Raw genomic sequence first — 57,671 nt, 5'->3', positions numbered from 1 at the left:
AATTCCATTCATAATAGCCGGAGGATTGAAACGCCAATCTTCCATAATAGCGCTGATTTTCTGTACACCGTCGAAACCTTTGAGTGTACGCGACTCCAAGCCCTCAAGATAATAGCCGTGGTTCTCATACAGCTCTTGAAGCACATCAAGCAGTGTCTTACCTTGCATGCTGTAATAAGCGGCAGCCTCGCAGATCAACAAAGACGCAACAACAGCATCCTTATCCCGCGCATACGTGCCGGTGAGATAACCATAGCTCTCCTCATAACCAAATAAGAAGGACCGCTCCGCGGTTTTCTCATATGCCGTCATCTTCTCACCAATATATTTGAATCCAGTTAGTGTATTCTCTACACTTACTCCGAAGGCGCGAGCGATATCGGCTCCCATCTCGCTGGTGACAATCGTCTTGATGACGACTCCGTTATCGGCAAGCAGTCCTCTTTCCTTCAGCAGGCTAAGCTTATAATGCACCATTAACGCACCCGATTGGTTGCCTGTCAGCGCAACATATTCACCTTGGCGGTCTCTAACAAACGCACCCATTCGGTCTGCGTCGGGATCCGTCCCGATGATGATGGCAGCGGCTTCCTTCTTCGCCAGTGCAATTGCCAGCTCGAATGCTTCGCGTTCCTCCGGATTGGGTGATTTGACCGTGCTGAAGTAGCCGTCGGGATGCTCCTGCCCTTCGACGACGAGTACATGCCTGAAGCCGGCTCCGGCTAGCGCAGCGCGAACAGGCTTATTGCCCGATCCATGCAAGGGTGTAAACACGATGCCGAATCGCTCGCCCAGCTCGCCGTGCAGTAGCTTCCCGTTCAAGCTCTCTCCCACGACCGTCTCCGTATAGCGACGATCCTCTTCCTCCCCCAGCCATACCAGCAGACCTTCCGTCTCCGCTTCTCCTCTGCTCGCCCTCTTAATAGCGCCAAAGCTGTTAATGGCTGCAATAGAAGCAATAACCTGCTCTGCATCCTCTGGAATGAGCTGACAGCCATCCGAGCCGTACACCTTATAACCGTTGTATTCCGGCGGGTTATGACTCGCAGTAATGACAATGCCGCCTGAAGCGCCCAAATCGCGAACGGCGAATGACAGCTGAGGCGTAGGACGCAGCTCCTGAAACAGATAAGCTTTGATCCCGTTTCCAGCAAGAACAAGCGCCGTATCCAGAGCGAATTCGGCTGAGTGATTGCGGGAATCGTATGCAATGACAACAGATGGCAATTTCCTTTCATCGCCATTGTCCAAAATCCAGTTCGCTAGTCCTTGCGTCGCTTTGCCTACCGTGTAGGCGTTCAAACGATTCGTTCCGGCTCCCATGACACCGCGCAGTCCGCCAGTTCCGAATTCCAACTCACGGTAAAAACGGTCCGTCAGTTCCTTCTCTTCGCCTGCAATTGCCCTCAGCTCATCTTTCGTCGCCTGATCGATTACAGGATCATTCAGCCAGGTCTCGTAACGAGCCCGGATGCTATCATTACTCAGATCGCTCACCCTCGACTACTCTCCCTTATCCATATGGTTTCCTATCGGCTACACTTCCAACAGGTTTATGAACGTTCAGTCAAAGCAAACATAAGCTCGCCCTCTGCGACGACCTTGTCCCCTACTTTAGCTGTGGCTTTTCCTTTTCCGATTGGTCCTTTCAGACGTGTAATCTCCACTTCCAGTATAAGCGTATCACCCGGCTTCACCTGCTCGCGGAAACGGAATCCGTCGATGCCTGCGAAGAAACCAAGCTTCCCTCTATTCGCCTCGACCATCAGCATAGCCACCGTACCGACTTGAGCTAATGCTTCCACAATCAACACGCCCGGCATAACCGGATAACCTGGGAAGTGACCAACAAAAAAAGGCTCGTTCATCGTAACGTTCTTTAGTCCTACCGCACGCACGCCTGCCTCAACCTCCAAAATCCGGTCAATCAGCAAAAACGGCGGTCTGTGAGGAATGATTTCTTGAATTTGTATAATATCCATCATAATAAACGACTCCCTTCAACATTTCATAGTATAAAACAGGCCTACTTAAGCGAAACTAATCCTATCCTTCATAAATCTGCAGATTATGGAGGTTAAGATAAGGGGGCTTGACCACCCTGACCTAAAGTGTCCGGGGTCAAGCCTCTTTCTGTGTTTATGCTTGTTTAGTATGGTTCTCGCGGTTCAGCTCCTTATAAGACGCCAAATACACGAAAGAAGTTACGAATGAAAACGCAATAACGATCCATAAGTATGTATGGGCAAAAGACGCTTGAAAAAAGATAAACATGATCGCAAAATAAAACATCACGGTCGTCAGCTTGCCCATCCAATTGGCAGGCACGGCCCGTTTCCCTCGAAAATGAGTCAATAGCCCTGCCGCAATCATCCCAAGATCGCGCAGAAACATAGCTCCTGCGGCCCACCACGAAATATAGCCGGTCAGAAGCAGCGACAATATGACCGTAATTAACATCAGCTTATCCGCTAAAGGATCCAGCATTTCGCCAATCGTCGTCACTTGTCCGTACTTGCGGGCAATATAGCCGTCCATGACATCCGTCACACCAGCAGCGACCACAATGAGAAAGGCTGGAATCATGTGACCGCTAACAAATATACCAATATAGACAGGAATCAACAGAAAACGCAAAGCTGTCAACAAATTGGGCAGATTCAAACGCAACGCTCACACTCCTTCTAGTCCCCGGAATGTCCCACCATGGTTCCCAACTATTATAAACTACCTATCCCAAAATGAAAACAAACACCAGCCACAGCAGCTAAAGTTAGGAATTGCGCAAATCGATTCGCCATGTTAAAATACTGACTGACCGTTCAGTTTACGTTTTGCATACGGTTAGTATTCGGGAAGGAGAGGCGCCTTGAATAAAAAGAAAGCGCAAAGTGAAGAAACGAAAGCGCGTATTATAGAAGCTGCGAACAACGTGTTTTCGCAACGAGGCTATCACGCTGCATCTATAGAAGATATCGCCAACGCTACTGGGGTGAGCAAAGCTAATATTTATTATCACTTCAAAAGCAAAGAAGGGCTGTTCCTCACTCTGCTCGATCAATATGAAGCGGAGTGGAAAGCTTTATGGGCAGAACAGCTAAAACGCTATGCTTCTACGACGGAGTTGCTGAATGGCATGATCGATGTCGGTCTGAAGCGGGGATTTCATCATCCCTTGACCCGGGCCGCCAGAGAATTTCTTGAAGAAGCATGGGGCAAAAGCGTAGAGGGCTGCCGTCAAATTGCGATTAAGATAAACGAAAATCGCGCCTTTTACCAAAGCCTGATCCAGCAAGGAATCGATTCCGGAGAATTCAAATCGGTCAATACCTCCGATCTTGGCCGTATTCTTGAAGCCATGTTCCGTGGACTTGGCGAGTCCTCGCGCGACTTAAGTCTGGAAGAAGCGATTCGGCTATACCGTGTAGCTCTGGATGCCTTGCTTTACGGAATTGTTGCGAGGGATTAAGGAAAACTTAAATATAGAACTTATGGATATGGATTTGGAGGGTTTACGTAATTATGAATACATCAACAGCCGCAACTGGTGCGGCACCACAAGATCTGGGCAATATCAAGAGACTGCCTATTCTGATCTCGCTTATAATCGGAGCCTTTTTCTCCATTCTGAATGAAACGCTGCTTAACATCGCATTTGTAGACCTCAGCATTGAATTCGACGTAGCCTATACAACCGTTCAATGGCTTTCTACCGGCTATTTGCTCGTCGTCGGCATTCTGATACCCGTCTCCGCTTTGCTGGTGCAATGGTTTACGACCCGCCAAATGTTTTTGGGCGCGATGACGCTTTTCTCCATCGGTACGCTTGTATGTGCACTAGCACCTGAATTTTCCGTGTTGCTGATCGGGCGTGTCCTTCAAGCGTTCGGCACAGGACTTATGCTGCCCGTTATGATGAATACGATTCTACTCCTCTATCCGCCTGAGAAGCGCGGCGCAGCAATGGGCACAATGGGTCTGGTCATCATGTTCGCTCCTGCTATCGGCCCAACGTTGTCAGGACTTATTCTGGAATCGTTGAATTGGCGCTGGTTGTTCTATTTGGTATTGCCGTTCGCCATTTTTTCCATCTTGTTCGCGTTCGTCTTCCTGAAGAACGTATCCACCATTACGAAACCACGGGTCGACATCTTGTCCATCCTGTTATCAACCGTCGCTTTCGGCGGTATCGTATTCGGCTTCAGCAGCCTGGGCGAAGGGCATGGCGGATGGGCCAGTGAGCGTGTATACCTGCCTGTCATTGCCGGAGGCATCGCTATGCTGCTATTCATCTGGAGACAGCTTGTATCCAAAGAACCGATGCTCGACTTCCGGGCATTCAAAGCACCCATGTTCTCGTTCGGAACCGTGCTTATTATCATTGTCATGATGTCCCTGTTCTCCACGCTGCTGCTTCTGCCGATACTGATGCAGCAAGGCATGATGCTGTCCGCATTCGCAGCAGGTCTCGTTCTTCTGCCAGGCGGTATCGCCAATGGCTTCTTGTCTCCTATTACAGGCAAACTGTTCGATAAATTCGGACCGCGTGCACTGGTTATTCCAGGAGCAGCTATTCTTGTTATCGTGATGTATTTCTTCACCCAATTGTCGCTCGACACCAGCAAAGGAACCATCATTTTGCTCCATGTGATGATGAGTATTGCGATGTCTATGATTATGATGCCTGCCCAAACGAACGGATTGAACCAGCTCTCTCCTAAATACTATCCGCATGGTTCGGCTATCTTGAATACACTGCAGCAAGTATCCGCCGCAATCGGCATTGCCTTCTTCATCAGTGTCATGACCACTAGCCAGAAGAATTATCTGGCCGATGTCGCTGATCCGACGTCCAAAATCGAGCTTGCTAACTCGCTGAGCGTCGGCGTGAACAGCTCGTTTAAGCTTGGCTTAGTCTTCGCGATTATCGCACTGATCATGTCATTCTTCATCAAACGTTCTGTCCCACCGAAGGCATAACATCTTCTCATTCGAAGTACCGAACACCGCTGACTTGAGCAGTACGGCTACAGTTGCATCTGTCCCTGCGTAGGCAGCCATATTGATCCTTTAGGATGAAGCCCCCATGTGGGGCTTCATTTTGCTTTCCAGCATGTATGGCGATCGTTCATTCAGAGGTCTCTAGCTCCTGCTTTCCACCGACAACAAAAAAAGAGCCGTTCACGCAGCTCCGACACTGCTTAACAGCTCTTCTGACCCATTGGACATGTATGATTAGGATTCAGCGAAAACAAGGTCATACAGATGGCGCCAAGTCGTCCATTCGAACACATCGCTTTTGGAGCCGTCGCCCAAATAAACGAAGCCTACATAAAGTCCGACAATTAGCATGACGACCATGATGATCGGTACAATGCTTTTGCGCAGCACCCAAAAGGCAATTCTCGCCCACTTCGGAAATCTGTACTCCTGTTCATCTTGCTCATCCAGCTTTTCTTGCTCGGGCTTGCGGCTTTTCTCCTTTACAGGTTCTGCAGCCTCTCCCGAATAACCGGGCCCAGTGCCGCCATGCCGCTGCGTACGAGAAAGCGTAGTGCTCATAGAGCTGTAACGCAAAGTTCTTCCCTCGTCGCCCTCATTCTTCATGGATCCGTTCTCGAAATCTCTGCGGCTTGCGGGGATTCGATCATCGGCCATACCTATCACCTTCATTCGTTCCTACGCGCGCATCGAGTTAGCAAGGCTCATCATCGTGTCGCTGGACGATAAAGCTCTTGCTGCCAATTGATAAGCACGCTGAACATTGATAAGCTCCGTCGCTTCATCTACATACTCGACGTTGGACTGCTCCAGATAGCCTTGACGCAAAGCGATCCGATTATCCAGAGTGGGAGTAATCTCCTGTACCACATCGTCTACATTGATGCCCGTCGCAATTGCGAACAAATTATCCGCTACTGCCGTCAAAGCGGCCGGACGGGTTGCTTGAAGCAATTTGATGCTGCCGAGATTGATTGTACCTGCCGAAGATACGCCAAGTACGGTGCCGTCAGCATCTACACGGAGATTATAGCCTGCAGGCAACACAATATTCCCCTCGACAATATTGCCATTGCCGTCAGGGATATTCGCGATAACCGGATAGCCTTTCTCCGTTGCCAAAATCGTATCACCGTTTGCCGCCATCGTCAACTGGAACGCACCGCTCCGCGTATAGGCACGATTGCCAGCACCGTCTACCTGCACTTCAAAAAGCGCGTTTCCTTCGATAGCCAGATCCGTTGGAACTTGAGTCTCATTCATCGGCCCCTGTGACAGGTTAGGCTGTATCATCGTCAGCTTGGAGCCCCAGCCCTGACTGAAATCAAGCGGCGTCAGCCTGCCCGGCTGACTGAATGAATTCGGCTGCCTCTTGGCATTGTTCAACAAATCCTCGAAGGTCGCCTCCTTCTTCTTGTAGCCTACCGTATTGACATTGGCCATATTATCAGCGATGAGGTCCAGCTTCTGCTGGAGCGCGTTCATCGAGACCATTGCATTGATCATGGATGCGTTCATGCCGCAGTTCCTCCCTTAGCTCGTCCGTATCGTCTAGCCTACCCGTCCTACTTCATTAGCCGCTTTCTGCAAGCTTTGGTCATAGAATTGGATGACCTTTTGATTAGCTTCATACGCGCGTAGAGCCGACATTAAATCTACAGCCGCTTGAGCGGAGTCCACGTTGGAACGCTCCACATAACCTTGTCTGACTTCAACCCGCTCGCCCGCCGCGATCGGCTGAGCTTGTCCACGATCGTCCACGAAGCGGAAGTTGCCGTTTCCTTCTCTGACCAGATCATTTGGATTCTCAATTCGGGTAATAAGCAGCTGAGCGCCGATTTCCGCACCGTTGCTGTCCACGAACCGCTGGTCCTCTGTCAAGATCAGACTGTCGAGTCCCACGCCGGGAGGCAGCTGGATAGGCGCACCATTGGTGCCAAGAACATTCGATCCGTCGCTTGTCATCAGGAATCCGTCACCTGTAACCGTGAACTTGCCGCCTCTTGTATACCGGATATCTCCATTGCCGTCCTGCACCGTAAAGAAGGCTTGCGGCTGATAGACAGGTACACCATCCGCACCAATCGCTTTGCCCGATGCGTCGAAGGCAAGTCCGTCTACTTCAATATTGGATATCAATGCAAAATCGGAGGACTGGTTCGTTTGCGTCAGATCGCCCTGCAGGTGAATCGATAAACTCTCTTCGGCAAATACACCGCTTGTCCAACGTCCGACAGTCGTACGCTCCGCCTGATTCACGCCTGTTATCGATAAGAGCATCTCCGGGAATGAGCGTGTAACCGCGTTGGTCTGCTTATAGCCCGGCGTATGAATATTGGCGATATTGTTCGTCACCGTGTCATGGCGACGCTGCTGGGCAATCATGCCCGATGCTGCCGTATATAGTCCTCTTAGCATGACAATCCTCCTAGAATGATAAACCGATTCGTATCTCTACCCTCTATTATCGGCTCGGAGCCAAGTCGTCTGAATAGCGTTCCCTGTGACCTAAGACTCATTTCCGCCTCGGCGCGCCCCCCAATGGCACCCTACCCGCGAAAGCTTGTCCTATGGTTGATTGTCTCTATTTTCTAAGCTTGTCCAAGTTGTCGAGCAGAATGCCCGTTCCCTTCACGACGCAATGCATCGGATCTTCTGCGATAAGAACAGGTACTTTAAGCTCGTCCGCCAGCAATGTATCAAGTCCATCCAACAACGCACCGCCGCCAGTAAGGATAACACCTCTATCAATAATGTCTGCCGACAGCTCTGGAGGCGTCTGCTCCAGTACGTACTTTGCAGCAGCGACTATAGACATTACTGGATCCCACAGAGCTTCCCTGACTTCATTGGATCGGATAGTAACCGTCAAAGGCAATCCGGACACCATGTCCCGGCCCCGTATGTCCATCTCATCCTGACGACCGTTATCATAAACAGTGCCGATCTTAATTTTAATATCCTCGCTTGTCCGCTCACCGATCAATAGCTTGTACTTGCTTTTGATATACTTCATAATCGCGTCATCGAACTTGTTCCCCGCGACCTTAATCGAAGATGCCGTCACGATGTCGCCCATGGACAAGACGGCTACGTCCGTCGTACCGCCGCCGATATCCACCACCATATTGCCGCTTGGCTGGAAGATGTCCATGCCTGCTCCGATGGCTGCAGCTTTAGGCTCCTCTTCCAAATAAACTTCCTTCGCTCCACTACGCTCGGCAGCCTCGCGAATCGCCTTCTGCTCCACGGATGTAATATTCGTTGGGGCGCAGATGAGAATACGTGGACGGCTGAACCACTTGCGGCCGTCCACGCGGTCAATAAACGCTTTCAACATAATTTCCGTAATTTCGAAATCGGCAATGACGCCGTCCCTAAGAGGCCGAATGGCCACAATATTGCCAGGCGTACGCCCGACCATGCGATGCGCGTCCTCGCCAACAGCGAGTACCCTCTTGCTGTCGCTCTCAATAGCGACCACAGACGGCTCATCAAGCACGACGCCTTTCCCTTTCACATGAATAGACACATTGGCTGTTCCCAGATCAATTCCGATATCCTTGCTCAGCATAAGGCTTAAGTCCCCCAACGAATAATAATAATCGCATCGTCCCACTAATGTTTTCCCAGAACAGGAAAAACCCCTAACGAACATTATTCGCCAAAAAGGACAAAAATCCTCTATGCTTTGTAAAAAAATCAGGAATTCACAGGGACGTCGTTACGCCTTCCCGGCAGCCAGTACCTCCCGTTTCTTTGAACTCGTTTTTTTATACTTAATTTTGGTGGCTTCGCCTCCTCTGAGGTGCCTAATCGATTTGTGGTACTCGAGAATGTGCTTTACCTGGTCTGCCAGGTCGGGGTTAATCTCCGGCAACCGTTCGGTCAAATCCTTATGCACCGTGCTTTTGGACACGCCGAACTCTTTGGCGATGGTTCGCACCGTATGCTTCGTCTCCACGATGCAACGGCCTATTTTAATGGTTCGCTCTTTGATGTAATCGTGCACGTTCCCGCCTCCCTACTCGAGATAGTTTGGTACATTATATGAGTGGAGTGGATAGATATTCTTTATGTCCAAGCGTGACAAGCCCTGAAAGGCAATAATTTTTGAAAAAAACAAAACAGGCGGGGGAATTGTCCCCCGCCTTGCGCAACTTTTGACCTATTCGCCAATAAGTCCGAATTATTCGGAGATGTACTGGCTTGGATTAACCGTAGTGCCATTCAAGCGTGTTTCGAAGTGCAGATGGACGCCTAGATCGCTCTCCAGTTCGCTGCGGCCCGCTTGTGCGATAACCGTACCTTGGCTCACTTCGTCGCCTTCCTCCACTTGAATGTCCGTCAAGCTTTGGTACACCGTCACAAGACCGTTGCCGTGGCTAATCTCGATGACGTTGCCATTGTATGGATGCGGCTCAACACGCGTGATCTTGCCGTCTAGCGCTGCAAGCACATCGAACGGCTGGCCGTTCGGATCGGCGAAGTCGATGCCCGTATGCGGCGAGTACGTTGTGCCGACCTGGATAAGAGCCGCTTCCTTGTCCGTCTCGCTTGCTTTCTTATCATAAAACTTCGTTTCTACTTGCAGGTTCTGCTTGCTCGACACCGGCCACTTCATGTCTTCGGCAATCGCTACGACATCGACTTCATCACCCGGCGTAACACTGCCTTCTCCTTCGTTACCTTGTGCAACCTCAGTAGAATTGTCCGGGCCCGTTGTCGGCTTTGCCGGATCAGATCCCTGATAGATCCACATTAAGGTTACGATAATTGCCGCCGCAGCCATGAAGATTGCTGGAGAAACCCAACGCTTCGCGAATAGTTTCTTCAGTCCGCTGCTAGAGTTCGCGGCAGACGCTCCTCCCAGTGAGTTTTTGGGAGTTTCCTCTGGTTTTTGCTTTTGTTTGCTCTGGTTTTGATCATTCATTGATATCACCTCACTAGCCATTGTTGCCACATCTGCTAGGTTTATACGTGAGGCATATCAAATTTTAAGAGGTTGTCCGAGATGGAAGCTTCGAAGCTTGTTCTACTCTCGTCCCGGTATAGTAATGCATAAGAATGGCCGTCGCCTTCTTCCCTTCTTGCGCCATCCCGTTGGCTCCCCACTGGCTCATCCCTACGCCGTGCCCCAACCCATAGGTCAGGATCACAATCTCATGATCTGAGATCTTCCAACTGAAATGAGAGGATGCAAGACCAAGCTTCTCTCTTACTTCCCTGCCGCTAAAAGATTTGCCGTTAATGAGAACCTCTTTAATCCGGTTTCCTTCCGTTCGTTTCGTAACGGTGATAGAGGGCTTGGCGCTTGCAGCCTTCCCTTTTAGACCCAGCGCCCGGTAAAATTCTTTCTTAGTCCATACCGTCTCCGCTTCATAACGTGGAGAGATACCTTCGTCCCAAGGACTGGCTACACTCCGCAAGTAAGGAAGCGACTGTGCCCAGTAATCTTCCGAATTTTCCGTAAACCCGTTGCTTGTAGAAAAAAACGCCGCCTCTATAGGCTCGCCCTCATAAGTCAATATAAATCCTTTTGTCTCCTCTATCGCACGCTTAAGCTTTGCCAAGTTAGTGGTCTTCTCTTCGCCCTTCCACCGCTTGCCCAGCTCGTCCTTCGATAGGTACGCCTGATGCTGCACCGTATCCAACACATCCGCTTTTTCATTCGCCATGACAGCAGAGGACAACCTGCGAACGATATAGGTACGGGCTGCAATCGCTTGAGCCTTCAGCGCTTCCAATTCAAAGTCAATCGGCATCTCTGCTGCAAGGACGCCCGTCACATACGTTTCCAGCGGTACGCTCTCCACCTTCTTCAGCTCTGTCAGATAGACACGAACGCGCTGATTATCCAATGCACCTTTGGCTGGTGCGGTAAGCTCCGCCCCTTCTTCTCTTCCTTCGCTAACCGGCACTGGCTTGACAACTATCGGCTCACCCTGTTGCTCCATACCGCCTTCCCTCCGCACAGCTGGCTGTGGCTTTGCGCTTATGCCCCAGTTCGCGATAGGCTCGACCGATTCAAGCACAGCCTGGTCCGTTTCTCGCAAATGAGACTGTGCCGTTAGGGTTAACCCAGCGTCTGCATGTTCAGATAAGAAAACTCTCATTCCGAACAGGATAAAGCCGAGAAGAACACCGATGCCAAATACGCCCCACCATCCCTTGCTTCTACGCAAATCTAATCCAACTCTAGCAAGCTTTCCTGTCATACTAAGCCTGACGACCTCCCTCCATTCCAGCGCAGGAGCCGCTTTCCTCCCTATCGCGCTTCTCTATGGACATCTCTTGCTGCATGTCCTTATAGTTCAGTCTATGAGGTCATTTAGTAGGATAGAATCAAAATGAGGCTTCTCTAATCCATACAACAAAAAACGGGAGATCCCTTCGCTGCCAGTGTGTATCAATCTGGCTGCAAATGAATCTCCCGTTATCCCATTACTATTATTTGGTTAAGCCCAGGTCGGCTGTACCTTCAGTACAGCGACTTCCTTCTCTCTCTTATACGTTGCGGAGTCGGCCGATTTGCCCGCCTGTGCGGTCGCGACACCTTCCGCCTCTTCACGATAGATCGTAGCCCCAAGAGATCTGAGCTTACCTGTAATATCCACGTATCCGCGGTCGATATGATGTAGACCTGTTACCTCTGTCTCGCCCTCGGCGCGTAGTGCCGCGCAGATCAGAGCCGCGCCTGCGCGAAGATCGGTGGCGCATACTTTAGCCCCGGTAAGCGGTACGCCTCCCGTCACAATAGCGGAACGTCCGTCTACCTTAATGCTGGCATTCATCTTCTGGAATTGCTCCACATGCATAAAGCGATTCTCAAACACCGTCTCCGTCACCACGCTAGTGCCTTCCGATACGAGAAGCAAAGCCATCATTTGTGACTGCATATCCGTTGGAAAGCCCGGATGAGGAAGCGTCTTGACATCAACAGCCTTAAGCGAGGCACCGGAGCGGACGCGAATGCCGTTGTCGCTTTCGGTAATCTCGACGCCCATCTCTTGAAGCTTGGAAATGACAGGTGTCAGATGATCGCCAATAGCACCTTCAATGAATACATCTCCGCCCGTAATGGCGGAAGCAATCATGTACGTACCCGCTTCAACGCGGTCGGGAATGACGTTATGCTTGGCGCCTTTCATTCGCTCCACGCCTTCGATGCGGATCATACCCGTACCTGCGCCGCGAACCTTGCCGCCCATCGCATTGATGTAGTTGGCCAGGTCTACGATCTCTGGCTCCTTCGCCGCATTCTCAATCGTGGTCGTACCGTTCGCCAAAGCCGCCGCCATCATAATATTCTCCGTTGCGCCTACACTTGCAACGTCCAAATAAATTTTGGCGCCCTTCAATTTGGTCGGCGCTGTCGCTTCAATAAAACCTTGACCGAGCGTAATCTCGGCGCCCATCGCTTCGAAGCCCTTCAGATGCTGATCAATCGGTCTTGTTCCGATCGCACAGCCGCCCGGCAGCGAAATTCTCACCTTCCCGATACGGGCCAGTAAAGGACCCATTACGAGGAACGATGCTCTCATCTTGCGTATGAGCTCATACGGCGCTTCGAATGATGAAATTAAAGGTGCGGATACCCGCATCGTTTCATTATTATAAGAAATTTGCGCTCCTAGGGAAGCGAGCACGTTCTGAATCGTCATAACGTCGTCGAGGAGGGGAACGTCACAGATGACGCTATCTCCTTCCGTCGCTAGTAATGAGGCAGCAAGAATGGGGAGCACTGCATTTTTGGCGCCGCTTACGCGGACCGTGCCCGTTAGACGCTGGCCTCCGCGGACGATAATTTTAGTCATCTTTGTGTTCCCTCCGCGAATAGCAATTTCAATAAATAGACAAATTTCGATCGCATTACTAACCTTCATCTTAACATTATGCCGCAATAATCGACAAGGGTAAAATTCTTTCCACTTTTTGCTTCTCCCCATCATGGTGAGAATAACGCCGTAGAATACGACTATAGACGATTTTTTATCCTTAGAACTGGCTGTGAATGCCCTTGCTTTTCGACGAATTTCAACAAATCATACAGCATGGTATTACCCATTGTTAACATGTTTCGCCCTTGTTATTCGACAAAGGTTTTCAACATGACGGTGTAATTCCAATATTGCAAAATAAATTGGGCGAACATATGCCCCAGTGCGACGGTGAGCAGCAACTTCAGTACTTGCGCCTTTCGGCTGTTCGGAAAATGGAAAAAGGTTTCCCACTTCACTTCGCGAATCAGCATCCAAACGAGCATAATGCTAAGCAGCTCCACTACAATCGAGAACAAACCCGTTAATCCGTTCATCTGAAACATATTGTTCATTATATCATTGCTTGTTCCCATAGCTCCTCCTCAAAAGCCGATAAAGCGGCCCTAGTCCTTATAATAACGGTACAGCAATACGGTGAACTGGGCCCTGCTTGCTCCTTCGTCAGGTTTGAAGATGTTCGGCTCGACGCCTTTCAGCTTACCCTCCAGCTTCATCGCATAAAGCATGGCAGAGTACCACTCGTATTGTGACACGTCCCGGAAAGGACGAGAAGTCGGTATGCGCGCGGCTATGCCCTCTGCATGCCCAATCATCACGGCCATCTCAGCTCGGGTAATCGGCCTGTCGGGCTTAAAGGTCCCATCAGGGAACCCGTTCACCCAGCCTTGCTGAACCGCTTTGCGTATCGCATCGCTGGCCCAATGGCTGCTACTCACGTCAGAGAATGATTTGGCAGCAACATTGCCCGCAAGCGGTTTATACGCCTTTACGATCATCGCTACAGCTTCCGCTCTCGTAATATTACGCTCTGGCTGGAATCGGTAATTGCCGACGCCGTTTACAATACCGCTGCTTGCCATGGAGATGATCTCTTCCCTAGCCCAGTGACCTTTAATATCACGGAAACCGGAGACCAGCTCCTCCGCTTGGAACGAAAGACGATAGTATTGGCTCGTGAAAGCCTTGCTCGATGTAAGCTTGACATAATAAACACCTGGTTGAAGCATCTGCTCCTGCGTCTGCAGCTTGCCGGTCGTCCCGGTGCTGCCAAGCGCGATACGGGTCATTCTCTTATCATAGGCTTCCAGCTTGAGCGAGGCGTCCGCAGGAACGTCCGCAACATTCATCCGGACAATACTGGAACTGGCAATACGGAACTGGAACCAGTCGATATCCGTGGTGCTATGTATAACACCTTTGTACTCTGTGCCAGCATTCATAAGGGGAGCCTCATAGCTCTTGTCATTCGGCTCATTGGGATCGGTAAGCTCCGGCTTATAGTCCAGGCGGAGCTTGTAGGTGCCCACCGTAGGACTGGCTTCCAGCGATATCGCATTGTGCACCCTGATATAATACGTTCCTGGTGTTACCGACATGACAGGTGTCCATTCATTCATGCCTTCGCCGTTTTCATCGTACAAGGTGAGCGAGCCGCCTTCCCGCTGGATGGATAATCCCAAATCCATGCGTGCGGTGCTTCCTTCCAGCGTAAGCTGCAGCTTCCCGTCTTCCTTGAACGTAACCGCGAACCAATCCCGATCAGCCGTCTGATGGAAGGAACCCGTCACCGTTTGCGATTTGGCCTGCAGCTTGAACGCATTGGCCATTCGATCATTCGGCTCATATTGATCAGGGCTCATCGTAAACGACGACATTAAAGAGTAAGGGAGCGATTTGCGTTCCTCGGGACTCCCATATCGAACTTGAATGTACTGCTTACCCTTTTTCACATCGAAATCCATCGTTTTGGTGGACAGCTTGGTATCCGTGCCAGACTGTTGCTTGCCGTCTGCATAATGCGTAAAACGGACTACGGGCACAGCTTGCCCCGATTCGGGCATGCCCCTGTAGTAGATGGTCAGCTTGCCGTCATAGGGGACGTCAATGACATACCAGTCTTGGTCTTTGGCGGAATCAAGCTCTGCAATCATTTGGCTCATAAGCGGAAATGTGGTTGCAGCGCCGATGCTGTTATTAGGCTCATGAGCATCCTTGGATAGGGTACCTACCACAGCTTGATCCAGTTGCAGAATGCCATAACCGGAAGTGGAATCAACCCCCTTAGGCCCAATGTCCTTCGCGGTCTGGCGAAGCAGTTCCCTGATCTGGTAAGGCTGAAAATCAGGATGCTGAGCGATCAGAAGCGCGGCTGCCGCAGCAACTTGGGGAGCCGCCATAGAGGAGCCCTCTTCCTTCTTGTACGTGCCGCCCACCCCAGTCGTATACACATTCCAAGGAGCGAGAAGATCCAACTCCGGACCAGGGTTAGACCTAGGGTCCGGCACACCGTCATCCTTTACGCCTCCAACCGCTAGTACAGTCGGGTATGCCGCGGGATATTTGACAGCTGCCTTGCTCCCTAGCGTCACTCCATCATTGCCTGCAGCTGCTACTAGAAGTACGCCATGGTTCTCTGCGTAATTCACAATATCCTGCATATAAGGGGAATAGCGATGAAGACCAACAGACAATACGACAACCTTGGCGCCGTTGCGTACGGCGTACAAGACGCCCTCTCCCAGATCCTGCTCCGTTCCGTCGCCCCATTGATCCAAAGCTTTGACAGGCATGATCTTCGCATTCCATAGAATGCCGGCTACTCCGATGCCGTTGTTTCCTTTGGCCGCGATTACACCTGCTACGCTAGTGCCATGACCATTGTCGTCATCTGGGAGCTTCTTCGGATCGACCAGGTTGGTGCCGGCCACCAAATTGTCCTTCAAGTCGGGATGATCCAGATCGACGCCTGTATCCACCAACGCAATCGTAATCTCGGTCTGCTCCCTAATCGTCTCCCAGGCCTTCAAAGCTCCTATCTGCACCAAATGCTTCTGCTTGGATAATTCCGGATCGTTGGCCTTGAATGACACTGCCTTGGATACAGCCTGTTGATCGGCCCCAGTCGGCGATTCGGTCGATAAGGATGAAGAGCCTATTGTATCGTTGTTGTCTGTGGAGCTCTCATCTATCCCCGTCGTCAACAGACGTTGTTCCTCCTGCTGATCAGCATCGTCTTCTTCCGCCTCGGCGCCTATCCTGTCCGATGCCGTGAGCGAATTCATTCGATTGTTATCGTCAAGATTAGAGAGCACCTGCACCTTATCATTCGGGTGCACATACTCGACGCCTGGCGCGCTGCGCAGATCGCGCAGCCACTCGTCCAGGTCCCCGCCTGCTTCCCCGGCGGGACGCACAAGATCTACCGCCGCTTCGCTCTGGCGGCGGATCACTTCGACCCCGCTCAGCTCATGCGCGAGCTCGGGGTCCGACCATTTGAGCAGCCAGCTCTGCGGCTGCTCAGCCAGTGCTGCCGAGCCGGCCGCTTCCGCGTAGCCGGCTGGCGAGCTTCCTCCGGGAGCGGGCGCTCCTGGGGCGGATAAGCCCCAGAGCGCGATGCTCCCGAGCAGCAGCGCCATGAACGCGCCGCGAAGCCCCTTGCGCGTCAGCAGCGCAAGACTGTCAGCGCCTCTTCCGCGGACGAGGCGCTTCGCTCTGGATCGGAGGCGCACTAGAAACGCGCCTTCATTATGACATGCAGAAGCGGTTCTCCGCTGATTCTGCTCTTTTTGTGCGGCTTGCTTGTAGTCTATGTTCATTATATTCTGCCTTTGAAACGTATTTCATTAATAATTCGTTTAACGAATACGTTTTCCCTTCTTATTGGTCATAAAAAAGGGCATAGCCGAATGACGGCTTCGACGGAAGTCATTATCCTCCTTGCAGCAACCCTACTGCATGGCGGACGGCTTCAGCGCTATGGATAGGTATACCATTCGCAAGCTCTCTGCCGAATTAGTCCGTGGCCCTGATTTCATTGCCAAATCTATGCATAACATCCCTTACCCTGCGTGGGGCCGAATGAATCAAAAAAAGCCCCGTCTTATTGCTGCAAGCCGGCCGAAGGCCGATGCAACGCCAAGACAGAGCTTTCATCATGCATCCAAGAAGCGGATTCGTTAATGAGAAGGAAGTGGGAAGCTGAATAACTGTTGGATGATATCAACTAGCGGACCTGGCACAATGCCAAGCGCAAGTGTAAGGATCGCACATAGGGCAATAACAATACCCGTTGGCCACGGTATCCGAATGACACCATCTCCCTGCTCAAGGCTGGACGATAGCGAATTCTCCATCTTCGCTTCGGCGCTCTGTACCACACTCTCTTCGTCGGCTTGTTCTGATGATCCAGCGGTCTCAATATGACCAGCCTTTGCCTCTTGAGCTGCCAGAGTCTGCGAGGTTCCAGATGTGCGGAAACCGTAACCCTCTTCTGCATCCTCATCGTTATCAAGCGAGTGGGAGGCTCCTGATAGCCCGTTGCTGCTCCGCATGAACATTTGACGGACTAATCCGAAATAGAAGTAATACGAAATGACGCTGCTCAGCACCATGACTGCCACAATCCAATAGGCTTGCGCTCTCTCGGCGCCAAGCACAATGAACAGCTTACCGAAGAAGCCCGCGGAGAGGGGCAGTCCGGCAAGCGAGAGGACAAACAGGATCATACTAAGCGCCAGCCACGGAGAGCGGTAGTACATGCCGGCATAACCGCTCAGCTCATCGTGGCCCGCCGCACGACTAACCACCGTATGAATGCCAAAGGCCCCGATGGTCATCAGCAGATAGGCGATTAGATAAAATAGAAATTCAGACATATTGTTCAAATGTCCTATCGTGAAGGAAACGCCGATCGGCACCAGCAAATAGCCGGCATTGGCGACACCGGACAAAGCGAGCAGCCGCTTCACGTTAAGCTGTCTCAAAGCAGCCAGCGTACCATAAAGCATGGAGGCTGCCGCGACCAGAAGGACAATGAAAAACACCTCGTCGCTCACGCTGCTAATCGACGTTCGATCAGGACTTGCGAACAAGGCGGTAGCGAACATCATACGGAATACAATAGCCAGCGCGGCGCCTTTGGATACGACAGCAAGAAAGGCGGCAATCGGTGTCGGCGCTCCTTGGTACACATCAAGCGACCAGGCATGGAAAGGAGCCGCCGCTATCTTGATTGCAAATCCGATGATCATCATCAGAAAGCCTGTGTAGATGAGCGCCTCGTATTGCTCCAGCGCACCGGGCAGCGCCGCGTTGATCTCGGCAAGCTGCACCGAGCCGATCACGCCGTAGAGGTAGGACATCCCGAACAAAATGAAGGCGGAAGATAGACCTCCCGTAATGACATATTTAAAGGCAGCTTCCGCTGATAAGGAAGACTTCCTCCTTAGTCCGACCAAGACATAACTCGTGATGCTGAGCAATTCAAGTCCGATATAGAGCGTAACGAGATTGCCGGAAGAAGCCATCGTCATCGCTCCGATTACCGCTGGCAGAAGCAAATAGAAATATTCGCCTTTGTCCGTTACAGCACGGTCATACCGCACTGTACCCAGGCCTAGCAATACGATAAGCGCCGTAGCCGCCAGGAACAATAGCTTGAGCATACTTGCGAAGTCATCCACTCTGTAGCTGTCGCCAAGCAGTGAGATAACTTCGCCGTTCGATTCCAGCATCCGCAGCAAAATCAAAGTAAAAGCGCCTAGCAGTCCCGTTAATGTCAATCCTCCGATCCAGTTGCGGCTGACGGCCCTGGGAAGCAGCAGTTCCAGCACAACCAGCAGAACGAACCAGGCGCCGAGCGCAAGCTCTGGGGCCATCACCAACAGATCCGACCACGTTAACGGTTGAAATAACGTTTGTTCCGGCATCGCCTACCCCCCTGCCCTTGTTGCTAGTAATAAATCCATAAACCCTCCTACGCTCGTCTGCACCGTATCAGTCAGCACAGATGGGTAGCAGCCTAGCAATATAATAAATGCAAGAAGCACGACCATAGGCAGCGCTTCGACGAATCGGGCGTCCCGTATGGCGGTTAGGCCTTCACGCTGCGGACCAAACGTAATCTTCAGCACACTTCTGAGTATGTAGACCGCTGTCAGAACGATCCCGACAACCGCAAGCGCCGTTACCCAACGCATAGATTCAAACAGCCCCAGCAAGGACAATAGCTCGCCCACGAACCCAGAGAGTCCCGGAAGTCCAAGCGATGCCAAGCCCGCTGCCAGAAGAACGCCGCTTATGAACGGCATAGAACGGGCAAGGCCGCCAAGTCGGGACAGCTCTGTTGTACCCGTCCGCTCATATAGACTGCCTACGATCAGGAAGAGCAGCGCTGAAATCAAGCCATGGGAGATAAGCTGGAACAGGGCTCCCTGCAGGCCAATTTCATTGAAGGCAGCTAATCCAATCAATACGATTCCCATATGGCTAATGGACGAATAAGCGAGCACGAGCTTGAACTCCTGCTGCCTGAAGGCCAGTATGGCCCCGTATAGCAGATTAATGAGGCCGAGAATAGCAAGTACGCTGGCCCATTCTCTTGCCTGAACGGGAAAGAGGAACAGACCAAATCGCAGCAAGCCATAAGCGCCCAGCTTCAACAGAATGCCGGAGTGTATCATCACAACAGCAGGCGGAGCTTCCTGATGTACCTTGAGCATCCATGAATGGAAAGGAAACACGGGAAGCTTGATGCCGAACGCAACTAACAGAAGAATGAAGATCGCCCACTGCTTGGTCTCGTTGAGCGCAAATGGATTGCTCCCGATAGAATCGGCAGTCAAATTCACATAGGCGCTCGGATCTGATAAGTTCCGTATAATATCCGAATAACTGCCGCTATAGATGTACTGCAAGGACTGCGTCGTCTCGATCACGTGGAAGCCGGCCGTATTCACCAGCATGACAAAGGCAATCAACATGATAGCCGAACCGATCCCGTTGTAGATCAGGAATTGATTGGCTGCCCGCTCCCGGTTATAGTAACCCCAGATGCCAATCAGGAAGTACATGGCCACCAGCGTAATTTCGAAAAAGACAAAAAATACAAACAAATCACGCGCGATAAATGCGCCGATCATACCAAATTCCAGCAAGAGGAACCAACTGAAGAAAGACTTCCGCCGCTTCTTCACATGTACGGCCGCCAATGCGGCCATTGCCGTCACAATCGCTGTCAGCAGCAACAGCGGAAGGGACAAACCGTCGATGCCGACTGCATATTGGAACGAGAAGAACCAATCGCCGCCCACGTTCATCTTGAGCGGAGCCTGCACCCAGCTGTACGTCTCACTATACGATACAGCGCCTTGGTTTCGGTCATAATCGGCGTATAGCCAAAGAGACAGCGCCAGCGGAAGCAGAGTAGCTGTAGTCACCGCAATCTTCAGCCAGTTGGCCCGTTGCCCCGGCAACAACTGGATGATGACAAGGCCAAGCAGCGGTGACAGCAGGATGATCGAGAGAATCGGTATTTGCTCCAAACCGCTCATGACAGCATCCTCCTTCCAATCACGACGAGCGCTATGGCTACCACGCCCAGCACTGCAGCAACACCGTAGGTCTGTACCTGACCATTCTGCAGTCTGAGTCCCAGTCTCCCTGCGGCGCTAGCCGCAGCCCCTGTCAGCTTCACGACTCCGCCAATGATATAGGTATCGATCGCCGCGAGACAGATTCCAACAACTCGCAACGACTTTACAAATAGAATTTCATAGAGCTCATCGATATAAAATTTACGTTCTGCCACCTTAACGAGTCCGGGCATCCAATTGGCAATTGAACGGCTGGTAGTTTTCCCTCTTCCATATAGAAGCCATCCAGTCCCTATGCCAAGCACACCTGCTGCAATCGATAATACGATGACGACTATACTGGCATGAGGCGTAATCACCTCGTCGCTTAACCATGTGCTTAACCACCCGCTCCATGGCAAATCTACGAATCCGGCGACAGCTGCAAATACAGCCAACATGATAAGCGGTATCGTCATGACGCGCGGCGACTCCTTCGCATGCGCTGCTGCCGATCCGGATTTCCCCAGAAAGACGAGCACAAATAGTCGGGTCATGTACAACGCCGTGCAGAAGCCCGTCAGCAAACCAACGGTGAATAACAGGGGGTTTTGAGTAAGCGCCGCTGTCAGAATGGCATCCTTCGACCAAAAACCAGAGAGCGGCGGGATGCCCGCGAGAGCCAGCGCTCCAATCGCGAACGTCCATGCGGTAATCCGCATGCGCGAGCCGATGCCTCCCATCTCCCGAATATCCCCTGTATGTACAGCATGAATGACACTCCCTGCTGCCAGGAACAACAGCGCTTTGAAGAAGGCATGCGTGAATAAATGAAAGATTGCTCCTGTCATCGCTCCTAGACCAAGCGCTAGCATCATATAGCCAAGCTGGCTAATCGTGGAGTAGGCTAGTATTCGCTTCAGGTCATTTTGTGCGAGCGCGATTACGGCCGCGAAGATCGCCGTAAAGGCACCCACATAGGCTACGGTCTCCATAGCTGCGGGCGAAGCTTCAAATATGGGGAAGGTGCGAGCGATCAAGAATACGCCGGCTGCCACCATCGTCGCCGCGTGAATCAACGCACTAATCGGCGTGGGGCCTTCCATCGCGTCAGGCAGCCAGACATGAAGCGGGAATTGTCCCGATTTACCCACAGCCCCAAGAAATAAGAGCAATGCGATCAGCGTTGTGATGCCGCTTGTAATCACACCGCCTTGTCCGCCGAACACACTCTCAATCATCGTAAAGTCGAGGGCATGACCGGGCATATTCCAAAAAAGCACCAGGATGGCAAGCAGAAGTCCGGCGTCCCCGATTCTGGTCACAATGAATGCTTTTTTGGCTGCCGCTCGGGCGGCAGGACGTGCGTACCAGAAACCGACAAGCAGGAAGGAGCAGACACCGACCAGCTCCCAGAACAGATAAAAGGAGAGGAGATTATCCGACAATACTAGACCTAGCATAGAAAAAGTGAAGAGTGAGACATAGCTGTAGAATACGGTGATTCGCTCGTCAGAGGCCATGTAGCCTGCTGAATAGATATTGACGAGTAAGCCGACAAGGGTGACCACTACGAGCATCAACGCCGTCAAATTCGTAATTTCAAACCCAATCCGAAGCGAATATTCGCCAATCGAGATCCAGCTGAAGTTGTAGCTGTAATCGACAGCATGCGGCTTCAGCCTCTCCGTCAGGACGAGCAGGGACAGAACAAAAGCGCCGAGCGCTCCAATGGAACCTATCCATACGCCCGCTTTTCGAAACCCTCTGCCGAGTGTCATCAACACAAGAAAGGAGATAAGAGGAACTAGCGGGATAATCCATGCGATTTTCGCAAAAAAGTCCATCTGCCTCTACCTCCTCATCCGATTGAACGCATCGACCAGAACAGTGCCGCGTGCCCGGAATAACGCAATCAGAATCGCAACCGCAATCGCAGCTTCAGCCGCCGCCACCGTTATCGTGAAGATCGAAAAGAGTTGTCCCGTCAGGGAAGGGATTGCTCCGTACTTGGAGAAAGCGATCAGGTTCAAATTGACAGCATTCAGCATTAACTCCAGTGAGAGCAAGACGATAATCGCATTGCGCTTGGCAAGCGTGCCGTACAAACCTATGCAGAACAATATAGCGGCAAGTGTGAGATAGGAAGACAGCATCTACTCCGCCTCCTTCTTCGCCAAGGCAATAGCGCCTATGAATGCGACGGTAAGCAAGATGGACAACAGTTCAAACGGTACGATATAACCCGTAAATAACAGCTCGCCAATGGCCAACGTATTATCCTCGCCAGGATGAAAAGCAGCTGTACTCTGAAAGTCTGATGCACGGATCGCATAAAAGAGCAGTCCGAACAGACAAAGCGCACCAATAACAGCAAGAGTCTCATGCAACGGCTTCACCGGCTCAGCCGCCTCGCCGTTATGCTTCGTCATCATAATGCCGAAGATCATGAGGATGGAGACTGCGCCCGCGTAGATCAGCACTTGAACGAAGGCGACGAATTCCGCGTCCAACAACACATACATGCCCGCAAGGCCCAGAAAGGCGGCTGCCATAGAGATGACCATATGAACCACCTTCTCCAGGCTGATCATCAGTACCGCTCCGCCAATAATGATAGTCGCGAATATAAAAAACACGACATACTCTCCCGTTATGTTGACGTTAAACAATTATTTGGCGCCCCCTTTTGCCGGAGCCCCGATATTATTGTTGTCCTTCCTGACTAATGTATTGTTATCCGTCAGCCACTCCGCATCCTTATACAGCTCATCCCGGCTATACACAGCCAGTTCGAAGTGGTTCGTCATCACAATCGCTTCCGTCGGACATACCTCGGTGCAGAGATCGCATAGAATGCAAATCTCAAAGTTAATATCGAAGGTATCGATAACCTTGCCTTTTTTCTCAGGATCGGGATTTGGCTTGCCTGTAAGTGTAATGCAATCAGTCGGACAGATACGGGCGCATTGATTGCATACGATACATAGATCGGGTATAAAGTTCTGGATGCCCCGGAAGCGATCCGGCATTAAGAAGGGTTCATCCGGATAGGATGTTGTCACCTTTGGAGCCGTCAGAGCCTTCAGCGTGACGCCAAGTCCTTGCAGCAATCCATTCATGCTTCTCTCCCCTTTCAAACCCTTATTTCACGAACAGCTCCAGATAGAGTGCGGTGAGAAATACGTTAAGCAGCGCTACTGGAAGAAGCACCTTCCAGCCAAGACTCATGAGCTGGTCGACACGAACGCGCGGGAAGGTCGCCCGTATCCAGAATAGCGAGAAGACAATAAAAGCAAACTTGAGCAGAAACCAAATAATGCCCGGCACAAAATCGAGAAATGGCGCAGGAGCATGCCAGCCGCCAAGGAATAGAACGGTTGTCAGCGCCGCAATAGCATAGACGTATACATACTCCGCAAGCATAAAGAATGCGAAGCGGAAGCCGCTGTATTCCACATGATACCCAGCTACCAGCTCCGACTCTGCCTCCGGCAAATCGAAGGGCGTCCGGTTCAGCTCGGATACCGCCGCAATGTAGAAGACGATAAACCCAATAATCTGAGGGAACAAATTCCAGCTCCAGAACCAGCCTCCTCCCTGGGCTGCTACGATATCGCGCAGGTTCAAACTTCCACTTAAGAGGATGACGCCTACGATGGATATGACGAGCGGCACCTCGTAGCTGATCATTTGCGCTGCGGAGCGCATGCCGCCAAGCAAAGCATATTTGTTATTGGAGGCCCATCCGCCTAGCACCATCGCTAACGTCGTAATGCCGGACAGCGCCACGTAATAGAGCAAGCCAACGTTCAAGTCGGCGAAATACAGCTTCTCGGTGTAAGGAATAACGGCAAGCACGGTGAATGAAGGAATGAAAGCGAGAGCAGGTGCGATGATGAAAAGCAGCCGATCCGCCCTCCGAGGTATGGTGTCTTCTTTGATCAGAAGCTTGAAGATGTCGGCTACCGTCTGAAGCAGTCCGAACGGTCCGACCCGATTAGGGCCGATGCGAAGCTGCATCCAGCCGATCACCTTTCGTTCGTAATAAATGGCATACGTCACAAAACCTAATACAATCAGCAGAAACACCGTTGACCATAGGAATAAAATCAATGCACTGCCCCACGTCAGCGGCTCATTCAGCCACGCGCCCATCAGCAATCAACCTCCCCTACCACGATATCGATTCCGCCTAATATCGTAATCAAATTGGTCATGGTTTCGCCTACGAGAAGCTTGGGCAAAATTTGCAGATTGACGAACGATGGCCTTCTGAATTTGAGGCGATACGGCTCAGCCTTGCCCTTGGAGACGATATGACATCCGATTTCTCCCCGAGGCGATTCGATCCTCACGTAGGTCTCTCCCACAGGCGGACGAATGACACGCGGCACCTTGCCCATCGTCTCTCCGTCGCTCGGGAATTGCTCGACCGCCTGCTTCAAGATGCGCAGGCTCTGTCTGATCTCCTCCAGACGTACGAGATAGCGGTCATAGCAGTCTCCGTTATGACCGATTGGCACATCAAATTCGAAGCGAGAGTAAAGACTGTATGGTTCATCCCTGCGCAAATCCCATCTCACGCCTGTACATCTCAGGTTGGCCCCAGACAAGCCATGGTCAATTGCGGTTGCAGCATCATATTGACCGACTCCTTTTATGCGCGCCAGGAAGATTTCATTGCCGGATACCAGCTTGTCATACTCCTCCAGCTTCTTCTCCATATACGGAATAAAATCCTTTACTTTATCCATCCAACCTGGAGGAGCATCCCACTTCACACCCCCGACCCGCATATAATTGTAGGTCAGCCTTGCGCCGCACAGCTCGTTGAACAGATTGATGATGATCTCCCGGTCGCGGAAAGCATACAGGAACGGGCTCATCGCGCCAATGTCCAGCAGATAAGTTCCCCACCATACCAGATGACTGGCTACACGCTGCAGCTCCATCACGATTAATCGCAGAAATTCCGCGCGCAGCGGCACTTCCAGCCCCATCATCGTCTCGACGGCATGAACCAGAACGTAATTATTGGTCATGGCGGACACGTAATCCATCCGATCGGTATAAGGAATAATTTGCGTGAAGTTAAGGCTTTCGGCCAGCTTCTCCGTTCCTCTGTGCAAGTAGCCCATGACAGGTGTTGCTTCCGTGATGACTTCTCCATCAAGCTTGACTACGATCCGAAACACGCCATGCGTGCTGGGATGCTGGGGTCCGACATTGAGCAGCAGTTCTTCCGTTCGAATCACCGGTCCTCTACACCTCCGAATCAAGCGGTTCATAATCTTTGCGCAAGGGGTGGCCGACCCAATCATCAGGCATCATAATACGTCTTAGATCGGGATGGCCGGTAAATGAAATACCGAGCAAATCATAGATTTCCCGTTCATTCCAATTGGCGGTAGACCACGTCGGCGTTGCAGAAGGAACGGATGGTGCCTCCCGGTCCGTTCTCAGCTTGATTGCGACATCTTGCTTATTGTCGAGCGACAGCAGGAAATAGACTATCTCCAGATACGTCTCATAATCGATGCCGGATACATTGCGAAGATAGCTGAATCTGAGCTCTCCATGATCCCGGAGCAACAGGCTGACCTCTGGCCATTGTTCGGACGCAATGACGAGCATCGGCATGTCAGCATTCAACTCATTCAGACCAGACTCTTTGACCGTGCCTTGACCAACTGTGTCCTCAATTAGCCGGACATAACGCTCCAGATCGTTTTGCCTCGGTGATGGCTCCTTAGGAGTGTCCAGCTCCGCCTGAGCCGCTTCCGCTTCAGCTTTCGCTTTGGCTGCCGCCCTAGCTGCTCGCGCTTCTGCTGCAGCCTTCAGCTTCGCCTCACGCTCCGCGTCGATTGGTGGAGGAGCTTGCTTCGGCTCCATTGCTTCCTGCTGCTCTGTCAGCTCATTTGCCTTTAAATTCTCTTTCTCCTCGTCACTCAACGACTCGTCACCTGCTTCCCGGTCTTAGCCTCATAACGAATTTTCTCCTGCAGCTTGTTGATCCCGTAGATAAGCGCTGCGGGATTAGGTGGACAACCGGGAATATAAACATCGACCGGCACAATCTGATCGACGCCCTTTATGACGGCGTACGATTTGACGTATGGCCCGCCAGCAGTGGCGCACGACCCCATCGCAATTACCCACTTCGGCTCCGGCATTTGATCGTATAGGCGGCGGAGCAGCGGCCCCATCTTCTTCGTCACCGTACCCGATACGATCATCACATCGGACTGTCTGGGGGATGTGCGGAACATGACGCCGAACCGGTCTAAGTCATAGTGGGAAGCACCCGTACCCATCATCTCAATAGCACAACATGCCAGGCCAAACGTTAGAGGCCAAAGCGAATTGCTCCTTGCCCATCCTTTTAGCTGCTCCAGCGTTCCCATAAATACGTTGCGTTCCAGCTCCCTGCGCTCTTCGAGTGTAATCGACTCCAGGTTCAATTCCATCTCAGCACCCTCTTCTTCCATGCGTATAGAAGTCCAATGAGCAGCATTCCCGCAAAAATGACCATTTCGACCAGCACAAAAAGACCGAGCTTATTGTACGCAACGGCCCACGGGTATAAGAAAACGGTTTCCACATCAAAAATGACAAACATAAGGGCAAACATATAGTACCGGATGTTGAATCTGACCTGACCTTCGCCTACTGGCTCGTTGCCGCTCTCGTATGTACTTCGTTTCGGATCGGTCGGTTTATGCGGCCTCAGCAGCCGTCCGACTGTCAAAGCCACGACCGGGAGCAAAATGCCCAGTACGAGAAAAATCGCGACGACGACATAGTGATTGACATAGTTATCCACACAATCGCCTCCGTAAAAGGATGGTATGCAGGATGTCTGTACAGTCGCTCTTGATGGTCAATTTTCCTCACAATTATAACAAATGCTTCCACTATCGTCTATGACGGAGTTGCGTTCGAGACATCCCCTATCTTTTGGGCAGCATATCCCATTGTATGCTGTGAAGCCCTGAAAATCGTCCCTTCCCTCACATTTTATTTGCAATGATTCTTGCATAATAATGGTTAAAGCAAAAAAGAAGCCTTCCGCGCGGCATGCGCACGAAAGGCTCCTTAGCATCGATTAGATCTTTTGTCTCACATTCAAGCGGTTCATCGCGCGCTGCATAGCCATCTCGGCACGGCGGAAGTCAACCTCGTCCTGCTTGGCAGCCAGACGCTGTTGTGCACGCTGCTTCGCAGCCTCCGCACGTTCGATATTGATGTCTTTCGCGAGCTCTGCGCTCTCAGCAAGAATAACGATTTTGTCCTTGCGGACTTCGATAAAACCGCCGTTCACAGCGATAATATCGACTTTGCCATCACGTTTGATCGTAACAGGAGCGATACGAAGCGGCGTTACGAGCGGGATGTGGTTAGGCATAATGCCTAGCTCGCCATCTACACCCGTTACGCTTACCATGTTCGCCGTTTCCTGATACACCTTGCGCTCAGGCGTTACGATTTCTACCAGAAAGGTACTCATCTGGATTCCTCCCGCCTTTCGCTATTAAAGCGTTTTGGCTTTCTCTACGGCTTCTTCAATAACACCTACATAACGGAATGCTTCTTCCGGCAGGTGGTCATATTTGCCCTCGAGAATTTCTTTGAAGCTACGAACGGATTCTTTAACCTGTACGTATTTGCCTGGTGTACCCGTAAACGGCTCGGCAACGTGGAACGGCTGGGACAAGAACAATTGGATTCTGCGTGCGCGGCCAACTGTCACTTTGTCTTCTTCGCTCAACTCGTCCATACCTAGGATCGCGATAATATCTTGAAGCTCTTTGTAGCGAGCAAGAATTTTCTTCACGCCTTGAGCAACATTGTAATGCTCTTCGCCCAGAACCTCAGGGTTAAGAATACGGGAAGAGGATGCCAATGGATCAACCGCTGGGAAGATACCCATCTCGGAAATTTTACGCTCCAGGTTTGTCGTTGCGTCCAAGTGGGCGAACGTTGTTGCAGGAGCTGGATCCGTATAGTCATCCGCAGGAACGTAGATCGCCTGAATGGACGTTACAGAACCTTTTTTCGTGGATGTGATACGCTCTTGAAGCTGACCCATCTCTGTTGCCAGCGTTGGCTGGTAACCTACTGCCGATGGCATACGTCCCAGAAGGGCGGAAACCTCGGAGCCCGCTTGCGTGAAGCGGAAGATGTTGTCGACGAACAGAAGAACGTCTTTACCTTCTTCATCACGGAAGTACTCAGCCATAGTCAGACCCGTCAAAGCTACGCGTTGACGCGCGCCTGGCGGTTCGTTCATCTGACCGAATACCATCGCTGTTTTCGGAAGTACGCCGGATTCTTTCATCTCGTGGTACAAGTCATTACCTTCACGAGTACGCTCGCCTACGCCAGCGAATACAGAGATACCGCCGTGCTCTTGAGCGATGTTATTGATAAGCTCCTGGATCGTTACCGTCTTACCTACACCGGCGCCGCCGAACAAGCCGATTTTACCGCCTTTAGCGTATGGTGCAAGCAAGTCAATAACTTTGATGCCTGTCTCGAGAATTTCCGATTGTGTGGACAATTCGTCGAAAGCAGGTGCTTGACGGTGGATCGGAAGATTAACTTCCGACGTAACATCGCCAGCTTCATCGATTGGTTCGCCAAGTACGTTAAACACGCGGCCTAGCGTTGGAGCACCCACCGGAATGGTGATAGCTGCACCTGTGTCTACAACTTCCATACCGCGAACAAGACCGTCTGTCGTGCTCATCGCAACGGCACGAACCATGTTGTCACCAAGGTGAACCGCTACTTCCAGCGTCAGGTTAATGTCCACTCCGCCTTGAGCAGCTTTGTGAACGATTTTGACAGCGTTCAAAATTTCCGGCAGGTTGCCGCGTTCGAACTCAAGGTCGACGACCGGACCCATGACGGATACAACGCGTCCTTTTTTCATTGCTTTCCCTCCTGCTTCCTTCTTATATGAACTTACGATTGTGCGTTAGCTCCCGCAACGATCTCGGAAATTTCCTGGGTAATCGCAGCCTGACGGGCACGGTTGTACGTGAGTGTCAGCTGGTTGATCATCTTCGTTGCGTTTTTCGTTGCGCTGCCCATTGCCGTCATACGAGCGCCAAATTCGGATGCTTTTCCGTCCAGTACCGCGCTGTAAATAAGCGTCTCCGCATACTTCGGCAGCAGTACTTCCAGTACGCCTTCCGGTGATGGTTCGTATTCATAATTGGAAACCGTTGCACCCTCACTGATCTCATCCAGAGGCAGCAAACGGGATTCCGTCGGGATTTGAGTGATCGCATTTACGAATTGGTTGTAGTACAGATATAGCTCGTCATAAGCGCCTTCCGCGAACTTCTGCACGGCTGCCGTAGCAACCGTCTTGATGTCTGCAAATGTTGGAGCATCGGTCAAACCGATTACTTCTTCAACGATAGGCATATTCCGACGACGGAAGTAGTCACGGCCTTTACGGCCAATCACGAACAATACATACTCGTCTGTCGACTTATGTTTTTCTTGGATGGTCAGCGTTACTTTACGCAAGATGTTTGCATTGTAGCCGCCTGCCAGACCCCGATCGGACGTGATGACCAGGTAACCCGTCTTTTTGATCGGACGAGTCTCCAGCATAGGATGCTTCACATCCTTGGTGCCTGCAGCAATGCTAGCAACAACTTCTTTCAGCTTATCCGCGTAAGGACGGGCAGCGACAGCAGCTCCCTGCGCTCTTCTGAGCTTGGATGCAGCAACCATCTCCATCGCTTTCGTGATTTGCTTCATGCTTTGTTTGCTCTTGATCTCGCGCTTAATATCGCGCATGCCTTTTGCCATTTGGTTTCACCCGCCTTCGTATGCCCCCAGAATGCCTTGGGGCTTGGTAAGGGCCTACGCCCGGACGTGTTTGGACGGGCGTAGGGAAATATGTTTAAGCGAAGCTTTTCTTAAATTGGTTGATCGCATCTACAAGAGCTTTCTCATTGTCTGCAACGAGGTCTTTTGTATCGCGAATCGAAGCGCCGATCTCCGGATGGTTGGAATCCATGAATGCCAGGAATTCCCCCTCGAAGCGGGAGATATTCTCAAGAGCAACATCATCAAGATGCCCCTTAACCGCAGTGTAGATAGAGATAACTTGCTTCTCTACCGGCATAGGCTGGTTAACGCCTTGCTTTAGGATTTCCATCGTGCGCGCACCACGATTAAGGCGTGCGAGCGTCGACTTGTCGAGGTCGGAACCGAACTGCGAGAACGCTTGAAGCTCGCGGTATGCCGCAAGGTCCAGACGGAGCGTACCGGCAACCTTCTTCATCGCCTTGATCTGCGCGGAACCGCCTACGCGGGATACGGAGATACCAACGTTAACCGCTGGGCGTTGACCGGAGTAGAACAAATCGGACTCCAGGAAGATTTGACCGTCAGTAATGGAGATCACGTTCGTTGGGATATACGCCGATACGTCGGACGCTTGCGTCTCGATGAACGGCAAAGCTGTGATCGAGCCGCCGCCGAGCTTGTCGCTCAGCTTCGCAGCGCGCTCCAGCAAGCGGGAGTGCAAGTAGAATACGTCGCCCGGATAAGCCTCACGACCTGGCGGACGGCGAAGAAGCAAGGAAAGCTCACGGTAAGCCGCAGCTTGTTTCGTCAAGTCATCATATACGATCAAGGCATGCTCGCCTTTGTACATGAAGTACTCAGCCATCGATACACCTGCATACGGTGCAAGATACAGCAATGGAGCCGGATCAGATGCGCCTGCAGTTACGACGATGGTATAATCCAACGCACCGTGGCGGCGAAGCGTTTCCACAACGTTCGCTACAGTGGATTGTTTTTGGCCAATGGCAACGTAGATACACTTAACGCCGCTGCCCTTTTGGTTAATAATCGCGTCAATGGCGATTGCTGTTTTACCCGTTTGACGGTCACCGATGATCAGCTCACGTTGGCCGCGGCCAATTGGTACCATAGCATCAACCGCTTTGATACCTGTTTGCATAGGCTCGTGAACGGATTTACGATCGATAACGCCCGGAGCCGGGGATTCAATCGCGCGAGTTTGCGTCGTGTTCACTGGACCTTTGCCGTCAACCGGCTGTCCGAGCGGGTCAACAACGCGGCCCAGCAGCTCGTCGCCTACTGGAACTTCCATGATGCGGCCTGTGCGTTTTACTTGGTCGCCTTCGCGAATGTCCGTGTAAGGACCCAAGATAACAACACCCACGTTGCTTTCCTCAAGGTTAAGCGCCATACCGACAACACCGTTCGCGAACTCGAGCAACTCGCCTTGCATCGCGTTCTCAAGGCCGTGTACACGTGCGATACCGTCACCGACATTGATGACCGTGCCGACATCCACGACTTGAATTTCGGATTTATATTGTTCGATCTGCTGTTTAATCAGCGTACTGATTTCATCAGGTCTGATACTCAATTCGTTCACCCCTATCTACAGTGCTTTAGAATTTAACGTTTTTTGTAAACGAGCCAGCTTGCCGGACAAGCTTCCGTCATACAGACGGTCGCCGATGCGGACTTGAATGCCGCCAAGCAGCGCTGGTTCGACAATTTGCTGTGCAGTAATCTTCTTGCCTGTGATGCTTCCAAATTGCGCCGAAACGCCCGAAAGCTCCTCTTCAGACAGCTTGTGAGCGGTGTAAACCGTCGCATGTGCTTGTCCAAGCACCTCGCCTGCAATTTTCGTAAAGGCTTCGTACATCTCGACGATAATCGATTGACGGCGACGCGATACGATAACTTGCAGCGTATCCAGAACAAGGCTGGATACGTTGTTGCCAAACGCTGCTTTCAATACGTCGATCTTGGCAGTTGGGGCAACGCTCGGCAAGGAGAGAAATTTCTCAATTCCCGCATCCTGCTCCAAGGTGTCAGCAATCAGCTTAAGCTGTGCTTCAACCTCTGCAACAGTTCCAGCGGCGGAAGCAAGCTCGAACAACGCTTTTGCGTAGCGCTTCGCTACGACCGTGTCCCGGCTCATTTGCTTCCAACCTCTTTCAAGTATTGACCAACAAGTTGCTCTTGCGACTTCTCGTCCACTTGCTTCTCAATAATCTTGGAAGCGATCTTCACGGAGATACCGCCAACCTCTGAACGAAGAGCGGAAATCGCTTTGTTCTTCTCGCTCTCGATATCCTTCAGCGCATCGTCCTTCAGACGGTTAGCCTCATTCTTCGCGGATTGAACGATTTCATCCGCTTGCTTCGTGCTAGTCGTTCTTGCTTGCTCAAGAATGGCGTAAGCTTCCTTGCGTGCTTGCTCAAGCTCCGCCTTCTGTTCAGCCATTGATGCTTCCGCTTGCTTACGGCTGGATTCTGCCGTATTCATTTGGTCGAGGATCAATTGTCTGCGTTTTTCCATAATTCCGAACAACGGGCCGAATGCCCATTTGTTCAAAGCCAAGTACAACAGCCCAAATGCTACGATCGTTATTATGGTGTTGGATGGTGTAAAATCCATAGCTGCACTCCTTTCTTAACCAGTTAAATGTTAATCAAAAAATACAATTCAAGTGTTGGATAACTTCTCAACCTTGACGCTTATTCAAACGTTGCGTAATGACTTTTAATCAAAACAAAGGCGAAGAGGGCTAGGCCTTCCCCGCCGATGCAGTTCTTTTATTATCTGAAGAGCGCCAGGAAACCGATAACAACGCCGATGATTGGAACTACTTCGACGATACCAGCACCGATAAACATGGTTGTTTGAAGGGCGGACTTTTGCTCTGGTTGACGAGCAATACCCTCTACCGTTTTACTTACGATCATACCGTTACCAATACCTGCGCCGATTGCGCCCAAACCAACTGCAATTGCTGCTGCCAATACTTCCATTGTGAAAATCCTCCTCAAAATTAATTAGTTTTGATTAAATCTTTGTTCATTACTTGCTAATATGTGGAACCTTGGATAACCGAATCCAATGCAATTCTGCAACCCAAAGCCTATTGCTAAACTTAATGCTAGTGTTCTTCGTGCTCTTCGTGCACCGTAGCTTGCGAGATATACACCATCGTAAGAACCGTGAACAAGAACGCTTGAATCGCACCAACGAAAATACTAAAGCCTTGCCATGCGATCATAAATGGAATACCGCCGAATCCCATCATCAAAATCGTAGATATCAGTACCTCACCTGCATAAATATTAGCGAAAAGACGAAGAGAAAGCGTAAGCGGCTTTGCAAAAGTCTCGATAATATTAACTGGCAGGAAAACCGGGTACGGATGTAAATAATGCTTGAGATAATGCTTTCTGTTCGTTTTCAGTCCGAGGAAATGAACCAATACGAACACCACAAGCGCAAGACCTGACGTTACAGCCAAATCCGCAGTCGGTGATTTCCACCAAGCAATGTGAGCAGATCCGCCATGGCTATCCAGATATTCCTGAGTAATACCCAGCCAAGCAATCGGATGATGCGCGTCCGTCACAACGAGAAACGGCAGACCGAGCAAGTTGGATATGAAGATAAACATAATTAATGTCATACCTAGCGCCAAGTACGGTCTAACTTTGTGAACAGGCATGGAACTGGCAATCGTAGAGTGAATGAACTCTGTGACCCACTCCATGAAATTTTGCATTTTGGATGGGTTGTCCACTGATAAGTTGCGAACAGCCAGGCGCGCTACCACAAAGGTAATGACGCAAGAGACGAGTATCGCAAAAATCGCAGCCAGGTCAAAATCAAAACCCATGAAGTTCACAATGGGGAACAAATGCATATTACAATATCACCCCTTTCCGCTGCTGTTTTCTTTAAGAGTGTGAACAATAGCCGCTGCCAATAGAAGAAAGGGCATAACCATGCTGCCGATTAACGCAGCAGGCATATTAAGAATGTCCGGGTATTTGTAAGCGATCATAGCCAGTAGAAGCACTGACGCAATTCGATTGCCGAAACCCATTCCCTTTTTCTTTGCGCCCTCCTGTATGGCCGCCTCCGCTATCATCCCGACTCTTCGCTTCAATAAAAACGCATTCATAGCACTGACTGCAAATCCCGCCGCAAGCCCTAATGCGACGGACTTGAGCTCGGGAAATACAGCCCAAAGAATTAAGCAAGCCGACAGCAAATACAATAACCATCGCATTGCCGACTTTATCATGTTATCCATCGGAATCCTTCAACACCTTCCTGACAATCAGAATGGCTGAGAGAATGCCGACAGCCAGACCAACAAGCAGTCCACCGACCGTCCAGGCCTTCGGATCGCCGAAGCGCTCCCCAGCCCATGAGCCGAGCCAATACCCCAAGAAAACACAAATCCCGACATTCACGCCAAGTGCCCCGACGAGCGCGGCAGCTTTCCATGGATTGTCACTATTGCTTTTCCCATTCATATTGCTCCAGCCCCTGTCAATCCTCATTTATTTTATCGAAGCGACGCAAGGTTTGTCAATTGAAATAACAGCAAACTTTTCGTGAACGAAAGGCTGAAAACCCTTATTCTACAAGGTTTCTGCCACCGTGAAACCGTACAGTGCCACTGTATGCTGTATATTCAGCCGTCAGGCTTTATCATCGAGCCAAACTATGAACGTTGTGTGAACGAATCAGGGCGTTGCTTGCTTCTTCCAAAATGATGAAGGATTGCATCAACAATTCGCTCAGAGGCCTTGCCGTCCCCGTACGGATTGGCCGCTTGGCTCATTCGACAATATAGTGCTTTGTCATTGAGCAGCGCCTTCGCTCTACCATATACATCCTCTTCATTCGTGCCGACAAGCTCAAGCGTTCCCGCTTCGATGCCTTCCGGACGCTCTGTCGTATCGCGCAGCACGAGCGTTGGCACTCCATAGGAAGGGGCTTCTTCCTGTAAGCCGCCAGAGTCAGTCATAATCATATACGTATGAGGATAGAAGTTATGGAACTCGAACACATCAAGCGGCTCGATTAGACGAATGCGCGGGTGGTCGCCCAAAATTTCATTAGCCGGTTCTCTTACCGCCGGATTGGGATGTACGGCATAGACGATAACTACATCCTCATGCTCGTCTGCGATGCGCTTGACTGCTCGGAAAATATTGCGATGAGGCTCTCCCAGAGATTCTCTGCGGTGTGCGGTCATCAGAATCATCCGCTTGCCTTCTGCCCACTCGATAACGGGATGCTCGAACGATTCGTCCACCGTATACTGGAACACGTCCGCAGCCGTATTGCCTGTCACATAGATCGTCTCTTCCGACTTGTTCTCTTTGCGCAGGTTGTTCGCCGACCATTCCGTTGGAGCGAAGTGAACGTCCGACAGGACGCCTGCCAGCTGCCGGTTCATCTCTTCCGGGTAAGGCGACAACTTGTTCCATGTGCGAAGTCCCGCTTCGACATGACCCACTTTGATTTGCTTCAGAAAGGAGGCGTAGCTCGCCAGAAAAGTCGTCTGCGTATCGCCATGTACAAGCACGATATCCGGTTTCGCTTCCGCGAGCACAGGCTCAAGCCCTTCCAGCACCCGGACAGTCGTCTCTGTCAGCGTCTGACGATCCTTCATCACGTTCAAGTCGTAATTGGGCTTAATCTCAAAAAAATCAAGCACTTGATCCAAAATCTGACGATGCTGCGCTGTCACGCATACGATGGATTGGATATCATCCTCACGCCGCTGAAGCTCTAGAACGAGCGGAGCCATTTTCACCGCCTCGGGACGCGTACCGAATATAGTCATTACCTTTAGTTTAGACAAAAGATTCCACTCCTACATCATAGTTCGCTGAATTGTTCAATTGGTCCCATACATGCGGTCACCCGCATCGCCAAGCCCAGGCACGATGTACCCTTTCTCATTCAGACGCTCGTCCAGCGCAGCAATATAGATTTCAACGTCGGGATGCGCTTCCTGTACGGCCTTGACGCCTTCCGGCGCAGCAATCAGGCACATAAGCTTAATCTGGTCGCAATTGCGCTTCTTAAGCGAAGAGATCGCAGCGATCGCAGATCCGCCCGTAGCGAGCATCGGATCAATGACGATCAGCAGCCGGTTCGGCGCATCCGTCGGCAAGTTAATGTAATATTCCTTGGGTTGCAATGTCTCATGGTCCCTTGCAAGTCCGATATGACCGACCTTTGCAGACGGTATGAGCTTCAAGATGCCATCCACCATGCCTAGACCCGCTCTCAGAATCGGAATAAGGCCAAGCATACGTCCCGATACGACCTTCGAATCGGTAATGGAGACCGGCGTCTCCACCTTAATCGTGTCCAGCGGGATATCCCGCGTAATTTCGTAAGCCATTAATGTCGCAACTTCATCCACCAGCTCGCGGAAATCTTTTGTATTCGTTTCCTTGTTACGAATAAACGTCAACTTATGCTGGATTAAAGGATGGTCGCATATAACCAGTTTGCTCATGGAGCGTAATTCCTCCCAACTTCCATTTCGACGGACATGCTTATAGCATGGTCACAATCCCATATATTATAGCACTGTCAAGAAAGCGTTGCATCTGGGCTCTGAAAAAAAACCTGCTTTATGTCACGCTCCATGCACCTCAATATTTGCCAACGCCAAAAAAGCCGCTTGGCTCCTGGAATTATCCCCGTATTCCAAGGGCTCAAGCGGCGTTGCTTACTATAATCGTCAAGACATATTCGACATAACGATGCATACGATTAACAACTCTATCTCACAACGTCAACTCCCCATACAACGTCACAATAAAGCCATCCGTATTATTGCCCGATATCTGATAGTTTCTACAGACCGGCAAAGGAATCTTCGTCGCCCCGTCCACTTCAGCCCGAACGTAATAGACCGCGCTCCTTGTCCCTCCATTATCAAGCAGGAGCCACTTCCCGCTGAATTCGAAATTTTTGAGATATTCAAGATACTCCTCAAGACAGTAGTTCAACTGCTCCATCCACTGCGCGTGCGGCGTTCCGACATAACGGTAGTGCCATGGCTCGCATGCGATACCCGTAAAGGCCCGTTTCCCCTCTTGATAACGCTGTACGAAGCCATAGTGTGCAGCCATTCCTTTGAAATCCAGACATTTTCCACGGTCTGGAAACGAAGGTGCAATGAAGTCCAGCGCTTCCCCCAAGCGCTCGCCTACGTCCACGGCCAGTCCCGTCTGATGCTCGCTCCGGCCCGGCAATGCCACATAGCTGGCTGTATATTCCGGCCCGTTGTCACGCAGGGAGCCCTCATAGATCAAGCGCTGCTCTGCTTGCGAGCGGTAACCGCTCACTACGATAATATCGTTTGAAGCGTGGATAACGTCCATCAAAGCAACCAAATGCGCGAGACAGACGGGCTCCAGTTCAATGGTGGAATCAAGTACATGAACATGCTGGGCAGAGGTTACGAGAGACAAATCGACCTGCTCCTCCAACATCTGTACGGGATGTGAGGCATTCACGAGCAGCAAATGTCCCCTATGCACATCCTCCCTGTTCATCAGAATCGTAGTGGACAACGGGTACGATGCTGCATACGAAATATTCGGTTTGGTTTCTCTCTCCATAGTTATCCTACTCCTTATAGATTCGCTCAACCCGTCCAGACAGGGACGTCGAAATCTCCTGCGATACGGTACCTGCATGCCTGGCGAGCTCCGATATGGCGATAGTAGCCTCTCTCTGACTGCCAATAAGAACAACCTCGGTCCCGGGCATGTATGAACGATCCAAACGGATCATGAGTTGATCCATACAGATTTTGCCCACAACCTGAGACCTTCGCCCCTCTACCAGCATCTCCGTGCCTTGCAAGCTCTGGGACCACCCGTCTCCATAACCGATCGGTACCGTACCGATCCACTCGTCTTCTTCTGCAACATAAGAATTGTCATACCCGATATACTCGCCTTTGCGCAGCAGCTTCACTTGGATCAGACTGCTGTAGAGACTTAATGCGGGACGTAGATTCACGCCTTGAACAAGGTTCTCCGGATAGAATCCATACAAGGCAGCACCGATACGAACCATATCCATGGCAAGCTCAGGAAACCGCAGTGCCGCGTTGCTGCCAGCACAATGATAATGACCCACCTTAATACCGGAGGCTTGCGACCATTCCTTCATCTCCAGAAATCTGGCGCATTGAGTCAGAAGAAAGGCCGTATCCTCTCTGGCTGCAGTGGCAAAGTGGGTGTAGAAGCCATCGACTTCAATACAGTCCTGCTGCAACCACGGCACAAGCTCGTCCCATTCCTCTCTCGTTCTAAGTCCTATCCGTCCAAGCCCTGTATCCACCTTCACATGAACTTGCAGCTTCTCCTTGCCACTCGGGTCCCAGTACATCTCCGCTTGCCGGAACCACTCCGCATGGGTAACGGTCAGCGTAAGCTGATGACGTATGGCTAACATAACCTCAGCCGGATGAATCGGGGCTAGAATAAAAATCGGAAGCTCGACGCCCCTCGACCGAAGCGTTAACGCCTCATCCAGATAGGCAACAGCGAGGCAGTCAGCGCCTGCCCCAGCAGCCGCACGGGCCGACTCTTCACTGCCATGCCCATAGCCATCAGCTTTCACGACGGCCATCAACTTGACTCCCTCCGGCAATAATCCCCGAATCTCCGCTACATTGTCTCTAATCGCGCTCAGACTTACTTCCGCCCTTGTGTCTCTATACATACCGTTACCTTGCGTATTGAACGGTCAGCCTGTCCGCATGACGCATGAACGCGTAATCGATCAGCTTTTCAATCAGCTCGCTATATGCCGTTCCATTCGTACGCTCCCACATAACAGGATACATGCTCGTCCCTGTGAAGCCAGGCAGCGCATTGATTTCATTCAAATAGATCTCGCCGTCGCTATCCAGAAAGAAGTCGACTCTAGCCAGCCCGGAGCAGCACAACACGCGATAGGCTTGAATAGCGTACTCTCGGATACGCTCCATTGTGTATGAAGGCAACTCCGCCGGGATCGACATGACCAGTTCCTTGTCCATATATTTCGATTCGAAGTCGAAGAAGCGATGGCGATGAATGAACTCTCCCGGCAAGGAAGCGAGCGGACGCTCGTTGCCCATAACAGCAACTTGTATTTCTCTTCCCGCCACCTCACACTCCACTACAATCTTCCGGTCGAATCGGAGGGCGTGCTCGATTCCCTGCATGAGCGCCGCCCTGTCCTCACATCGGCTAATGCCTATACTGGAACCTAGCGTCGCCGGCTTGACATAAACCGGATAACCTAACGATTTCTCCATCCGATTCAGTAAGGAATGGCCTTCTTCATTCCACTGCTCCATAAGGAAGCTAATATGGTCCGTCTGACGAATACCCGCTTGGCTCAGCAATTGCTTGGATACAACCTTATCGAGCGTAAGCGCAGCCGACAATACACCGTTCCCTACATAAGGTATATCGAGCAGCTCCATGAGGCCCTGCACCGTACCATCCTCTCCATTCGATCCATGCAGCAGGGGCAGTGCAACCTTCTTGCCTTCGCCCGATACATACCGAAGCAGCACTGAGCCCATCGACTCGGTTGCTGACGTAAATTCCGGCTCCATAACCAACTCTTCTATTGTTGTACGCGCATGCTCTTGCATACCGGAGCAACACCAAGCACCCTCCTGCTGGGTAATATAGATCGGATAGACATCGAACTTGTCGCGGTCAATTGATCCCAGAACAGTGAAAGCTGTTCTAAGCGAAATCTCATGCTCCACCGATTTACCGCCATATAGAACAAACAATTTTATTTTCATAAAATAAAGCCTCCTAACTTCAACTGGTTACCTGTTACCAAGATAACCGTCAAACGTTAAGAGGCTTGTAAGTGAAGCATAACAAATGCTTAAAATAATATGAGGAATGATTATGAACTTCCTTAAGATTTTGTACATCAGGCAACTAGGTTCATCCTATCAGCCAAGTCCAGCATCTCCTGCATTCCGCGCTGCGCCTGACTCCCTATCTATCAGAACACGCTGTACAGGCAGAGCCAGCCTCACCCCTTCTTCCTTAAGAATTTGGAGCATAGCCAGCTGTGTATCCTGACGAACGGTAAGATGATCCTTCCACGCGGTCGTCTTCGTAAAGTAATACAGCATAATACCAAGGCTGCTTTCCTTGAATTCATTGAACTTGACCATAATCGTCCCATCGTCAACGTCTTCGTGATCCATCAAATATTGTTCAATGCGGTCAATAGAAGCGGTCAACCGATCTGCCTCCGTATCCAGCGCCACATTCAACGTAAACGTAATACGCCGCCTACCCATCCGGCTCCAGTTCGTAATGGGCTGATCGGCAAGCGTAGAGTTCGGGACGGTGACCAGCGCATCGGCAAACGTGCGAATCTTGGAGCTGCGGAACGTAATGTCCTCTACAACTCCCTCTGTTGACGGCGTCAGGATCCAGTCCCCTTTGGAGAAGGGCTTCTCCAGTATAATAATAACCCCGCCAAGAATGTTGCCGAGTGTGTCTTTAGCAGCAAGAGCCAGCGCAAGACTGCCTAGCCCCATGCCCGCCACTACTCCATTGATATTAAAGCCCCACTCCGATACGACAGCCGTTATGGCAATCACGATGACGACGAAACGAACAGCCTTGGAGAGGAACGGAATCAGCATACTGGAGTCATCCCCGCCAAACCGCTTGAGTGCGCCTTCCATGAACAAGGAAGAAACCGCTGACAGATTGTACAGCCCGGCGCCGATCAAGAGGATCATACCGCTTCGGAACAGCTTATGCACGACGAGCATAATGGCCCAATGAGCGGGAATGTAGTAGAGAATGGCCAAATAAGCACCCAGAAGCACAAATAAGCCGCGAAGCGGCTTCTCGAACGCTTCCAGCACACGCGCAGCCAGTTCCAGCCGCGCCAGTCTCCTCATCAGGAAAGCGAACAAAAAGCGGACAAAAAGTCTGCGGAACAATAAAAACAGCAAAAACAGACCTACAGCGATGCCCAGATCCAGTAATCGCCAAGCTTCTACCTTATCCATGATCCAATCCATTGTTATCACAGTTCATAGCAGCTCCTTTCCGGACGCCCACTGCTTCATCACGGCCAAGAAATGTTGAGCGCCTGCGTAAATTACCATTTTAACATAGTTTAAATGGACCGTCGAAACAGCATCCCATCATGGTAGCTTTACAAGTTATTTGAGGAATATCATACCAATGACCTAGCCTGTTGTGTTCACTTTTGGGCCTCAAATGCCGTTAAACATATAGAGAAGAACAAAATCCACCTAAGAAAGGAAAGGGATGTAGTGAAATTGAGTTCAAGTTGGGGCAAGTCGCTTATGAACGCACGCAAATCACTGGCAGCCATGATGGTGTTCGTCCTCGTCATGTCCAGTCTTGCAGGCGTCGCCAGCGCTAATGAGGGAACCGTAACCGGAATAGAGTTGGATTATAGTTCATCTGATTATAACTCGGGTACATCATCGCTAGAGATGTATGTCGAGGATGACAAAGTCAATGTATCCGTATTAGCCAATTTATCGGGCTCAACATCTAAACGAGATGTGACAACATCAGCAACATGGAAAAGCTCTAATAGCTCTATCGTAAAAGTAGACAAAGGCGTATTGACAGGTGTCGGAAAAGGTACGACAACCATCAGCGCAACATATAGTGGATTTACAGTGTCGGTCAAAGCGTCGTCTGACTTTATCTATGATGAAATTATTATTATGCAAGATGACCAAGAGGCGCCTTCTGCTTTAACTGACATTAAGTTAGGGGAATCCATCGTCTTTACGCTGGATGGAAAGAAGCAAGGCACATTTACCAATATCACTTCTGAAGCCACTTGGACAACGTCAAGTTCATCTGTAGCTACAGTTGATGATGGCAGAATTAAGCTGGTAGGTACTGGCACAGCAACGATTACTGCAAAGTATAAAGGGAAAAGCGACACTGTAAAATTGACGATCACTTCCCCTTATAAAGGTATTGAAATTTTACCAGAACCCCCTCATGACCTGTTAGAGCTAGAGATGGGGATGGATGATCATATTCTTCGTGCCGTAGCAGAACCGAAAACTGGCGGTAAATTCGATGTCACAGATGAAGCAACTTGGACTAGCGGTAATACGAAAGTTCTGACGGTAGAGAAGGGTGTTATAACTGCAGTCGCAACAGGAAAAACCACAATTACAGTCAGCCATCTCGGTGTTACGAATAAAATCGATGTAGTCGTACGAACGCCTTACCAGTCCATACGACTTTCACCAGAGAAAGAATTCCACATGCAGCTCCAAAGTGGTCCGCTGCAAGTCAAAGCTGAAGTGCTCAGCAATGATAATAACTCCTACGACATTACTGATGTAGCATCCTGGAGCTCATCCGATGTAACCGTTGCTACTGTCGTTCAAGGAAGAGTCATTCCTAAAGCTGTAGGAACAACGAAAATTACGGCATCCCATAAAGGGGTGAGCCGTAGTATCGACATTACGATTCATCCAAGCATTATCAAACTGCAAATTGAGAAAGACAAGATCGATGGATTCAGAGAAATTAGCGCAGCACTCCCAAGTGTAACCGCCACGACTTTCGATGGTTCCACTGTCGATGTTTCCAAATTGGTCAAATGGACGATTAGCGATGACGAAATTGCCTCGATTGAAGGCAACAAATGGACAGCCAAAAAGCTTGGTGAGACCACCTTCACGGCAACCGTACAAAATATGAAAATTGAAACAAAATTGACTGTTCATTTGAAGCCTATTAAGCTGATCGCTCAGAATAAAGATTTGAGCATCGTGCTTGGCCGAAACTCTTCACTCCCGATCGTTAACGTTATTTATGAAGATGGCGAAGAAGTTAATATTAGCGAGTCTATCGAGTGGACTTCAAAATCGGACAATATATTGCTGCTCGCCAAAAATATGAAGGGCCTCGAGGCTTCGACCGTAACTCTGACGGGCACATACTTGAATAAAAACGTTTCTGTCCGAGTGAAAATTGAAGAAGAAATTGTAAGACTCGTCGCAGAGCCTGAACTGATCGAGCTTAATCCAGGACGCTCGAAATCCATTAAAGTAACCGGATATTATAAGAGCGGTAAGACGATTTCTGTCGCATCCAAAATAGATTGGTCCTCCAGCAATGTCAAGGTCGCAACCGTCAGCAATTCTGGCAGTGTAAAGGCGATTGATGTAGGCACTGCCAAAATCACAGGCTCCTATCAAGGGAAACCAGTCGAAGTAACCGTCGTGGTCACTCCGAAGTTGAAGTCCCTTGAGCTTTCGTCAAAAGCAGTTCCACTGAGCCCTGGAAATACGTTCAACGTCACACTGAAAGCCAACTATTTCACTGGAAACCCTGCTAATGCTACCAATGCTGCAGTCTGGACTTCCTCCAACGAGAGAGTGGCAACTGTAAAGGACGGTAAGATAACAGCCATTGCAAAAGGATCCAGTACCATTAGGGCTTCCTTCGATGGCAAAAGCGTCACCCTGCGAGTAACCGTCAATTAATACACCCAACCATAAAGAGGCGAGGCCGGATATCATATCCGGCCTCGCCTCTTCTCTATCGTATTAAGCGTAATGACAAGCAGCAAAGTGACCTTTGCCTACGTCGACCAGCTTCGGCTCGTCGGTCTTGCATTTCTCTGTCGCGATCGGGCAGCGAGTATGGAACTGGCAGCCCGACGGCGGGTTGATCGGGCTTGGCAGATCACCCTTCAGGACGACACGCTCACGCTCGGCTTCAACCTTCGGATCCGGAATCGGAATCGCAGACAGAAGTGCTCTTGTATAAGGATGACGAGGGTTGTCGTACAGCTCGCTGCTTTCCGCAAGCTCAACGATCTTACCCAAGTACATAACCGCTACGCGGTCACTGATATGCTTAACCATAGACAGGTCATGCGCAATGAACAGATAGGTCAAGCCCATCTTCCGCTGCAGATCCTGCATCAAGTTCACGACTTGCGCTTGAATCGACACGTCAAGCGCCGAAATCGGTTCATCGGCGATGATGAACTTTGGACTCACCGCAAGCGCACGGGCAATCCCGATACGCTGCCGCTGGCCGCCAGAGAACTCATGCGGGTACCGCAGAGCATGCTCTGCATTCAAGTTAACTAGGTCGAGCAAATCCTCTACCTTGCGCTTGCGCTCGGCTCTGCTGCCAGCCAAATTGTGAATGTCCAGCGCTTCTCCGATAATATCGCCTACCGTCATACGCGGGTTAAGCGATGCGTAAGGGTCTTGGAAGATCATCTGCATATTGCGGCGCAGCGCCTTCAATTCAGAACCACGAAGCTTATAGATATCTTTTCCGTCGAATGTCACGCCGCCGCTAGTTGGCTCGTACAAACGCAATATAGTACGTCCGGCTGTAGACTTGCCGCAACCAGATTCGCCTACGACACCAACCGTCTCGCCGCGACCGATATCAAACGAAATTTCATTAACAGCCTTCAAAATATTTCCTTTTCCCAAGTTAAAAAACTTGCGCAAATCATTGACTTGAACTAATGGAGAGCTCATACCGGCACCTCCCGATTAGCGTAAGGATGCAGCATCCAGCAAGCAGCCCCATGGGAATCGCTTCCCTTGATGGCATGCAAGTTCGGATCATTATCTACGCATACTTTCATAGCTTCGTCACAGCGTGCGCAGAAGCTGCAGCCCGCTGGCGGCTTAATCAGGTCGGGCGGAGTGCCCGGGATCGGAATAAGCGGCTCGTCTTTCCGTTGGTCCAGACGCGGCAAGGAACGCAGCAAACCTCTAGTGTACGGATGCTGCGGGTTGGAGAAGATCTCCCACTTGGTGCCCTGCTCCACGATACGACCTGCGTACATAACAATGACACGATCGCACACATCGGCAACAACGCCAAGGTCATGCGTAATCAAAATGATAGAAGTGCCCATTTTTTGCTGCAGGTCCTTCATCACGCGCATAATTTGCGCTTGAATCGTAACGTCAAGAGCCGTCGTAGGCTCATCTGCAATGAGAAGTGAAGGATTGCAAGCCAGCGCAATGGCAATCATGACGCGTTGGCGCATGCCGCCTGAGAATTGATGCGGATACTGCTTAATGCGCGCTTCAGGATTAGGAATGCCAACCAGATTCAACATCTCGATGGCGCGGGCCTTGGCATCTGCCTGGCTCACGTTTTGATGCTTGATCAGACCTTCCATAATTTGAGCGCCTACCGTGAGGGTAGGGTTCAAGGATGTCATCGGATCCTGGAAGATCATCCCGATCTTGTTGCCGCGCACGGTCTGCATCTGCCGTTCAGTTAACGACAGCAGCTCTTGGTCTTCGAATTTAATCGATCCCTGTTTGATTCTGCTAGGAGGCGAAGGATTCAATCTCATAATGGATTGGGCCGTAACACTTTTCCCTGATCCGGATTCTCCGACGATAGCTACAGCTTCACCTTTTTTCACATTGAAGCTAATATCGCGAATCGCCTGCACCTCGCCGCCGTATACGTCAAAGGAGACACTTAAATTTTTCACTTCCAGCAAGGTCTTCATTGGCAATGACCTCCTCTCAGCTAGGCTGTGTTAGTTATTTTTTCAACTTCGGATCGAATGCGTCGCGCAGTCCGTCGCCGAAGACGTTAAAGGCAAAGATGGTTAAGCTCAAGAAGAGGGCCGGGAACAACAGGCGCCATGGGAAGATTGACATTGCCTTAACGCCGTCATCAATCATAGTACCCCATGATGCGACAGGGGATTGTACGCCAAGACCCAGGAAGCTTAGGAACGCTTCCGTAAAGATTGCATTTGGCACCGTAAGCGTCAACGTGACGAGAATCGGTCCCATTGCATTTGGAATCAGGTGACGGAAAATAATGCGCATTGCGCCAGCGCCAAGCGACTTGGAAGCAAGAGCATATTCCTGGTTTTTGAGCTGCATAATTTGACCGCGAACGATCCACGCCATGTTAATCCAGCCCGTGATGGACATGGCTATGATTATGGTCGTTAAACTCGGCTCCATCACAACGAGCAAAAGGATAACGACAAGCAGATAAGGAATTGAATACAGAATCTCTGCGAAGCGGTTCATAACCTCATCGACCTTGCCACCGTAGTAGCCCATGATACCACCGTAAATGATACCAAGGATCAAGTCGATTAATGCGGCAACCAAACCGACGAACAAGGAAATTTGAGCACCCTTCCATGTTCTCTCCATAACGTCACGTCCCAGATCATCGGTACCGAACCAATGTGTAGCGTTAGGAGGTTGATTCGTATTCGTCAGATTGTTGGTGAAGTGGTCATGAGGTGAAAGCAATGGAATAAATATAGCAGCAACCGCAATGAACACAATAATCCAGAATCCTGTCATTGCGAGCTTGTTGCTCATAAGACGTAGACGAATATCTTGCCAAGCAGTCAGACTTTTGCGTCCTGCCCCATCTTTAATGACATTATCCCTTTTCAGCTTTTCGAACTGTTCAGGTCTTAACTTATCGGATGTGTTCGATTGATTCGTGTTAGACATCTTTTACTTCGCCCCCTTGCCGCCGGATGCTCGCATGCGCGGATCTATCAGCACATAGGCTATATCCGCCAAGAAACGGGTTACCATCAAGATAACGGCATAGAAAATGGTGATGCCCATAATGAGTGGATAGTCCCTATCTATTATGCTCTGAACAAAGTACTTGCCTATGCCAGGAATCGCGAAAATCTTCTCAATGACAACGGAACCTGTGATAATGCCAGCCGTCAAATAACCAAGATACGTAACGACTGGAAGCATCGAGTTGCGAAGAGCATGACGCGCTACAATGACATATCCGGAAAGTCCTTTGGATTTGGCAGTTTTAATAAAATCAGCATTCAATACTTCAATCATGGTGGATCTAAGCAATCTTGCTATAAAAGCAATCGGACCGGATGCCAGCGCGATGGTTGGCAATACATAGTCCAGTGGTGCATTTAACCCGGCTACTTCAAAAAATCCCCATTTAAAAGCAAAATAATATTGCAAGAGTGGCGCCAAAACAATACTCGGTATGGCCATGCCAATAACTGCAATAATCATGGCTACATTGTCTAGTATCTTCCGATGATGCATAGCTGCTATCATCCCTAATATACAGCCCACAATAACAGATGTTACAATCGCCGATAATCCTAGTCTAAGGGATGGGCCAAATGAATTGGCAATCATCTTGTCCACAGACTGGAACTTCTTCTTCATAGAGATACCCAAGTCGCCCTGAAGAAGGTTTGCCATATATTTTCCGTACTGAACATACAATGGCTTATCCAAGCCATAATACGCTTCCAAGTTTTTCTGAACGGTCTCGTTTGGAGCCTTCTCCGATTGCAGCGGGCTTCCCGGGATCGCATTCATGAGCAGGAACGTCGCCGTAACGAGCAGGAAGAGCGAAAACACCATAAACACAAATTTGCCTAAAATGAAGCGGAGCAAACGATCACCCACTCTCTCACAATCTTTATTTGCATTTCAAAAGGGTATATATAGAGAGCCTATATATACCCTTCTGGAACTTAAGTTACTCTAGATAGTCGCTATAGATAGGACAGATGGAGTGACCTATTTTTTGCTGCCGTGTACCCAGTCAAGGTGACCGGAGTAATCGGAGATTACGCCTTCGAAACCGTCTTTAAGCATAGTAACAGTTGTGTAGTAGAACGTTGGCAATACGCCCATGTCCTCGGAGACAGCAACTTTCTCTGCTTCAGCCATCATTTTCATGCTTTCTTCAGAGCTGCTTGCTACCAGGGAATCGTCAAGCAATTTCTCAACTTTAGGGTTGTTGTATTTGCCGTCGTTGTTGCCGGATTTCGGGTGGATCAGGTCAAACGTGAAGTTGATAGGGTGGTTGATGTCAGCACCCCAGCCGGAACGTGCGATATCAAATTGACCCGCTTTTCTGGACTCCAGGAATGTACCCCATTCTTGGTTAGCCAGTTTCACTTCTACGCCCAGGCTCTTACGCCACATGTCTACAACCGCTTCAGCCAGTTTCTTGTGGCCTTCGCTAGTGTTGTAAAGAAGCGTTACTTCAGGGAATGCAGTAAGGCCTAGTTCAGCCATACCTTCTTCAAACAATTTTTTAGCTTCATCAGCATTTTCTTGGAAGTAGCCCGTGTCTGGATAAACCTCACGGAACATTTTTCCATCTGGACCAGCAATGGATGGCGGTACCAGACCGTAAGCCGGTTGTTGGTTCGCTTGTGCAACGTTGTCAATCAAGGATTGACGATCGATGGACATCGAGAAAGCTTTACGAACTTTTGCGTTGTTGAATGGAACTTTATTGTTGTTGAACAGGTAGTAGTATACCGAAGCAACAGATGTTACTTCAGCTCTGCCTTCGTCAATCATCTTTTTAGTCAGATCTGGTGGTACGGAACCAGCTTGAGCGCCGATCCAATCGATTTTGTTTGTTTCAAACAATTGAAAAACAGTGCTCTCGTCTTCAACAATGGAGATCGTTACTTTGTCAAAGTTGATTGCATCTTTGTTATAGTAGTCAGGGTTTTTCTCAAGAAGCAACTTGTCTGCATGTACCCATTGTTTCAGAACGAAAGGACCGTTCGAAACGATTGTGTTGGCTTCAGCAGCCCATTCAGGTTTGCCGTCAACCGTTCCTTCGTGAACTGGCAGGTACGTGTAGTGAGCCAGTAGGCTTGGGAAGTAAGGAGCCGGCGAGTTAAGTTGTACTTCCAGCGTGTAGTCGCCAGTAGCTTTAACGCCTACTTCGTCAGCAGTGCCTTCGCCGGAATTGAATTTCTCGGCATTTTCAATGTAGAACAACATGTATGCATACTCGGAGCCTGTTTCAGGGTTCAAAGAACGTTTCCAAGCGTATTCAAAGTCATGAGCAGTTACAGGGTCACCATTGCTCCACTTAGCGTCTTCGCGAAGGGTGATCGTGTAAGTTTTGCCATCTTCAGATGCTTTGATTTCTTTTGCAATTGCATTCTCAGGCTCGCCTTTTGTGTTCAGACGAGTAAGACCTTCGTACAGACCTGAAGCTACGATGCCAGACTGTGCGTCCGTCATTAGGGCTGGATCCAAGCTTGGTGGCTCGCTACCAATTGTGAAACGGAACTCTTGAGGTGCTTTTGTCTCTCCTCCGTTGTTCGTGCCGCCGTTGTTCGAAGGCGTTGGCTTGTTGTTATCGCTGGAACAAGCTGCAAGCAGCATGCTGAAAGCGATCACTAGCACAAGCATGAATTGCACTGGCTTTTTGAAATTTCCTTTCACCAACATCAACTCCCACTTTCTATTATAATTTTTTTAAAACCGTAAGTAATGAGATAAAGCTCACATATTACAAGGATGTAACAATAATTAACATGGTTTTAATAATTATTCGACGTTAAACAATATACAACTTCAATTGAACAATTGTCAACTATTTGATGTGCTTAAATCCTTCCAACATGCGTATATACTATGTCCAATTACAGAAAATTTATGAGCGAAATCGTTTATTTATTCACTCCGACCCCTCTTTACTGCGTCACTACATATATGCGTTAAAACAGTCTAGGGTTAATGCATGCAAGCATTAATGCAGGGTAGCATTAATGCTTGCATGCATTGACTCGACCCTGTGTTAATACATTTTCGCATTAACACAACATGGCTTTAACGCATATAATAGAAGAAACACGTATCAAAAGTGAATCAGGACTGATTCATTTCCCACGATAGGAACAGATTAAACCTTACATTCTTAAAATATTTCAGATTCCTTAAATGGGATATTATTCAATAAATTATTTTTCATTTATTAATGAAATAATAAACCGTCGATTCCCCATAAAATATAGCTAATGTTCGGTTTTTCCCTCTTTACACTCTTTAAAATACACTTATCAAAGACTGGAAACATGGATTAGACTTAAACATAACTTCTATTGTTCATTTCGCCCTTCACATACTAAACCAATTATATGAACAAATACAACAGGCAAAACTTGATCAACCGTCAAATTTGAGTTTAAGTCTTTCTCTATTTCAATTTGTGTTGGTCATGAACAATCATTACTTCAAATAATCATTACCATCTTTTTTACATCGTTTCCACGATTTGATGGGTCGAGCAGCGCACAAAAAAGCTCTCAGCCTAATTGGCCGAGAGCTTTCAAATTTACTTCTATTAGTATGAGATGCTTGGATATAAAGGGAATTTTGCAGATAGATCACGAACCATACCTCTAGCCTGTTCGAGAACAGATTGGTCTTCTGGGTTCTTCAGAACAATCGCAATAACCTCTGCAATGACCTTCATCGCTTCCTCGTCCATGCCGCGGGTTGTCGCCGCAGGCGTTCCGACACGAATACCGCTTGTAACAAACGGGCTCGTCGGATCGAATGGAATTGCATTTTTATTCACTGTAATGCCGACTTGATCCAATACATGCTCTGCTACTTTTCCTGTAATATTCAGGCTGCGCGTATCGATCAGCATCAAGTGGTTGTCTGTACCGCCGGAAACGATATTAATGCCTCTGGAAACCAATTCTTCCGACAGCACCTTAGCATTCTTCACTACATTTTGCGCATGTAGTTTGAAGGAAGGATCAAGCGCTTCACCGAATGCTACAGCCTTAGCTGCAATAACATGCATCAACGGACCACCTTGAGAGCCTGGGAATACAGCCTTATCAATCGCTGCCGCCCATGCTTTTCTGCACAGGATCATACCGCCGCGAGGACCGCGAAGCGTCTTGTGAGTCGTAGTTGTCACAAAATGCGCGTGTGGAACCGGGCTTGGATGCAAACCTGCCGCAACCAGACCTGCGATATGTGCCATATCTACCATGAACAATGCGCCTACTTCATTAGCGATTTGACCGAGCTTCTCGAAGTCAATAATACGCGGGTAGGCACTTGCGCCTGCAACGATCATCCGTGGGCGATGCTTGAACGCCAGCTTGCGTACTTCTTCATAATCAATGGTGAACGAGTCTTCCTGTACGCCATAGGCTACAAAGTTGTAAAGCAGGCCGGAAGCATTAACGGGGCTGCCGTGTGTCAAATGACCGCCGTGAGCCAAGTTCATGCCAAGCACGGTATCGCCAGGCTTCAGTGCAGCTAGATAAACCGCCATATTCGCTTGTGCACCGGAATGAGGCTGAACGTTCACATGCTCAGCGCCGAACAATTCCTTTGCACGGTCACGAGCGATATCTTCCACGATGTCTACATGCTCACAGCCGCCGTAGAAGCGTTTGCCCGGGTAACCTTCAGCGTATTTGTTCGTCAGTACGGAGCCTAGTGCCTCCAACACTGCTTCGCTTACGATATTCTCTGAAGCGATCAGTTCGATGTTGTCGCGTTGACGTTGCAGCTCAAGGCCCATCGCCTTCAATACTTCTGGATCTTGCTTACGTAGTTGTTCCACTTTTAGTTCCTCCTTATATGACTGCTTTTTTATAATAGCGAACACACACTTTCAAACCAAAAGCGTCTTTCGCGCAATAACTTTACTCGCAAGTCTTGGCGTTCTGTCCCGCTCTGAAACTGTTACTATCGTCGTAGACGGCCCTTGCTCCGCCGATCAGCTTCGGCCTCGTAATAGCCATCGTAACGTGTGCTTCACCAATAGTCTTGATTGATGGCCTTACAGGAACAGCAACCCGCTTCAGATGCATGCCGATAAACGTATCGCCGATATCAATGCCAGCATTCGCTTCTATTTGTTCGACCAGGCATGGCTTAACGAATTGACCGTATGCATAGGCTGCCATGGAACCCCCCGCTTTGGGAACCGGTACAGCATAGACAACTTCCAGACCGCGCCGGGTAGCCTCTGCTTCTTCCATAACAAGAGCACGATTCAAATGCTCGCAGCATTGGTATACAGGGACGAATGGGATCTGATTCCTAACCGCTTCGACACCCCTATAAATGGCTGCCGCTGTCTCCAGCGTACCTGATGTGCCGATGCGCTCACCGAGCACCTCGCTGGTACTTGTCCCGATCACCACGAGATGACCCTCTTCCAGCTTGCCGGCTATCGCCAGCTCTTTGACAACAATCTCCACTTGCCTTGCAATCACGTCTTGATGCCCACTGGATTCATGGCTCAAATCAGTTATGCCTCCTTCTCTTCAACCAACAGTTAAGGATGAACGGAGAAGCGATTCTCCAGTTGCATAACTTTTTCGATGCGGCCCACGTGACGACCCTCGTTCGAAAACAGCGTCTCCAGCCACACTTTCACAATTTCCCCAGCCACACCAGGACCAATGACACGCTCACCCATAGCAAGGACGTTCGTATCGTTATGCTCCCGAGTCGCTTTGGCAGAGAAAATATCATGTACCAGAGCGCATCGAATGCCTGGGTATTTGTTCGCGGCAATAGACATGCCAATGCCCGTACCACAAATCAGTATGCCGCGATCTGCCTTGCCGCTTGCCACCATCTCACATACGGGCAAAGCATAATCGGGATAGTCTACCGACTGCTCACAGTCACAGCCTACATCCTCGATCTCGTGACCTAGTGCTTCAATAATCGGAACAAGCTCATCCTTCAGACGGTAACCGCCGTGATCGGCGCCAATCGCAATCTTCAATGTGAACACCATCCTGCCTTAAGTTGTAAGAGTCATTGCTTCCTGCAAATAACCTATGGTGATAGTATACCTCGTTCCGGCCAAAAAGACGAAAAAAAGAGCAAGACATGCTTATTCAGCATGCTGCTCTTTGCCCAGGCGACCGGCCGTATATTCCGATGCTCCACCGTGGTTAGCCCACTTCCGTCGCCAGTTACATCGGAAACCCTTTTGTCTCCATCATCATAGCTCATATCTCATCAGAAATCAATCATTTCAGCGTCTATTTACGGACGATTCGACAGCTTGTCGAGCAGCTTCTGAATAGAGGCTTCAATCTCGCGGGAACAGCTGTCGTAGACGGGTTGGGGCCCGCCGAAAGGGTCTGCGATGTCAAAGCTGGGAATGCGCTTCTCGAGCTCCAGCAGCCGCTGCCGCTCGGATGCGCTGAGCTGCTGGCCAAGGGCGCCTTTCATCTGCATTTCCGTATACAGCCCTTCCAGCTCCAATATATCTTGCAGCACACTTTCATCCTGATAAGCGAATTCTTTGAGTGTAAAGGTTTTGTCTACCGCCTCTGGATGATAATGAAGCAACGAACGCTTATGGCCTGACGTCATGGTTAAGATCAAATCCGCCCAATCAACAGCCTCAGAGGTAATGGCACGCGAGGAGCCTGTATGCTCAATGTCCCTTAACCTGAGCGTAGATAGGGTATTGGCCGACACCGGCAAACCGTCTATCGTCGATACGCCTGCTGAGCGAACAGCTATCATAATGCCCCGCGATGCGGCATGACGGCGAAGCAGCGCCTCCGCCATGGGCGAACGGCAAGTATTTCCTGTACAGACGAACAAAATACGCTTCATTGCGCCAGCTCCTTTGTATTAGCAGTTACCTTGTGAATCAGACAATAAATAATAGGCCGAACACCATTAAGATAGCGCCTCCGCAAGCTTCCCCGTACTCTCCCAGCTTGCTGCTAACCTTGCGACCGAGCAGCAAGCCCAGCATAGACATCATACCGCCGAAAAAACCAAACAACAAAATGGTGAGCCACAGATCCGCCGAAAACATCCCCATCGTTACCCCGACGGAGAATGCATCCACACTTACACTTAGTGCCAGAACAAACAGCCCCAGCGAGGAACGGTGGTTGAATGTGGGCACTTCTTCTCCACGAATCGAGCTATAAATCATGTGTCCGCCAAGCAATAAAAGCAATATGCCCGCGGCGGTTGTCGCGACACTCCCGAGCAGTCCGCTTACCAATTGACCAGTCAACAAGCCGCCAATCGGCATCAGAATGTGGAAGAGTCCAATTACCGTGCCCAGTTTTACAATATCGACCAGCCGTATACCCTTAAGCCCAATGCCGAGTCCGAGTGAGAACGCATCGAATCCAAGCGCCACAGCAATAATGAGCAGTGTCAAAAACTGCCCCATATACGCACTAACGTCCATTCGTACATCTCCCCTATGTAACGCCGCATTCACTATCCAACATATGCGGACATAGGGACAAACATACTACTTGTCTAAGTCAATGATTCTTCCGCCGGCTGCCTTCACCAGTCGGTTCATAAGGGCGCCGCCTATACCTTCCGGAACACAAGCTTCTGCCCAAATACGGCTTACCCCCGCTTCATCGAATTGGCGAAGCGCTCCGTAGAGTCGCTGCGCCGCTTCCTCCAGTCTGCTCTGGCCTCCCAAATCCAGTACCAGATCAGCCTCATAACGGCATACACGCTCACTGAATGATAGAACACCGGTAGCCACGCCGTTTTCCTTGTACTGTCGAGCTTGTTCATTAACATAAGCAACGACAGCATCCGGTTGTCCTTGAACGACAGCCAGCTCTCCTTTGGGCGCGTAATGTGTATACTTCATGCCAGGTGATCTTGGCTGCTCTGACATGCTGCTCTCCTCAGATTCGTACAATATCTCCGCATCGGGAAAAGCTAAACGAAGTGCTTCCGCGGTAACACCGCCAGGTCGTAGGATGCGAATGGCGCATTCTCCTTCCAGTTCGACGACAGTGGATTCCAGCCCGACGCCTGTAGCGCCTCCATCTACAATGCCGTCTATACGCCCATTCAAATCCTCGAGCACATGATCAGCCACTGTCGGACTTGGCCTGCCGGAGCGGTTCGCGCTGGGAGCCGCTACCGGACATCCCGCAAGCTGGATCAGCTCCAGTGCTGCCGGATGATCAGGCATGCGAATACCGACGGTTGACAGATTCGCCGTCACGAGCGGCGACAGTACACCTGGGCGTACCGGGAGTACGATTGTTAGGGGCCCTGGCCAAAACCGCTCCATTAGACGCCCCGCAAGCGAAGGGTAAGGAAATACTAATTCGTCCAAATCCGCTTCACTTGCAACATGAACGATGAGCGGATTGTCTGAAGGTCTTCCTTTCGCCTGATAGATGCCGGCCACCGCTTCCGTACTGCATGCATTTGCGCCTAGCCCGTACACGGTCTCTGTAGGAAAGGCCACAAGTCCGCCTAATCTCAACCTATCAGCGGCTTCTCGCAGCGCAATCTCTGACGTAGGAGTCCAGCCCGATTCTTCTGCTTTTTTATCTTGAATAATCCATACTTTCGTATTTAGAGCCATATCTATTCAATCCTCATACTCTGCCTATAGTATCCGTATCAACGCTATTATAGCACATTCCTTATTTGTATCGAACGGAACTGGAAGCATCAGATAAGACAAACGCCGTCATTCCCAAACATAGGGAATACGGCGTATCATGATCTTAGAACAACGATTTGAACCAATCGATCAGAGATTGCAGCAGCTCCCATAGAAAAAACTTTGCTTTCGGCGCATCCGCTTGATCATTCGCTGCGGATGATGCAGCATCGTCGGCTGCTGAATTTGCTTCTGCGGATACCGTCATCGCAGCACCATCCTGGGATACGCCGGATGCTGCTGACGCTTCTCCTGACACAGCGTCTACGAAGCAGAGCGGCGGGAACAGCACGCACCACCAATTTTGTCCCTGTCCTTCGCCAATCGTAATGAGCAGAGCTTCATACTGTCCTGCCGGATACACTTTGCTGCCATACATTTTCGTCGGAAAGTCAACCATGCCTAGCGCAGCACTGGAATCGTAGAGAAAACCTCTGCTCTCCAGCACATTCGCTACAATCTGCTGCAATTCAGGCAGCTTGGACTGAATCGTCGCACGCGCCTCCTCGATCGTCTGTTGACCCGTGGCCCAGCTATTCATGGCTTTCACAATTTCATCGCGCACGATGCGTTTGACAAGCTGATCGGACGGACTGTCCGAATTAGCCAATATGCGAAGCCGGATCGCTTCCTCGGGAATCCCGCCTTTGGCCAAAGCGGCATCCATTTGTTGCGATTCCCAGCTCATAATTAGGACCATTAAAACCATTATAATAAAGCCATAAGATTTGCGATACGGAAAACGGAAAGGTGAAGCGGAATGATAGGAAGAATAGGAATAAGTACGGGACATGACACAAGCTCCTCTCGCGCACCCGCCGGTGCGTCTGCTTGCGTTCCGGAACGTCTCTATCCGTTATTATGCCCGTGATGGCAAATCTATAAACCTATCAGGCTAGCATAAAAATCATCTTTGCCAAGTGAAGGAGAGAATTAACTCTATGCAAGAACCACAGCCTTATGAAACTTACCGCCCCTTGCTGCTTAGTCTGGCTTACCGAATGCTAGGTTCAGTCAGCGACGCCGAGGATATCGTACAGGAGGTATTTCTGGACTATTATCAGATAGATCGTAAGGGGATTGAGCATGATAAAGCCTATCTGGCGAAAATGGTCACCAATCGTTGTTTAAATGAGCAGCAATCTGCACGCAAGAGACGTGAGACTTATGTCGGCAACTGGCTGCCCGAGCCTGACGTTATCTATAGCGCTGACGGCAAAGACAACCCAGCCGACAGGCTGGAGAAGTACGAAACCATTACCTATGCCATGCTTGTGATGTTGGAGAATCTAAGCGCTATCGAACGAGCTGTATTTGTGTTGAGGGAGACCCTCGCCTTCGATTACGCAGACATCTCGGACATGACGGGGAAATCTGAAGCTAACTGCCGTAAGCTGCTGAGCCGAGCCAAGGATAAGCTCGGCGTTCTTCCGAATTTACCCGTCTTCCATAACAAGCGGGCTCTGGAGCTAGCCGGCGCATTCATCCGTGCGGCGGAGACCGGCGACACAGCCCTGTTAGTTGGTATGCTGGCGGAAGACGCTATTATGGTCTCAGACGGCGGAGGCAAAGTACATGCCGCTATCTTCCCGATCATGGGACGCACCCGCATTGTGGCACTCTACGAGGGACTGGCCCGCAAAGGAAACCAACCAAGCAGTCAAGCTTACATACCTGCTTGGATCAGCGGGCAATCCGGCTTGCTGCTTCTACAGAACGGTCATCCTGCCAGGGTACTAACGTTCCAATGGGATGCTTCCGGGGAGAAGATCGAACGAATCTATCTCGTTATGAACCCGGACAAACTATCGCATGTCACAAATGCAGACGCTATTTTGTCTTAGTTATAGACCGGTTCATATCTGAATCAGGCACATCAGAGAAGGAGAGTGGATGGAATGAGCACCAGAATAAATATTAATCAAGTGAATCCAGAGGCGTACGCAACCATGAGCGGCATGGAGAAATTCGTAAGAGCCTCAAGTTTGGAGAAGCCAATCATTGAATTGGTCAAAATACGCGCGTCGCAATTGAACGGCTGTGCATTCTGCATCAATATGCATACGAAGGAAGCACGGAGCGAGGGAGAGACGGAGCAACGCATCTATGCGCTGAGCGCTTGGAGGGATACCCCTTATTTTTCGGAGAAGGAACAAGCT

General features: G+C 50.2%; 57 protein-coding genes and 1 riboswitch (2 of these 58 cut by a window edge). Of the genes, 5 read left to right on the top strand and 52 right to left on the bottom strand.

Annotated features, from left to right (window positions below; genetic code table 11):
- The 3 genes from DX130_RS23855 to DX130_RS23845 all read right to left on the bottom strand — a co-directional run.
- Positions 1 to 1,497, bottom strand: partial view of a phospho-sugar mutase gene (locus DX130_RS23855; protein ID WP_116049652.1) — the 5' portion only. It extends 228 nt beyond the left edge of the window; 1,497 of the gene's 1,725 nt are visible here — the first part of the coding sequence; it begins with the start codon at positions 1,495 to 1,497; the stop codon falls past the left edge of the window.
- A 56-nt stretch (positions 1,498 to 1,553) separates the two neighbouring features.
- The gene (gene fabZ / locus DX130_RS23850) at positions 1,554 to 1,985 is read right to left on the bottom strand and encodes a 3-hydroxyacyl-ACP dehydratase FabZ (protein WP_116049650.1); all 432 of its coding nucleotides are present in this window, start codon (positions 1,983 to 1,985) and stop codon (positions 1,554 to 1,556) included.
- A gap of 154 nt (positions 1,986 to 2,139) precedes the next feature.
- Positions 2,140 to 2,664: a CDP-alcohol phosphatidyltransferase family protein gene (locus DX130_RS23845; protein ID WP_116049786.1), complete on the bottom strand. Its 525-nt coding sequence runs from the start codon at positions 2,662 to 2,664 to the stop codon at positions 2,140 to 2,142.
- Between the two features lie 205 nt (positions 2,665 to 2,869).
- Here DX130_RS23845 and DX130_RS23840 point away from each other — a divergent pair, with 205 nt between their 5' ends.
- Complete coding sequence (locus DX130_RS23840; protein WP_116049648.1) at positions 2,870 to 3,469, top strand: TetR/AcrR family transcriptional regulator; 600 nt, start codon at positions 2,870 to 2,872, stop codon at positions 3,467 to 3,469.
- Between the two features lie 53 nt (positions 3,470 to 3,522).
- Positions 3,523 to 4,980: an MDR family MFS transporter gene (locus DX130_RS23835; protein ID WP_116049647.1), complete on the top strand. Its 1,458-nt coding sequence runs from the start codon at positions 3,523 to 3,525 to the stop codon at positions 4,978 to 4,980.
- Between the two features lie 255 nt (positions 4,981 to 5,235).
- On the opposite strand, the gene DX130_RS23830 is transcribed toward DX130_RS23835, so the two are convergent.
- The 37 genes from DX130_RS23830 to DX130_RS23645 all read right to left on the bottom strand — a co-directional run bounded on the left by DX130_RS23830 (position 5,236) and on the right by DX130_RS23645 (position 41,288).
- Positions 5,236 to 5,658, bottom strand: a complete 423-nt coding sequence (locus tag DX130_RS23830; RefSeq protein ID WP_165861435.1) for a DNA-directed RNA polymerase subunit beta — start codon at positions 5,656 to 5,658, stop codon at positions 5,236 to 5,238.
- A gap of 21 nt (positions 5,659 to 5,679) precedes the next feature.
- Positions 5,680 to 6,519: a flagellar hook-basal body protein gene (locus DX130_RS23825; RefSeq protein WP_116049644.1), complete on the bottom strand. Its 840-nt coding sequence runs from the start codon at positions 6,517 to 6,519 to the stop codon at positions 5,680 to 5,682.
- Between the two features lie 33 nt (positions 6,520 to 6,552).
- Entirely contained in the window at positions 6,553 to 7,419 is an 867-nt protein-coding gene (locus tag DX130_RS23820; protein WP_116049642.1) for a flagellar hook-basal body protein, read from the bottom strand.
- Between the two features lie 166 nt (positions 7,420 to 7,585).
- The gene (mreB, locus tag DX130_RS23815) at positions 7,586 to 8,575 is read right to left on the bottom strand and encodes a rod shape-determining protein (protein WP_116049641.1); all 990 of its coding nucleotides are present in this window, start codon (positions 8,573 to 8,575) and stop codon (positions 7,586 to 7,588) included.
- 150 nt (positions 8,576 to 8,725) lie between these two features.
- Positions 8,726 to 9,013 (bottom strand): sporulation transcriptional regulator SpoIIID, encoded by a 288-nt coding sequence (spoIIID, locus tag DX130_RS23810; protein WP_028608269.1) that lies wholly within the window; start codon positions 9,011 to 9,013, stop codon positions 8,726 to 8,728.
- 177 nt (positions 9,014 to 9,190) lie between these two features.
- Positions 9,191 to 9,934, bottom strand: coding sequence for a M23 family metallopeptidase (locus DX130_RS23805; protein WP_116049639.1), 744 nt, complete (start codon positions 9,932 to 9,934; stop codon positions 9,191 to 9,193).
- Between the two features lie 64 nt (positions 9,935 to 9,998).
- Complete coding sequence (gene spoIID / locus DX130_RS23800; RefSeq protein WP_240644678.1) at positions 9,999 to 11,219, bottom strand: stage II sporulation protein D; 1,221 nt, start codon at positions 11,217 to 11,219, stop codon at positions 9,999 to 10,001.
- 240 nt (positions 11,220 to 11,459) lie between these two features.
- Complete coding sequence (gene murA, locus DX130_RS23795; RefSeq protein WP_116049638.1) at positions 11,460 to 12,818, bottom strand: UDP-N-acetylglucosamine 1-carboxyvinyltransferase; 1,359 nt, start codon at positions 12,816 to 12,818, stop codon at positions 11,460 to 11,462.
- Between the two features lie 272 nt (positions 12,819 to 13,090).
- Complete coding sequence (locus DX130_RS23790) at positions 13,091 to 13,357, bottom strand: DUF1146 domain-containing protein (protein WP_165861434.1); 267 nt, start codon at positions 13,355 to 13,357, stop codon at positions 13,091 to 13,093.
- Between the two features lie 30 nt (positions 13,358 to 13,387).
- Complete coding sequence (locus tag DX130_RS23785; RefSeq protein WP_116049636.1) at positions 13,388 to 16,600, bottom strand: S8 family serine peptidase; 3,213 nt, start codon at positions 16,598 to 16,600, stop codon at positions 13,388 to 13,390.
- Between the two features lie 360 nt (positions 16,601 to 16,960).
- Entirely contained in the window at positions 16,961 to 18,712 is a 1,752-nt protein-coding gene (locus DX130_RS23775) for an NADH-quinone oxidoreductase subunit N (RefSeq protein ID WP_116049632.1), read from the bottom strand.
- 3 nt (positions 18,713 to 18,715) lie between these two features.
- Complete coding sequence (locus DX130_RS23770) at positions 18,716 to 20,335, bottom strand: complex I subunit 4 family protein (RefSeq protein ID WP_116049630.1); 1,620 nt, start codon at positions 20,333 to 20,335, stop codon at positions 18,716 to 18,718.
- Positions 20,332 to 22,203, bottom strand: a complete 1,872-nt coding sequence (gene nuoL / locus DX130_RS23765; RefSeq protein WP_116049629.1) for an NADH-quinone oxidoreductase subunit L — start codon at positions 22,201 to 22,203, stop codon at positions 20,332 to 20,334. The genes DX130_RS23770 and nuoL overlap by 4 nt, the downstream gene beginning before the upstream one ends.
- Before the next feature lie 6 nt (positions 22,204 to 22,209).
- Complete coding sequence (nuoK, locus tag DX130_RS23760) at positions 22,210 to 22,512, bottom strand: NADH-quinone oxidoreductase subunit NuoK (protein WP_116049627.1); 303 nt, start codon at positions 22,510 to 22,512, stop codon at positions 22,210 to 22,212.
- Positions 22,513 to 23,028, bottom strand: a complete 516-nt coding sequence (locus tag DX130_RS23755; RefSeq protein WP_116049625.1) for an NADH-quinone oxidoreductase subunit J — start codon at positions 23,026 to 23,028, stop codon at positions 22,513 to 22,515.
- On the bottom strand, positions 23,029 to 23,478 hold the full coding sequence (gene nuoI, locus DX130_RS23750) for an NADH-quinone oxidoreductase subunit NuoI (RefSeq protein WP_116049623.1): 450 nt from the start codon (positions 23,476 to 23,478) through the stop codon (positions 23,029 to 23,031).
- A 22-nt stretch (positions 23,479 to 23,500) separates the two neighbouring features.
- A complete protein-coding gene (gene nuoH, locus DX130_RS23745) occupies positions 23,501 to 24,514 on the bottom strand; it encodes an NADH-quinone oxidoreductase subunit NuoH (protein WP_116049621.1) in 1,014 nt (337 codons plus the stop codon).
- Positions 24,514 to 25,614, bottom strand: coding sequence for an NADH-quinone oxidoreductase subunit D (locus DX130_RS23740; protein WP_116049620.1), 1,101 nt, complete (start codon positions 25,612 to 25,614; stop codon positions 24,514 to 24,516). Before DX130_RS23740 ends, nuoH begins: the two co-directional genes overlap by 1 nt.
- Positions 25,615 to 25,621: 7 nt before the next feature.
- A complete protein-coding gene (locus DX130_RS23735) occupies positions 25,622 to 26,311 on the bottom strand; it encodes an NADH-quinone oxidoreductase subunit C (RefSeq protein WP_240644677.1) in 690 nt (229 codons plus the stop codon).
- Positions 26,308 to 26,826, bottom strand: coding sequence for a NuoB/complex I 20 kDa subunit family protein (locus tag DX130_RS23730; protein ID WP_116049618.1), 519 nt, complete (start codon positions 26,824 to 26,826; stop codon positions 26,308 to 26,310). Before DX130_RS23730 ends, DX130_RS23735 begins: the two co-directional genes overlap by 4 nt.
- Complete coding sequence (locus DX130_RS23725) at positions 26,817 to 27,182, bottom strand: NADH-quinone oxidoreductase subunit A (protein ID WP_116049616.1); 366 nt, start codon at positions 27,180 to 27,182, stop codon at positions 26,817 to 26,819. The genes DX130_RS23730 and DX130_RS23725 overlap by 10 nt, the downstream gene beginning before the upstream one ends.
- A gap of 282 nt (positions 27,183 to 27,464) precedes the next feature.
- Positions 27,465 to 27,866: a F0F1 ATP synthase subunit epsilon gene (locus DX130_RS23720; protein ID WP_116049614.1), complete on the bottom strand. Its 402-nt coding sequence runs from the start codon at positions 27,864 to 27,866 to the stop codon at positions 27,465 to 27,467.
- Between the two features lie 24 nt (positions 27,867 to 27,890).
- Positions 27,891 to 29,294 carry a F0F1 ATP synthase subunit beta gene (atpD, locus tag DX130_RS23715; RefSeq protein WP_116049613.1) on the bottom strand — a complete coding sequence of 468 codons (1,404 nt, stop codon included), beginning with the start codon at positions 29,292 to 29,294 and terminating at the stop codon, positions 27,891 to 27,893.
- A 32-nt stretch (positions 29,295 to 29,326) separates the two neighbouring features.
- Entirely contained in the window at positions 29,327 to 30,187 is an 861-nt protein-coding gene (gene atpG, locus DX130_RS23710; RefSeq protein WP_116049611.1) for an ATP synthase F1 subunit gamma, read from the bottom strand.
- A 94-nt stretch (positions 30,188 to 30,281) separates the two neighbouring features.
- Entirely contained in the window at positions 30,282 to 31,787 is a 1,506-nt protein-coding gene (gene atpA, locus DX130_RS23705) for a F0F1 ATP synthase subunit alpha (protein WP_116049609.1), read from the bottom strand.
- Between the two features lie 15 nt (positions 31,788 to 31,802).
- A complete protein-coding gene (locus DX130_RS23700) occupies positions 31,803 to 32,351 on the bottom strand; it encodes a F0F1 ATP synthase subunit delta (RefSeq protein WP_116049608.1) in 549 nt (182 codons plus the stop codon).
- Positions 32,348 to 32,830, bottom strand: coding sequence for a F0F1 ATP synthase subunit B (gene atpF / locus DX130_RS23695; protein ID WP_116049606.1), 483 nt, complete (start codon positions 32,828 to 32,830; stop codon positions 32,348 to 32,350). Before atpF ends, DX130_RS23700 begins: the two co-directional genes overlap by 4 nt.
- Positions 32,831 to 32,991: 161 nt before the next feature.
- Complete coding sequence (gene atpE / locus DX130_RS23690) at positions 32,992 to 33,204, bottom strand: F0F1 ATP synthase subunit C (RefSeq protein ID WP_116049604.1); 213 nt, start codon at positions 33,202 to 33,204, stop codon at positions 32,992 to 32,994.
- A gap of 128 nt (positions 33,205 to 33,332) precedes the next feature.
- Complete coding sequence (gene atpB, locus DX130_RS23685; RefSeq protein WP_116049602.1) at positions 33,333 to 34,097, bottom strand: F0F1 ATP synthase subunit A; 765 nt, start codon at positions 34,095 to 34,097, stop codon at positions 33,333 to 33,335.
- Between the two features lie 9 nt (positions 34,098 to 34,106).
- A complete protein-coding gene (locus DX130_RS23680) occupies positions 34,107 to 34,490 on the bottom strand; it encodes an ATP synthase subunit I (RefSeq protein ID WP_116049600.1) in 384 nt (127 codons plus the stop codon).
- Positions 34,483 to 34,716, bottom strand: a complete 234-nt coding sequence (locus DX130_RS23675) for an AtpZ/AtpI family protein (protein WP_116049598.1) — start codon at positions 34,714 to 34,716, stop codon at positions 34,483 to 34,485. Before DX130_RS23675 ends, DX130_RS23680 begins: the two co-directional genes overlap by 8 nt.
- Before the next feature lie 191 nt (positions 34,717 to 34,907).
- Entirely contained in the window at positions 34,908 to 36,056 is a 1,149-nt protein-coding gene (wecB, locus tag DX130_RS23670; protein WP_116049597.1) for a non-hydrolyzing UDP-N-acetylglucosamine 2-epimerase, read from the bottom strand.
- 36 nt (positions 36,057 to 36,092) lie between these two features.
- Positions 36,093 to 36,722, bottom strand: a complete 630-nt coding sequence (gene upp / locus DX130_RS23665; protein ID WP_116049595.1) for a uracil phosphoribosyltransferase — start codon at positions 36,720 to 36,722, stop codon at positions 36,093 to 36,095.
- A 274-nt stretch (positions 36,723 to 36,996) separates the two neighbouring features.
- A complete protein-coding gene (locus DX130_RS23660) occupies positions 36,997 to 37,836 on the bottom strand; it encodes a D-alanyl-D-alanine carboxypeptidase family protein (RefSeq protein ID WP_116049593.1) in 840 nt (279 codons plus the stop codon).
- Between the two features lie 7 nt (positions 37,837 to 37,843).
- The gene (alr, locus tag DX130_RS23655; protein ID WP_116049591.1) at positions 37,844 to 38,950 is read right to left on the bottom strand and encodes an alanine racemase; all 1,107 of its coding nucleotides are present in this window, start codon (positions 38,948 to 38,950) and stop codon (positions 37,844 to 37,846) included.
- A 4-nt stretch (positions 38,951 to 38,954) separates the two neighbouring features.
- Complete coding sequence (locus tag DX130_RS23650; RefSeq protein ID WP_116049590.1) at positions 38,955 to 40,034, bottom strand: D-alanine--D-alanine ligase family protein; 1,080 nt, start codon at positions 40,032 to 40,034, stop codon at positions 38,955 to 38,957.
- A gap of 159 nt (positions 40,035 to 40,193) precedes the next feature.
- Positions 40,194 to 41,288 carry a mechanosensitive ion channel family protein gene (locus DX130_RS23645; RefSeq protein WP_116049779.1) on the bottom strand — a complete coding sequence of 365 codons (1,095 nt, stop codon included), beginning with the start codon at positions 41,286 to 41,288 and terminating at the stop codon, positions 40,194 to 40,196.
- Positions 41,289 to 41,552: 264 nt separating this feature from the next.
- Here DX130_RS23645 and DX130_RS23640 point away from each other — a divergent pair, with 264 nt between their 5' ends.
- Complete coding sequence (locus DX130_RS23640) at positions 41,553 to 43,760, top strand: Ig-like domain-containing protein (protein WP_133297968.1); 2,208 nt, start codon at positions 41,553 to 41,555, stop codon at positions 43,758 to 43,760.
- A gap of 63 nt (positions 43,761 to 43,823) precedes the next feature.
- Here DX130_RS23640 and DX130_RS23635 read toward each other — a convergent pair whose 3' ends face one another.
- The 12 genes from DX130_RS23635 to spoIIR form a co-directional block, all read right to left on the bottom strand.
- Positions 43,824 to 44,780: an ABC transporter ATP-binding protein gene (locus tag DX130_RS23635; RefSeq protein ID WP_116049586.1), complete on the bottom strand. Its 957-nt coding sequence runs from the start codon at positions 44,778 to 44,780 to the stop codon at positions 43,824 to 43,826.
- Positions 44,777 to 45,778, bottom strand: a complete 1,002-nt coding sequence (locus tag DX130_RS23630; RefSeq protein ID WP_116049585.1) for an ABC transporter ATP-binding protein — start codon at positions 45,776 to 45,778, stop codon at positions 44,777 to 44,779. The genes DX130_RS23635 and DX130_RS23630 overlap by 4 nt, the downstream gene beginning before the upstream one ends.
- 34 nt (positions 45,779 to 45,812) lie before the next feature.
- Positions 45,813 to 46,757, bottom strand: a complete 945-nt coding sequence (locus DX130_RS23625; RefSeq protein ID WP_116049583.1) for an ABC transporter permease — start codon at positions 46,755 to 46,757, stop codon at positions 45,813 to 45,815.
- 3 nt (positions 46,758 to 46,760) lie between these two features.
- The gene (locus tag DX130_RS23620) at positions 46,761 to 47,696 is read right to left on the bottom strand and encodes an ABC transporter permease (protein ID WP_116049581.1); all 936 of its coding nucleotides are present in this window, start codon (positions 47,694 to 47,696) and stop codon (positions 46,761 to 46,763) included.
- Positions 47,697 to 47,822: 126 nt separating this feature from the next.
- Complete coding sequence (locus DX130_RS23615) at positions 47,823 to 49,502, bottom strand: peptide ABC transporter substrate-binding protein (protein ID WP_165861433.1); 1,680 nt, start codon at positions 49,500 to 49,502, stop codon at positions 47,823 to 47,825.
- A 901-nt stretch (positions 49,503 to 50,403) separates the two neighbouring features.
- Positions 50,404 to 51,651 carry a serine hydroxymethyltransferase gene (locus DX130_RS23610; RefSeq protein ID WP_116049577.1) on the bottom strand — a complete coding sequence of 416 codons (1,248 nt, stop codon included), beginning with the start codon at positions 51,649 to 51,651 and terminating at the stop codon, positions 50,404 to 50,406.
- An 82-nt stretch (positions 51,652 to 51,733) separates the two neighbouring features.
- Positions 51,734 to 52,339, bottom strand: coding sequence for a TIGR01440 family protein (locus DX130_RS23605; RefSeq protein WP_420818553.1), 606 nt, complete (start codon positions 52,337 to 52,339; stop codon positions 51,734 to 51,736).
- Between the two features lie 32 nt (positions 52,340 to 52,371).
- A complete protein-coding gene (rpiB, locus tag DX130_RS23600; RefSeq protein ID WP_116049575.1) occupies positions 52,372 to 52,830 on the bottom strand; it encodes a ribose 5-phosphate isomerase B in 459 nt (152 codons plus the stop codon).
- A gap of 125 nt (positions 52,831 to 52,955) precedes the next feature.
- A riboswitch (ZMP/ZTP riboswitch) is annotated at positions 52,956 to 53,037 on the bottom strand.
- Between the two features lie 59 nt (positions 53,038 to 53,096).
- Entirely contained in the window at positions 53,097 to 53,678 is a 582-nt protein-coding gene (locus DX130_RS23595; RefSeq protein ID WP_116049573.1) for a low molecular weight protein arginine phosphatase, read from the bottom strand.
- Positions 53,679 to 53,715: 37 nt separating this feature from the next.
- Positions 53,716 to 54,273, bottom strand: a complete 558-nt coding sequence (locus DX130_RS23590; RefSeq protein ID WP_116049572.1) for a manganese efflux pump MntP — start codon at positions 54,271 to 54,273, stop codon at positions 53,716 to 53,718.
- A 66-nt stretch (positions 54,274 to 54,339) separates the two neighbouring features.
- Positions 54,340 to 55,431 carry an L-threonylcarbamoyladenylate synthase gene (locus DX130_RS23585; RefSeq protein WP_116049570.1) on the bottom strand — a complete coding sequence of 364 codons (1,092 nt, stop codon included), beginning with the start codon at positions 55,429 to 55,431 and terminating at the stop codon, positions 54,340 to 54,342.
- Between the two features lie 145 nt (positions 55,432 to 55,576).
- On the bottom strand, positions 55,577 to 56,305 hold the full coding sequence (spoIIR, locus tag DX130_RS23580; RefSeq protein ID WP_116049568.1) for a stage II sporulation protein R: 729 nt from the start codon (positions 56,303 to 56,305) through the stop codon (positions 55,577 to 55,579).
- A gap of 148 nt (positions 56,306 to 56,453) precedes the next feature.
- Between spoIIR and sigJ the strand changes: the two genes are divergently transcribed.
- Both sigJ and DX130_RS23570 read left to right on the top strand, forming a co-directional pair.
- Complete coding sequence (gene sigJ, locus DX130_RS23575) at positions 56,454 to 57,356, top strand: RNA polymerase sigma factor SigJ (protein ID WP_116049566.1); 903 nt, start codon at positions 56,454 to 56,456, stop codon at positions 57,354 to 57,356.
- Positions 57,357 to 57,410: 54 nt separating this feature from the next.
- A protein-coding gene (locus DX130_RS23570; protein ID WP_116049564.1) for a carboxymuconolactone decarboxylase family protein crosses the window boundary here: on the top strand, positions 57,411 to 57,671 show its 5' portion. 177 nt of this gene lie beyond the right edge of the window; only the first 261 of its 438 coding nucleotides appear in the window; its start codon is at positions 57,411 to 57,413; the stop codon falls past the right edge of the window.

This window comes from Paenibacillus paeoniae (assembly GCF_003388735.1).
In the GTDB taxonomy this organism is placed as follows: domain Bacteria; phylum Bacillota; class Bacilli; order Paenibacillales; family Paenibacillaceae; genus Pristimantibacillus; species Pristimantibacillus paeoniae.
The sequence above is the reverse complement of the archived record's forward strand: the minus strand, read 5'-3'. Positions and strand labels throughout refer to the sequence as shown.

What these genes read in the sequence shown, in the direction of transcription:
- DX130_RS23790 (WP_165861434.1), bottom strand. Translation starts at nt 13,357, where the DNA reads ATGGGAACAAGCAATGATATAATGAACAATATGTTTCAGATGAACGGA.
- atpF (WP_116049606.1), bottom strand. Translation starts at nt 32,830, where the DNA reads ATGGATTTTACACCATCCAACACCATAATAACGATCGTAGCATTTGGG.
- DX130_RS23825 (WP_116049644.1), bottom strand. Translation starts at nt 6,519, where the DNA reads ATGAACGCATCCATGATCAATGCAATGGTCTCGATGAACGCGCTCCAG.
- murA (WP_116049638.1), bottom strand. Translation starts at nt 12,818, where the DNA reads ATGACTAAAATTATCGTCCGCGGAGGCCAGCGTCTAACGGGCACGGTC.
- DX130_RS23595 (WP_116049573.1), bottom strand. Translation starts at nt 53,678, where the DNA reads ATGAAGCGTATTTTGTTCGTCTGTACAGGAAATACTTGCCGTTCGCCC.
- spoIIR (WP_116049568.1), bottom strand. Translation starts at nt 56,305, where the DNA reads ATGTCCCGTACTTATTCCTATTCTTCCTATCATTCCGCTTCACCTTTC.
- DX130_RS23785 (WP_116049636.1), bottom strand. Translation starts at nt 16,600, where the DNA reads ATGAACATAGACTACAAGCAAGCCGCACAAAAAGAGCAGAATCAGCGG.
- DX130_RS23590 (WP_116049572.1), bottom strand. Translation starts at nt 54,273, where the DNA reads ATGGACGTTAGTGCGTATATGGGGCAGTTTTTGACACTGCTCATTATT.
- DX130_RS23625 (WP_116049583.1), bottom strand. Translation starts at nt 46,757, where the DNA reads ATGTCTAACACGAATCAATCGAACACATCCGATAAGTTAAGACCTGAA.
- DX130_RS23680 (WP_116049600.1), bottom strand. Translation starts at nt 34,490, where the DNA reads ATGGATAACATGATAAAGTCGGCAATGCGATGGTTATTGTATTTGCTG.
- sigJ (WP_116049566.1), top strand. Translation starts at nt 56,454, where the DNA reads ATGCAAGAACCACAGCCTTATGAAACTTACCGCCCCTTGCTGCTTAGT.
- DX130_RS23835 (WP_116049647.1), top strand. Translation starts at nt 3,523, where the DNA reads ATGAATACATCAACAGCCGCAACTGGTGCGGCACCACAAGATCTGGGC.
- DX130_RS23660 (WP_116049593.1), bottom strand. Translation starts at nt 37,836, where the DNA reads ATGGAGAGAGAAACCAAACCGAATATTTCGTATGCAGCATCGTACCCG.
- DX130_RS23820 (WP_116049642.1), bottom strand. Translation starts at nt 7,419, where the DNA reads ATGCTAAGAGGACTATATACGGCAGCATCGGGCATGATTGCCCAGCAG.
- atpB (WP_116049602.1), bottom strand. Translation starts at nt 34,097, where the DNA reads ATGCATTTGTTCCCCATTGTGAACTTCATGGGTTTTGATTTTGACCTG.
- DX130_RS23650 (WP_116049590.1), bottom strand. Translation starts at nt 40,034, where the DNA reads ATGAAAATAAAATTGTTTGTTCTATATGGCGGTAAATCGGTGGAGCAT.
- atpE (WP_116049604.1), bottom strand. Translation starts at nt 33,204, where the DNA reads ATGGAAGTATTGGCAGCAGCAATTGCAGTTGGTTTGGGCGCAATCGGC.
- upp (WP_116049595.1), bottom strand. Translation starts at nt 36,722, where the DNA reads ATGAGCAAACTGGTTATATGCGACCATCCTTTAATCCAGCATAAGTTG.
- DX130_RS23700 (WP_116049608.1), bottom strand. Translation starts at nt 32,351, where the DNA reads ATGAGCCGGGACACGGTCGTAGCGAAGCGCTACGCAAAAGCGTTGTTC.
- DX130_RS23720 (WP_116049614.1), bottom strand. Translation starts at nt 27,866, where the DNA reads ATGAGTACCTTTCTGGTAGAAATCGTAACGCCTGAGCGCAAGGTGTAT.
- spoIID (WP_240644678.1), bottom strand. Translation starts at nt 11,219, where the DNA reads ATGACAGGAAAGCTTGCTAGAGTTGGATTAGATTTGCGTAGAAGCAAG.
- alr (WP_116049591.1), bottom strand. Translation starts at nt 38,950, where the DNA reads ATGTATAGAGACACAAGGGCGGAAGTAAGTCTGAGCGCGATTAGAGAC.
- nuoK (WP_116049627.1), bottom strand. Translation starts at nt 22,512, where the DNA reads ATGCTGTCTTCCTATCTCACACTTGCCGCTATATTGTTCTGCATAGGT.
- atpG (WP_116049611.1), bottom strand. Translation starts at nt 30,187, where the DNA reads ATGGCAAAAGGCATGCGCGATATTAAGCGCGAGATCAAGAGCAAACAA.
- DX130_RS23635 (WP_116049586.1), bottom strand. Translation starts at nt 44,780, where the DNA reads ATGAGCTCTCCATTAGTTCAAGTCAATGATTTGCGCAAGTTTTTTAAC.
- nuoL (WP_116049629.1), bottom strand. Translation starts at nt 22,203, where the DNA reads ATGGACTTTTTTGCGAAAATCGCATGGATTATCCCGCTAGTTCCTCTT.
- atpD (WP_116049613.1), bottom strand. Translation starts at nt 29,294, where the DNA reads ATGAAAAAAGGACGCGTTGTATCCGTCATGGGTCCGGTCGTCGACCTT.
- DX130_RS23830 (WP_165861435.1), bottom strand. Translation starts at nt 5,658, where the DNA reads ATGGCCGATGATCGAATCCCCGCAAGCCGCAGAGATTTCGAGAACGGA.
- DX130_RS23585 (WP_116049570.1), bottom strand. Translation starts at nt 55,431, where the DNA reads ATGGCTCTAAATACGAAAGTATGGATTATTCAAGATAAAAAAGCAGAA.
- DX130_RS23630 (WP_116049585.1), bottom strand. Translation starts at nt 45,778, where the DNA reads ATGAAGACCTTGCTGGAAGTGAAAAATTTAAGTGTCTCCTTTGACGTA.
- DX130_RS23805 (WP_116049639.1), bottom strand. Translation starts at nt 9,934, where the DNA reads ATGAATGATCAAAACCAGAGCAAACAAAAGCAAAAACCAGAGGAAACT.
- mreB (WP_116049641.1), bottom strand. Translation starts at nt 8,575, where the DNA reads ATGCTGAGCAAGGATATCGGAATTGATCTGGGAACAGCCAATGTGTCT.
- DX130_RS23675 (WP_116049598.1), bottom strand. Translation starts at nt 34,716, where the DNA reads ATGAATGGGAAAAGCAATAGTGACAATCCATGGAAAGCTGCCGCGCTC.
- DX130_RS23770 (WP_116049630.1), bottom strand. Translation starts at nt 20,335, where the DNA reads ATGAGCGGTTTGGAGCAAATACCGATTCTCTCGATCATCCTGCTGTCA.
- DX130_RS23645 (WP_116049779.1), bottom strand. Translation starts at nt 41,288, where the DNA reads ATGGATTGGATCATGGATAAGGTAGAAGCTTGGCGATTACTGGATCTG.
- DX130_RS23775 (WP_116049632.1), bottom strand. Translation starts at nt 18,712, where the DNA reads ATGCCGGAACAAACGTTATTTCAACCGTTAACGTGGTCGGATCTGTTG.
- DX130_RS23730 (WP_116049618.1), bottom strand. Translation starts at nt 26,826, where the DNA reads ATGGAATTGAACCTGGAGTCGATTACACTCGAAGAGCGCAGGGAGCTG.
- nuoH (WP_116049621.1), bottom strand. Translation starts at nt 24,514, where the DNA reads ATGGGCGCGTGGCTGAATGAGCCGCTGACGTGGGGCAGTGCATTGATT.
- fabZ (WP_116049650.1), bottom strand. Translation starts at nt 1,985, where the DNA reads ATGATGGATATTATACAAATTCAAGAAATCATTCCTCACAGACCGCCG.
- nuoI (WP_116049623.1), bottom strand. Translation starts at nt 23,478, where the DNA reads ATGAATGGATTGCTGCAAGGACTTGGCGTCACGCTGAAGGCTCTGACG.